Annotated in this window: 58 protein-coding genes, 2 tRNA genes and 1 other RNA gene (2 of these 61 cut by a window edge); 31 read left to right on the forward strand and 30 right to left on the reverse strand. The window is 59.6% G+C overall.

The features are described from left to right. The 6 genes from MB02_RS00855 to MB02_RS00880 form a co-directional block, all read right to left on the reverse strand. On the reverse strand, nt 1-181 hold the 5' portion of the coding sequence (locus MB02_RS00855; protein WP_235829375.1) for a hypothetical protein. Its footprint begins 593 nt before the window's first position; 181 of the gene's 774 nt are visible here — the first part of the coding sequence; its start codon is at nt 179-181; its stop codon lies off the left edge, out of view. 227 nt (nt 182-408) lie between these two features. Continuing rightward, nucleotides 409-2,040, reverse strand: a complete 1,632-nt coding sequence (locus MB02_RS00860) for an ATP-binding protein (protein WP_067532188.1) — start codon at nt 2,038-2,040, stop codon at nt 409-411. 218 nt (nt 2,041-2,258) lie between these two features. Continuing rightward, a complete protein-coding gene (locus MB02_RS00865; protein ID WP_067531340.1) occupies nt 2,259-3,011 on the reverse strand; it encodes a TIGR02186 family protein in 753 nt (250 codons plus the stop codon). Continuing rightward, the gene (locus MB02_RS00870; protein ID WP_067531342.1) at nt 3,008-3,922 is read right to left on the reverse strand and encodes a sulfite exporter TauE/SafE family protein; all 915 of its coding nucleotides are present in this window, start codon (nt 3,920-3,922) and stop codon (nt 3,008-3,010) included. Before MB02_RS00870 ends, MB02_RS00865 begins: the two co-directional genes overlap by 4 nt. Before the next feature lie 49 nt (nt 3,923-3,971). Beyond that, on the reverse strand, nt 3,972-5,228 hold the full coding sequence (locus MB02_RS00875) for a hypothetical protein (RefSeq protein ID WP_170304596.1): 1,257 nt from the start codon (nt 5,226-5,228) through the stop codon (nt 3,972-3,974). After that, the gene (locus MB02_RS00880) at nt 5,225-6,634 is read right to left on the reverse strand and encodes a glycosyl transferase family protein (RefSeq protein ID WP_067531346.1); all 1,410 of its coding nucleotides are present in this window, start codon (nt 6,632-6,634) and stop codon (nt 5,225-5,227) included. Before MB02_RS00880 ends, MB02_RS00875 begins: the two co-directional genes overlap by 4 nt. A gap of 91 nt (nt 6,635-6,725) precedes the next feature. Here MB02_RS00880 and nhaA point away from each other — a divergent pair, with 91 nt between their 5' ends. Then, entirely contained in the window at nt 6,726-7,919 is a 1,194-nt protein-coding gene (gene nhaA, locus MB02_RS00885) for a Na+/H+ antiporter NhaA (RefSeq protein WP_067531348.1), read from the forward strand. Between the two features lie 4 nt (nt 7,920-7,923). Here nhaA and MB02_RS00890 read toward each other — a convergent pair whose 3' ends face one another. Continuing rightward, nucleotides 7,924-8,361, reverse strand: coding sequence for a VOC family protein (locus MB02_RS00890; RefSeq protein WP_067532191.1), 438 nt, complete (start codon nt 8,359-8,361; stop codon nt 7,924-7,926). A 92-nt stretch (nt 8,362-8,453) separates the two neighbouring features. On the opposite strand from MB02_RS00890, the gene MB02_RS00895 reads away from it, so the two are divergent. Further along, nucleotides 8,454-9,206 carry an SIMPL domain-containing protein gene (locus tag MB02_RS00895; protein WP_082825883.1) on the forward strand — a complete coding sequence of 251 codons (753 nt, stop codon included), beginning with the start codon at nt 8,454-8,456 and terminating at the stop codon, nt 9,204-9,206. A 105-nt stretch (nt 9,207-9,311) separates the two neighbouring features. On the opposite strand, the gene MB02_RS00900 is transcribed toward MB02_RS00895, so the two are convergent. Continuing rightward, on the reverse strand, nt 9,312-10,067 hold the full coding sequence (locus tag MB02_RS00900; protein WP_067531350.1) for a TorF family putative porin: 756 nt from the start codon (nt 10,065-10,067) through the stop codon (nt 9,312-9,314). 249 nt (nt 10,068-10,316) lie between these two features. On the opposite strand from MB02_RS00900, the gene MB02_RS00905 reads away from it, so the two are divergent. Next, nucleotides 10,317-11,120, forward strand: a complete 804-nt coding sequence (locus MB02_RS00905) for a metallophosphoesterase family protein (RefSeq protein WP_067531352.1) — start codon at nt 10,317-10,319, stop codon at nt 11,118-11,120. Between the two features lie 34 nt (nt 11,121-11,154). Here the strand turns inward: MB02_RS00905 and rnpB are convergent. From rnpB to MB02_RS00925, 4 genes are all read right to left on the reverse strand, one after another. Then, an RNA gene (gene rnpB / locus MB02_RS00910) (RNase P RNA component class A) lies at nt 11,155-11,569 on the reverse strand. 41 nt (nt 11,570-11,610) lie between these two features. Then, on the reverse strand, nt 11,611-12,312 hold the full coding sequence (locus MB02_RS17880; RefSeq protein WP_067531354.1) for an N-acetylmuramoyl-L-alanine amidase: 702 nt from the start codon (nt 12,310-12,312) through the stop codon (nt 11,611-11,613). A gap of 6 nt (nt 12,313-12,318) precedes the next feature. Then, complete coding sequence (locus MB02_RS17885; RefSeq protein WP_067531356.1) at nt 12,319-12,960, reverse strand: histidine phosphotransferase family protein; 642 nt, start codon at nt 12,958-12,960, stop codon at nt 12,319-12,321. A 151-nt stretch (nt 12,961-13,111) separates the two neighbouring features. Next, nucleotides 13,112-13,507, reverse strand: a complete 396-nt coding sequence (locus tag MB02_RS00925) for a Mov34/MPN/PAD-1 family protein (protein WP_067531358.1) — start codon at nt 13,505-13,507, stop codon at nt 13,112-13,114. Nucleotides 13,508-13,522: 15 nt separating this feature from the next. Here MB02_RS00925 and MB02_RS00930 point away from each other — a divergent pair, with 15 nt between their 5' ends. Continuing rightward, complete coding sequence (locus MB02_RS00930; RefSeq protein ID WP_067531360.1) at nt 13,523-14,485, forward strand: RluA family pseudouridine synthase; 963 nt, start codon at nt 13,523-13,525, stop codon at nt 14,483-14,485. A 121-nt stretch (nt 14,486-14,606) separates the two neighbouring features. Beyond that, on the forward strand, nt 14,607-15,503 hold the full coding sequence (gene rpoH / locus MB02_RS00935) for an RNA polymerase sigma factor RpoH (RefSeq protein WP_407919322.1): 897 nt from the start codon (nt 14,607-14,609) through the stop codon (nt 15,501-15,503). A gap of 55 nt (nt 15,504-15,558) precedes the next feature. On the opposite strand, the gene MB02_RS00940 is transcribed toward rpoH, so the two are convergent. Continuing rightward, nucleotides 15,559-16,317, reverse strand: coding sequence for a class I SAM-dependent methyltransferase (locus MB02_RS00940; protein WP_067531363.1), 759 nt, complete (start codon nt 16,315-16,317; stop codon nt 15,559-15,561). 119 nt (nt 16,318-16,436) lie between these two features. On the opposite strand from MB02_RS00940, the gene MB02_RS00945 reads away from it, so the two are divergent. From MB02_RS00945 to MB02_RS00955, 3 genes are read left to right on the forward strand one after another with little or no spacing between them, the layout of a single operon-like run. Beyond that, a complete protein-coding gene (locus MB02_RS00945) occupies nt 16,437-17,180 on the forward strand; it encodes a helix-turn-helix transcriptional regulator (RefSeq protein ID WP_235829376.1) in 744 nt (247 codons plus the stop codon). A gap of 50 nt (nt 17,181-17,230) precedes the next feature. Continuing rightward, entirely contained in the window at nt 17,231-17,920 is a 690-nt protein-coding gene (gene mtgA, locus MB02_RS00950; RefSeq protein WP_067531367.1) for a monofunctional biosynthetic peptidoglycan transglycosylase, read from the forward strand. Nucleotides 17,921-17,924: 4 nt separating this feature from the next. Then, nucleotides 17,925-18,857, forward strand: a complete 933-nt coding sequence (locus tag MB02_RS00955; protein ID WP_067531369.1) for a cation diffusion facilitator family transporter — start codon at nt 17,925-17,927, stop codon at nt 18,855-18,857. A gap of 66 nt (nt 18,858-18,923) precedes the next feature. Here the strand turns inward: MB02_RS00955 and clpX are convergent, their stop codons facing one another. The 4 genes from clpX to MB02_RS00975 all read right to left on the reverse strand — a co-directional run bounded on the left by clpX (nt 18,924) and on the right by MB02_RS00975 (nt 22,952). After that, a complete protein-coding gene (gene clpX / locus MB02_RS00960) occupies nt 18,924-20,183 on the reverse strand; it encodes an ATP-dependent Clp protease ATP-binding subunit ClpX (RefSeq protein ID WP_067531371.1) in 1,260 nt (419 codons plus the stop codon). A 184-nt stretch (nt 20,184-20,367) separates the two neighbouring features. Then, entirely contained in the window at nt 20,368-21,072 is a 705-nt protein-coding gene (locus MB02_RS00965) for an ATP-dependent Clp protease proteolytic subunit (protein WP_067532201.1), read from the reverse strand. Between the two features lie 145 nt (nt 21,073-21,217). After that, complete coding sequence (tig, locus tag MB02_RS00970) at nt 21,218-22,810, reverse strand: trigger factor (RefSeq protein ID WP_067531373.1); 1,593 nt, start codon at nt 22,808-22,810, stop codon at nt 21,218-21,220. A gap of 57 nt (nt 22,811-22,867) precedes the next feature. Beyond that, nucleotides 22,868-22,952 (reverse strand) — tRNA-Leu (locus MB02_RS00975). A 152-nt stretch (nt 22,953-23,104) separates the two neighbouring features. On the opposite strand from MB02_RS00975, the gene MB02_RS00980 reads away from it, so the two are divergent. The 4 genes from MB02_RS00980 to MB02_RS00995 all read left to right on the forward strand — a co-directional run bounded on the left by MB02_RS00980 (nt 23,105) and on the right by MB02_RS00995 (nt 26,957). Continuing rightward, nucleotides 23,105-23,425, forward strand: a complete 321-nt coding sequence (locus MB02_RS00980; RefSeq protein ID WP_067531375.1) for a DUF3297 family protein — start codon at nt 23,105-23,107, stop codon at nt 23,423-23,425. A gap of 77 nt (nt 23,426-23,502) precedes the next feature. Then, a complete protein-coding gene (der, locus tag MB02_RS00985) occupies nt 23,503-24,888 on the forward strand; it encodes a ribosome biogenesis GTPase Der (protein WP_067531377.1) in 1,386 nt (461 codons plus the stop codon). Between the two features lie 14 nt (nt 24,889-24,902). Next, a complete protein-coding gene (locus MB02_RS00990; protein ID WP_067531379.1) occupies nt 24,903-26,084 on the forward strand; it encodes a BaiN/RdsA family NAD(P)/FAD-dependent oxidoreductase in 1,182 nt (393 codons plus the stop codon). 153 nt (nt 26,085-26,237) lie between these two features. Next, nucleotides 26,238-26,957, forward strand: coding sequence for a cistern family PEP-CTERM protein (locus MB02_RS00995; protein ID WP_235829377.1), 720 nt, complete (start codon nt 26,238-26,240; stop codon nt 26,955-26,957). Between the two features lie 4 nt (nt 26,958-26,961). On the opposite strand, the gene MB02_RS01000 is transcribed toward MB02_RS00995, so the two are convergent. The 4 genes from MB02_RS01000 to MB02_RS01020 all read right to left on the reverse strand — a co-directional run bounded on the left by MB02_RS01000 (nt 26,962) and on the right by MB02_RS01020 (nt 31,881). Further along, the gene (locus MB02_RS01000; RefSeq protein WP_067531381.1) at nt 26,962-28,470 is read right to left on the reverse strand and encodes a tetratricopeptide repeat protein; all 1,509 of its coding nucleotides are present in this window, start codon (nt 28,468-28,470) and stop codon (nt 26,962-26,964) included. A 109-nt stretch (nt 28,471-28,579) separates the two neighbouring features. Further along, complete coding sequence (gene bfr, locus MB02_RS01005) at nt 28,580-29,062, reverse strand: bacterioferritin (protein WP_067531383.1); 483 nt, start codon at nt 29,060-29,062, stop codon at nt 28,580-28,582. 373 nt (nt 29,063-29,435) lie between these two features. Then, nucleotides 29,436-30,737 (reverse strand): DUF418 domain-containing protein, encoded by a 1,302-nt coding sequence (locus MB02_RS01015; protein ID WP_067531387.1) that lies wholly within the window; start codon nt 30,735-30,737, stop codon nt 29,436-29,438. 7 nt (nt 30,738-30,744) lie between these two features. Continuing rightward, complete coding sequence (locus tag MB02_RS01020; RefSeq protein WP_067531389.1) at nt 30,745-31,881, reverse strand: SPOR domain-containing protein; 1,137 nt, start codon at nt 31,879-31,881, stop codon at nt 30,745-30,747. 222 nt (nt 31,882-32,103) lie between these two features. Between MB02_RS01020 and MB02_RS01025 the strand changes: the two genes are divergently transcribed. The 3 genes from MB02_RS01025 to MB02_RS01035 are packed head-to-tail and all read left to right on the forward strand — an operon-like array spanning nt 32,104 to nt 34,879. Then, on the forward strand, nt 32,104-32,823 hold the full coding sequence (locus MB02_RS01025) for a ParA family protein (protein WP_067532204.1): 720 nt from the start codon (nt 32,104-32,106) through the stop codon (nt 32,821-32,823). 17 nt (nt 32,824-32,840) lie between these two features. Further along, entirely contained in the window at nt 32,841-33,488 is a 648-nt protein-coding gene (locus MB02_RS01030) for a hypothetical protein (protein ID WP_067531391.1), read from the forward strand. A 29-nt stretch (nt 33,489-33,517) separates the two neighbouring features. Next, nucleotides 33,518-34,879 (forward strand): SPOR domain-containing protein, encoded by a 1,362-nt coding sequence (locus tag MB02_RS01035; protein WP_067531393.1) that lies wholly within the window; start codon nt 33,518-33,520, stop codon nt 34,877-34,879. Nucleotides 34,880-34,939: 60 nt separating this feature from the next. Here the strand turns inward: MB02_RS01035 and MB02_RS01040 are convergent, their stop codons facing one another. Together MB02_RS01040 and MB02_RS01045 are read right to left on the reverse strand one after the other, a co-directional pair. Beyond that, complete coding sequence (locus MB02_RS01040; protein WP_067531395.1) at nt 34,940-36,169, reverse strand: dihydroorotase; 1,230 nt, start codon at nt 36,167-36,169, stop codon at nt 34,940-34,942. Beyond that, nucleotides 36,166-37,200 (reverse strand): aspartate carbamoyltransferase catalytic subunit, encoded by a 1,035-nt coding sequence (locus MB02_RS01045; RefSeq protein WP_067531397.1) that lies wholly within the window; start codon nt 37,198-37,200, stop codon nt 36,166-36,168. The genes MB02_RS01040 and MB02_RS01045 overlap by 4 nt, the downstream gene beginning before the upstream one ends. Before the next feature lie 147 nt (nt 37,201-37,347). On the opposite strand from MB02_RS01045, the gene sppA reads away from it, so the two are divergent. From sppA to MB02_RS17565, 6 genes are all read left to right on the forward strand, one after another. Next, a complete protein-coding gene (gene sppA / locus MB02_RS01050; protein ID WP_067531399.1) occupies nt 37,348-39,231 on the forward strand; it encodes a signal peptide peptidase SppA in 1,884 nt (627 codons plus the stop codon). 65 nt (nt 39,232-39,296) lie between these two features. Beyond that, a tRNA-Val gene (locus MB02_RS01055) sits at nt 39,297-39,371 on the forward strand. A 786-nt stretch (nt 39,372-40,157) separates the two neighbouring features. After that, entirely contained in the window at nt 40,158-40,433 is a 276-nt protein-coding gene (locus MB02_RS01065) for a hypothetical protein (RefSeq protein ID WP_170304597.1), read from the forward strand. 87 nt (nt 40,434-40,520) lie between these two features. Continuing rightward, on the forward strand, nt 40,521-41,333 hold the full coding sequence (locus MB02_RS01070) for a hypothetical protein (RefSeq protein ID WP_067531405.1): 813 nt from the start codon (nt 40,521-40,523) through the stop codon (nt 41,331-41,333). Between the two features lie 46 nt (nt 41,334-41,379). Next, entirely contained in the window at nt 41,380-41,994 is a 615-nt protein-coding gene (locus MB02_RS01075; RefSeq protein ID WP_067531407.1) for an SOS response-associated peptidase, read from the forward strand. Nucleotides 41,995-42,110: 116 nt separating this feature from the next. Continuing rightward, a complete protein-coding gene (locus MB02_RS17565; RefSeq protein ID WP_156495373.1) occupies nt 42,111-42,359 on the forward strand; it encodes a hypothetical protein in 249 nt (82 codons plus the stop codon). A 3-nt stretch (nt 42,360-42,362) separates the two neighbouring features. Here the strand turns inward: MB02_RS17565 and MB02_RS01080 are convergent, their stop codons facing one another. Together MB02_RS01080 and MB02_RS01085 are read right to left on the reverse strand one after the other, a co-directional pair. Next, nucleotides 42,363-43,385 carry a phage portal protein gene (locus MB02_RS01080; protein ID WP_067531409.1) on the reverse strand — a complete coding sequence of 341 codons (1,023 nt, stop codon included), beginning with the start codon at nt 43,383-43,385 and terminating at the stop codon, nt 42,363-42,365. Continuing rightward, entirely contained in the window at nt 43,382-45,205 is a 1,824-nt protein-coding gene (locus MB02_RS01085) for a terminase large subunit domain-containing protein (RefSeq protein WP_067531411.1), read from the reverse strand. Before MB02_RS01085 ends, MB02_RS01080 begins: the two co-directional genes overlap by 4 nt. Before the next feature lie 153 nt (nt 45,206-45,358). Between MB02_RS01085 and MB02_RS01090 the strand changes: the two genes are divergently transcribed. From MB02_RS01090 to MB02_RS01120, 7 genes are all read left to right on the forward strand, one after another. Further along, nucleotides 45,359-46,207, forward strand: a complete 849-nt coding sequence (locus MB02_RS01090; protein WP_067531413.1) for a GPO family capsid scaffolding protein — start codon at nt 45,359-45,361, stop codon at nt 46,205-46,207. A gap of 48 nt (nt 46,208-46,255) precedes the next feature. Continuing rightward, nucleotides 46,256-47,272, forward strand: a complete 1,017-nt coding sequence (locus tag MB02_RS01095) for a phage major capsid protein, P2 family (RefSeq protein ID WP_067531415.1) — start codon at nt 46,256-46,258, stop codon at nt 47,270-47,272. Nucleotides 47,273-47,338: 66 nt separating this feature from the next. After that, a complete protein-coding gene (gpM, locus tag MB02_RS01100; RefSeq protein WP_067531417.1) occupies nt 47,339-48,124 on the forward strand; it encodes a phage terminase small subunit in 786 nt (261 codons plus the stop codon). 141 nt (nt 48,125-48,265) lie between these two features. Next, nucleotides 48,266-48,742 (forward strand): head completion/stabilization protein, encoded by a 477-nt coding sequence (locus MB02_RS01105; RefSeq protein ID WP_067531419.1) that lies wholly within the window; start codon nt 48,266-48,268, stop codon nt 48,740-48,742. Then, entirely contained in the window at nt 48,742-48,963 is a 222-nt protein-coding gene (locus MB02_RS01110; RefSeq protein WP_067531421.1) for a tail protein X, read from the forward strand. Before MB02_RS01105 ends, MB02_RS01110 begins: the two co-directional genes overlap by 1 nt. Nucleotides 48,964-48,967: 4 nt before the next feature. Beyond that, nucleotides 48,968-49,465 carry a phage tail protein gene (locus tag MB02_RS01115; RefSeq protein WP_067531423.1) on the forward strand — a complete coding sequence of 166 codons (498 nt, stop codon included), beginning with the start codon at nt 48,968-48,970 and terminating at the stop codon, nt 49,463-49,465. Nucleotides 49,466-49,467: 2 nt separating this feature from the next. Further along, nucleotides 49,468-50,142 carry a phage virion morphogenesis protein gene (locus tag MB02_RS01120; protein WP_235829378.1) on the forward strand — a complete coding sequence of 225 codons (675 nt, stop codon included), beginning with the start codon at nt 49,468-49,470 and terminating at the stop codon, nt 50,140-50,142. 45 nt (nt 50,143-50,187) lie between these two features. On the opposite strand, the gene MB02_RS01125 is transcribed toward MB02_RS01120, so the two are convergent. Then, complete coding sequence (locus MB02_RS01125; protein ID WP_067531425.1) at nt 50,188-51,537, reverse strand: SIR2 family NAD-dependent protein deacylase; 1,350 nt, start codon at nt 51,535-51,537, stop codon at nt 50,188-50,190. Nucleotides 51,538-51,732: 195 nt separating this feature from the next. Here MB02_RS01125 and MB02_RS01130 point away from each other — a divergent pair, with 195 nt between their 5' ends. Next, a complete protein-coding gene (locus tag MB02_RS01130; RefSeq protein ID WP_067531427.1) occupies nt 51,733-53,010 on the forward strand; it encodes a phospholipase D family protein in 1,278 nt (425 codons plus the stop codon). 14 nt (nt 53,011-53,024) lie between these two features. On the opposite strand, the gene MB02_RS17570 is transcribed toward MB02_RS01130, so the two are convergent. From MB02_RS17570 to MB02_RS01145, 4 genes are read right to left on the reverse strand one after another with little or no spacing between them, the layout of a single operon-like run. Then, nucleotides 53,025-53,180 carry a hypothetical protein gene (locus MB02_RS17570; protein ID WP_156495374.1) on the reverse strand — a complete coding sequence of 52 codons (156 nt, stop codon included), beginning with the start codon at nt 53,178-53,180 and terminating at the stop codon, nt 53,025-53,027. Nucleotides 53,181-53,190: 10 nt separating this feature from the next. After that, nucleotides 53,191-53,619, reverse strand: a complete 429-nt coding sequence (locus tag MB02_RS01135; protein WP_156495375.1) for a hypothetical protein — start codon at nt 53,617-53,619, stop codon at nt 53,191-53,193. 17 nt (nt 53,620-53,636) lie between these two features. Next, nucleotides 53,637-54,242 carry a glycoside hydrolase family 108 protein gene (locus MB02_RS01140; RefSeq protein ID WP_067531430.1) on the reverse strand — a complete coding sequence of 202 codons (606 nt, stop codon included), beginning with the start codon at nt 54,240-54,242 and terminating at the stop codon, nt 53,637-53,639. Next, complete coding sequence (locus MB02_RS01145) at nt 54,239-54,439, reverse strand: hypothetical protein (protein WP_235829379.1); 201 nt, start codon at nt 54,437-54,439, stop codon at nt 54,239-54,241. The genes MB02_RS01140 and MB02_RS01145 overlap by 4 nt, the downstream gene beginning before the upstream one ends. Nucleotides 54,440-54,579: 140 nt before the next feature. Here MB02_RS01145 and MB02_RS01150 point away from each other — a divergent pair, with 140 nt between their 5' ends. Further along, complete coding sequence (locus MB02_RS01150; RefSeq protein ID WP_067531432.1) at nt 54,580-55,452, forward strand: baseplate assembly protein; 873 nt, start codon at nt 54,580-54,582, stop codon at nt 55,450-55,452. Beyond that, on the forward strand, nt 55,452-56,133 hold the 5' portion of the coding sequence (locus tag MB02_RS01155) for a phage tail protein I (protein ID WP_067531434.1). Its footprint extends 557 nt past the window's final position; the window shows 682 of its 1,239 coding nt (coding positions 1-682); its start codon is at nt 55,452-55,454; its stop codon lies beyond the right edge, outside the window. Before MB02_RS01150 ends, MB02_RS01155 begins: the two co-directional genes overlap by 1 nt.

Below are 56,133 nucleotides of genomic sequence, written 5' to 3' on the forward strand. Positions count from 1 at the left end.
TCGACAGGGCCAGCCCCGGCTTGTCATCCTCCGTTTGCAATTGGCTCAAACTCAGCAGTGCCAGCAGAACGAGCCCTTCGATGAGAACCGCCAGAATAATGCCGGTCGCACGACGCCCGAAATCCGCACGAAACCGCGCGGGCAAGATACCGGAAAGCACACCGTTCTGCTTGAACAACAAAAAACGACTCTAATAGCCGCGCCCCGACCGAACCAAGCCAATCACGCGTTTGTTACGAGGACAGGATGTGCCCATCTGAAGTTCTGTGAATGAACCTCAGCTTACAGAAATAGACCTGTTCCACGAGATCAGGCAAATTCCGCGAGCGCCAAACGCCACGAATGCATCCACAATCGCGATAACTGGCACTCAGCGCGGCGATACCTTGGACGCTACCAGAGTTACTCTTACCGTCCCTGGGCCCGCCAACGCGACACTGTGCGGAACACCGCTTCCTCGTCCCCGTTGCCATTGGCACGCCAAAGCTCCGTGAATGAGGGATCCTCGGACGCCGGACGCCGCATTTCATCAAGGTCGTCGAAACTCACGCGGATGGGGATAGACACACCTTCTCCGCAAATGATGCACTCACGGTTACGCAGAGCAGGAATGGAATCGAGGAAGCCCCGCGCGCCTTCCGGCATGGCCGCTTTCACGAACGATTGGTCCCGGTCGTTGTTGAGACGCATCGAAATGATCGTACCGCACTGCGACAGGACACCTTCCGCAAGGTCCGATGGACGCTGGGTAATCAGACCAAGCGAAATACCGTATTTACGCCCTTCCTTGGCGATACGCGACAGGATGCGCCCCACAGAGGAACCGTCCGCATTCTTTTCGTTTGGAACATAACGGTGAGCTTCTTCGCAAACCAGCAGGATCGGGCGCGTACGCTCCTCCCGTCCCCAGACCGCGAAATCGAATACGAGACGGCTGAGAACCGCCACGACGGTGGAAGTCACGTCGGATGGCACGCCCGATACGTCGATGATCGAGATCGGCTTCCCCTCGGTCGGCATGCGGAAGATCTTGGCGATGAATTCCGCCATCGTATCCCCCACCAGCATACCCGAAAACAGGAACTGATAACGCGGATCGGCTTTCAATTCGTCGATCTTGCTTCTGATCCGCTGGTAAGGCGCCGTCGACGTCGCCTTTTCGAGCTTGCCCATTTCCGTCTGGAGAATGTTGGTCAGGTCCGACAGCAAATACGGAATCGGGGAATCCACGGTGATCTTGCCCATGCCTTCCGCCAGACGGTTTTTGGCCCGTGCCTGCAGCAGGCACTTGGCCAGAATATCCGCGTCCACCTGCCGGTCGTTTCCGGTCGCGGTGAGAAGAATTTCGCAGTGTTCCTCGAAATTCATCAGCCAGTACGGCATCTGCAGGTTCGACACGTCGAGCAACATGCCATTGCCCTTGAATGCGTGGGCATATTCGCCGTGCGGATCGATCATCAGGATATGACCATTGGGCGCGGCATCGCAGATCCGGTGCAGGATCAAGGCCGCAGCAGTCGACTTACCGGTACCGGTCGACCCCAGCAGGGCGAAGTGTTTGCCCAGCATCGAATCGATATAAAGCCCGGCGCGAATATCTTCGGTCGGGAACACAGTGCCGATCTGGACACTCGACCGTCCGTCGCTGGCATAGATCTGGCGCAAGTCAGCGGAAGTAGCAGGGTAAACCAGCGCACCGGGGATCGGGTAGCGTGTAACACCGCGACGGAAACCATGGATCCGATGAGTCAGTTTTTCCTGTTCGCCTTCACCAAGGAAATCGATGCTGGCGATGATCCCGTCCTTGTTGCGGGCATCCTTCTTCTGCGTGCGAACACTGGCAAGCAGCCAGCTGTCACCCACACGAATCTTGATCTGGCTGCCGACCTGGCCGGCCAGTGCAACGGACGGATCGGCATCCTCCGAGCATTCGTTGAGCCGTTGCAGATCGAGCGCAATCTGGGACGAGGAACCGGCGATTTCCAGCACAACGCCAATGGGCATTGATGCATTTTCCCCTGCATCCGCCGACACCCTCATTGCAGGGGTTGCGGATTGGGGCCGTCCTGCCACTGTTGCGCTGGCTGAACCCGCGGCCTGCCCACCGGGGAACGCCTGAAATCCGTCCTGATTGCTCATTTCGTTCATGAATTTCGCCTGCGGCCTTCCTGTGATTTCAAAGGTCCGCATACCCCGTGCGGGGTTAAGATCGCGTCAATCGGGCATTGGCGCGGCTCGGGGAAAGCACGCAGGCGGCCTTACACGAGCGCGAACAGGCGACCTGCCAGCCAGCCCATACCAACCGACACCGCTACGACCAGCAAGCCGTAAAACAGCGACTGTTCCTGGGCGAATACCGCAACGAAGCGTTCGAAGCCGATCTTGCGCACTTCCACCTTGGCTGTCGCGGAAGCGATCACCCGGCCCTTGGTAATGGCGAAGGTTTCTGCCGTATACGTGCCTGTCTGAACACTGGAAGGGAGCGAGATGCGCGCCTGATACAAAACTTGTTCGCTGACTTCGACGCCTTTGGAATTTTCGCTGTACAACCCTTCGCGGGCTCGCAAATCGACAAGTCCGGATGAAAAGCGCGCCTGTTCTTCCGGGTCGATTGCTCCGATGGGTGACAGTTGCAGCCAATTCAGGCCCAGTTCGTAGATTGCCGCCGTCCGCTCATCCACGATTTCGCCAATGGGACGTGACGAGGCAACCGCGAAGAACGAGGGTGCAGAACGGAAGGCCGTACTATCGGCATTGATCCAGATTCCCGCAATTTTCTGCTTTTCCCGCAGACGAATGGGCTGCGTCGGCCCCTTGAGTACGACCACGATATCATAGTCACGACCGGCCCGGGTGCCGCTCGGGTCGAGAATCGCCCCGAACAGCAGCAACTCGGTACCAGTGAAGCCTTGCCTCACCTGAATGTCATGCTGAGAGACTTCAGGCACGAGGATCGGATCGCGCGCAGCACCAAGCAGCAGCAAGGCCACCAAGGCGAACAGCATCCTCATAACGGCGCCACCGAGTAAATTTCGCTCGGCCGGAATCCAAGGCCAAAGGCCATCCGCAACGCAACCAGCAGGACGATCGCCGCCAGAATAAAGCGCAATTTCTGAGGCTGGAACTTGCCTGCCAACTGACTGCCAATCTGCGCACCAGTGACCGAGCCAAGCAACAGGAGAACCGCAAGAACGATGTCCACTGCTTTCGTGGTCAACGAATGCATCATCGTCGATGCCATTGTCACGAACAGGATCTGGAACAGCGATGTCCCGACCACGACATTCGCGCTCATTCCGAGAATATAAAGCATCGCCGGAACGAGGATGAAGCCCCCGCCGACACCCATCAGTGTCGTCAATACCCCCACCCCCATGCCGATAGCCAGAGGCGCCAGCGGCGATATGTAGAGGCCGGAACGATAGAACCTCCAGCGCAACGGCAGGCTGGCAACGATGGGGTGGTGACGGCGCTTGCGCGGCGGCGGCGGCGCTCCCTCGCGAGCTGCCCGGATCGCCTGGATACTCTCGCGCGCCATGAGCCCGCCGATCGTGCCGAGAAGCACGACATAGAGGATATTGATAACGGTATCGATCTGCCCGACCGATTCGAGAAAATTGAACAACAGCGCGCCGATGCCCGAGCCCAAAACGCCGCCGGCGACCATGACGCCGCCCATCTGGTAATCCACGCCGTTACGCTTGGTATAGGCAAACACTCCCGACACGCTGGCGCCGGTAACCTGGCTGGCCGCCGAAGCCGCCGCGACAGTTGGCGGAATGCCGTAGAAGATCAGCAAAGGCGTAGTGAGGAAACCGCCACCGACGCCAAACATGCCCGACAGAATTCCTGTGACCGCCCCCAAAGCAATAATAACCAGCCCATTGACCGACAGGTTGGCGATTGGGAGGTAGACGTCCATGGCAGGTCATGCCGTAACCTACCCCAGCCATGGATTAAAGCGCTTCGAATCAGAAACCGGCTGAAATGGTCACCGCCGGACCTGATTCAGGGTCCGAATTGCCAAGAAGCCGGAAACGCCAGTCCATCGAAACACGCGACGGCACGCCTGCCACATTCAAGGATGCAGTCGCGCCTGGGCCAATGTCGAGCCGTGATGCTCCTGCCTGTGCTCCACCCCAGATTCCCCCGCCCAGGCTGAGACGTCCCCCGGCCAGTTCCAAGACCTGTCGATCGACCCGCAGTTGTCCATCGACAAAACCTGTCCCGAAAGTCCCCCCGACATAACCGGCTTGAAGATAGGTTTCGCCAGTGAAGCCCAACGGCATGCGGAAGGGCGGCAATTCGGTATATGCCATTGCCGCCGGGCGGTATTGGGTACCGCCTATCGGGCCACGGTAAGCACGAGCCTCGGCCGCGGCGACGACCGGAACCGAAGCAAACGGGCGAGCGGCTAGGCCAAGAGCGATTTCGCTCTGCCTCACTTTGCCCAACGCCGTGGTCGTACGCAGATAAGCCATCGGCCGATGCGGGCTTTGCGGCGCCAACTTGTAACGGATCACTGTTCCCGCCTGACTGCCACCATACAGCGGGCGGCCCGATGTCAGCGCCGTGGCCGATTCCTTGCGGACCAGCGACCACGCATCCATCGACCAGTGCTTGCCCCAACGACTCTTGCGGCTCTCTGCCAATCCTGGCGACAACGGAACCGGCGCCGGTGCTGCCGGTACCGTTTGCCCGCCATAGTTCGCCGCAAGGGCCGGCTCTTGCGATGCATCCCCCGGAGCAGGTCCATTGCCGATACGAGCAGCCATGCCTTCCGGCATCAGAACATTGCCCAGCCCCGCCAGCCACACTTGCCGATAGCCCTGAGGTGGCTGTGTGCCGTTCCCCGCCTCAGCCATGTAACCGACAGGAACTCCGACCGGGATCGCAACCCTTTGCACTATCGGCAGGATCATTGGAGCCATCGCGCGAAGCCCCCCTTGCCAGGACATCACCTCAGGCATGAAAGAGTCAGGTCCGGCATAGCTACCTGCTCCAATCGCGGCCGATACCGGGCCCCGTTCGAAGCCGGTTGGAGCGGCCACTGTCTCCGGCCTCTCCACTTTGACCAACTGGACGGGTTGCGGAACTTCCGCAGCGTTCGCTTGTCCCGCCGGCCAATGCGGCGGCGTCCAGGTCAGCAATCGCAAAGCCACCCAACCGCCCAGTACGAGAGACAGGCCCCAAATCGGCTGCCCGCGCAGCCTTTCACTCAATATCACGACAGTACCTTTTTCTCTGACATAAGCGCTGGGTGGGTGCGGTGTGCCGTCTTCTCCCAGTGCGGAGGTTCTCCCCTGAGCGTCCGCCAGTAAGCGGACAGCGCCCTGTGCCCGGCCATGATTGCGATGATGTTGGAAACGGGGATCCGGAGAACCGCCAACAGGCCCTCCATCAGGCCATATTCGCGTGTTGCGAACACAAATCGCCAGCCGACCCGCCAGAGAAAGCTCATGAGGTTCAGCATCATCATCGTGCTGACCACCGGCCCGGGCTCAGGCATTTCCAGCAAACCGGCGAATGTGGCGAAGACTATCACAGCAGCCACGATCAGGAACAGATAGGCCGCGGTCAGGACAAAAGCAGCGAAAGGCCCGCGACGGTCGCGCAAGCGCATCCAGCGTTCGCCCAGCTGCCCACTCCAGCCCATCCGGTCCCAGCCCTGAAAGGCAATCCCGTGGATCCAGCGGGTCTTCTGTCTGACCGCTTCGGACAGACTCGCCGGGAAACATGCCCGCGTCGCCACCAACCTGCCATCGGTTCCCCGTGCACGCAGGAAGGTCGACTTGCCTCCGATCTCCGAAATCTTGAGCCCCAATTCGTAGTCTTCGGTCAGGCTCCTGCTCGCGAACGGCGCCTCCGGCATTCCATTGCGACGGGCCACACGGTCCAGCACATCGCGATCGAACGCGCAGCCGACGCCGGCAGCCGGCAAACCGACCCCCAGTGCATTGCGAACCACCATCGACTTGCCATGGGCCTCGGCGAATTCATCGCAGTAATGCCCGGAAATCCAGCGCGAATCAGCTTGTGGTTCAGGCAGCACCGGTATCTGGACGAAGTCGTATTTCCGCATTGCCCGGTCCAGCAATGGAAGAGCTGCTGCATCAACCATGTCTTCCGCGTCGTGCAACAGGACCATTCGCGCGCGCGTGCAATTCCGTTCTTCATCTTCGCGCAGGGCGGAAAACAGACGATTGAGGCAATCCGCCTTGCTGGTAGGCCCGGCACGGTCGTGAATGACCAGACGCAGGCGCGGATCGCCGTTACCCGCACGCACCACGGCCCACGCCGTTTCCGGGTCGTTGCTGTAACATCCAACATAGATGCGCAGTTCAGCCTGAGGCCACGCAGCCAGCATGTGCGCAACAGTGGCGCCAATAACTTCGGCTTCCTGCCAGGCCGGAATCATCACAGCCGCAGTGCCCAGCAATGGCTGGCCCGACAATTCGGCCCGGTCGACTTTCATCGTCCGCGCCTTGCCTGTCAATTTGACCCACAGGTAATAGAGATCGATAGCGATATCGTCTAACGTACCGATCAGAAAAAACACCCCGGCAAACAGCAGCAGCTCATAGCCTGCGAGCGCCACCAGTTGTACAAGGGAATAGACCCCGAAGATCGTCATCCACTACCCCCCTGTTGATGACGTGCCCAAGCGTGCCTAACCTAGTCAATGGGTGCTTGCAACGCGCAAACAATTGCGAAAAAGGACGAATATGACTTCGCCCCGCTTATCACTGACCACTGCCATCCGCCCGTTCAAGGCTCTTTTCGTTAGCGATGCCTTCGAAGGCGTGCTTCTGATAATGGTGGCTGCTGCGGCTATGGCAGTGGCGAATTCGCCATTCGCGCACGAATATCATGTTCTGTTCCACGGCACCTTGCCCTGGACCCCGATCGGCAAGCTCAACAACCTGCACCTGTGGATCAACGACGCGTTGATGGCGATCTTCTTTTTCGTCGTCGGCCTGGAAGTGAAACGCGAGATTGTGGCGGGGGAACTGTCCGATGCCCGGCAACGGCGCCTGCCCATATTTGCCGCAATCGCTGGCATGGCCATTCCCGCAGCAGTCTATTTCACCCTTTCAGGCGGCGATCCGCAACTGAACCGTGGGTGGGCGATTCCCGCGGCGACGGACATCGCCTTTGCGATGGGCGTGCTCGGCCTGCTGGGCAGTCGCGTACCTGGGCCGCTGCGGCTGTTTCTGCTCACCGTCGCCATCGTGGATGACATCGGGGCGGTACTGATCATCGCCTTGTTCTACACGGCCAACCTGAAGCTGGCCTGGCTCTTCGCCGCACTGTTGGTCTTCGGCGTAATGTTCGCCTTCAACCGAATGAAAGTGACCAGCCTCTGGCCCTTCATAATCGCGGCGCTCGTGCTGTGGTACTGCGTACTCAATTCCGGCATCCATGCCACGATAGCCGGTGTCGTGGCCGCTCTAGCCATCCCTATGCGCAAACGTGACGGGCATTCCATGCTGGAACAGCTGGAGCACGGTCTGGTCCGTTGGAACGCCTATCTGGTCGTGCCGATATTCGGTTTTGCCAACGCGGGGGTCGCCCTTGCGGGAATTGGCCTCGAAGGGGTGCTTGCCCCTCTCCCCCTCGCAATCGCTGGCGGTCTCGTGATCGGTAAGCAGGCAGGAATTTTCGCGGCCATTTTCATTGCCGACAAGATCGGGTTTGCCCGGCGGCCTGACGAATCCACATGGGTGCAAATCTGGGGTGTCACGATCCTGTGTGGCATCGGCTTCACCATGAGCCTGTTTATCGCCGCACTGGCGTTCCCCCGTTATCCATTGCTGGTGGAGGAAGCCAAGCTCGGCATTCTGGGTGGCTCGGTCATATCGGCGATCATGGGCTACTGCGTGCTGCGTTTCGCCCCTGCCACCCGAAAGGGCGTCTGATACGTTACCAGGTTCCGGTATTCTCCATACTGCTCCAGGGCTCGCGCGGCTCCAGCCTTCCGTTCTGCAGCAGTTCGACGGAGATTCCATCGGGCGATTTGATGAAAGCCATATGCCCGTCCCGCGGCGGGCGATGAACTGTGTGACCAGCATCCAGCACACGCTGGCAGGTCGCATAGATATCTTCCACCTGGAAGGCGACATGCCCGAAATTTCGGCCGCCTGCGTATGTTTCCGGCGCGCTGCCGTCTTCTGGCGGCCAGTTGTAGGTCAGTTCGAGTTGAGCGGTATTTTCCTGCCCCGGAGCCGCGAGAAAGATCAGCGTAAAACGCCCTTCGGGTGAATCGTGACGGCTCACCTCCTGCAACCCGATCAAGTTGAAAAAGCCGATCGTCGCGTCAGGGTCCGTCACCCGAATCATGGTATGAAGATACTTCACCAAGACCATAAACTCCATTCATCTACGTTAAAGAACGGTTCATCGACATTGTAAGATGATTTGCATCTTATGCGCGCCGACAGGGAGACCCCATCATGCCCGATCCTGATTACGAAGACCAACCTTCCACCGCACCTTTCTGGCGTGATTCCGTCAACCGTCGTTGGCTGGCGAGTTCAGCGATCGTGGCGGCAGGATTGATTCTGGGGGGGTATTTACTTGGTGATGGCCTGACTCGTGCCAAAGCGGCGGACCGTTCGGTAACGGTACGCGGACTCGCCGAACGCGATGTGAAGGCAGATCTCGCCACTTGGACAATCGCATATTCTGCCACGGCAACGGACCTAGCCACAGCGCAAGCCGGCGTTGATCGCGACACATCGGCGATCCGTTCCTTTTTCAAGGAACTGGGCTTTCCGGACGACGCTCTCCAACCGAGCGGGGTAAACGTATCGAATTTTACGAACAACGGCGTGGCGCAGTTTACGGTACGCCAGCGCATGACCTTGCGTACGACTGATATTCCCCGCGCCGAAAAGGCGGTTCAACGCCAGTTCGACCTCGTCCGGCGGGGCGTGGTACTGGAGGAAGGTTCCGGCATGGCCTACACCTTCACCAAGCTGAACGACATCAAACCGGCGATGGTGGCGGAAGCGACAAAGGATGCTCGCGCAGCGGCCCAGCAATTCGCCAAGGACAGCGCGACCAGCGTCGGCGGTATCAAGCAGGCCACTCAGGGTTACTTTTCGATCGACGCGCGGGACGGCGACGGTGGCGGCTGGGGTGTCTCGGATACGCCGTACAAGAAGGTCCGTGTCGTTACGACAATCGACTTCTATCTCGACTAAGGGCCAGCGCAAGCGCCCCGATATTTGCCAGAAGGACCATAACCCAGAATCAAAAACGGCCCGCGCACAAGGCGCGGGCCGCATGATCCAAAGGCTGTTCAGACCTTAGAAGCTGTAGGACAGCGTGCCCACGACGGCATCGTCGGTGGCATTCTTGATCGACTGGCCTTCGACGCCGATGTAGCTGACGCCCAGCGTCAGACCGCCAAGGACAGTAGCCGAAGCACCGATCGACCAGTCGATAGCCGACTTGTCGTTGTTCACACCGTTCACATAGTCCGGAGCGAGCGCACCATCGGTGTAGCCGAGGTGACCGGAGAGCGAAATCGGCGTGTTGGGAATGCCGACTTCCAGATCGGTGTAGAGATACAGGTTGTCTTCATCACCCAGGGAATCCTGATCCCAGGCGTAAGCAACACCAACGGTCGCACCAACCGGGCCAAGCGTGGTCGACAGCGACAGGTACGGCTCGAAGTAATCCGACGGGCCAGCACCGTTATCCTTCGACGGATAGGCGTAGTAGAGCAGACCGGCATCCAAGGTCAGGCCAGGGGTGACTTCACCACTCCAGCCGCCATAGATGTCCAGTTCCATTTCGCCGTAAACCGGGGAATCTTCCATGGAGGAAGCCCACGTGCCGACGTAGAAACCGCTCGAATGGGCGATGTCGATGCCGCCCTGAATGGCAGCGTCGCCGCCGGACAGCGAAACGCCGCGGAAACGATAGTCGGTGACAAGGGCAACGTTGCCCGAAACGGTGATGTCGGACGTGCTTTCTTCCTGAGCCATGGCGGGAGTGGCAGCGAAAGCGGCACCGGCAAGAACGGTAGCAGTCATAAGGCTACGGACGGACGTAAGCATGGCAATATTCCTTACTTATTGTATATCTATTGAACCTCGTCCCACCTGCGCCCCGCAGATCATCTCTTTGCCCCGGATGAACCTTGCGGAATACGTGCAAGATTGCCTACGACTGTTGCATCGCACAAGACCAAATGCCCTCACCGCCTGTGCAAATGCAAAATGTGTGGGTTTTTTGCATCACATGGGCATGCCGGACACACCCGGGGCAAACGGCTAATGATTCGATTGGATTGAAGAGTGGCTATCATGCTGAATCCGCATGAGAACTCGAGCCAAAGGGCTCAGGCAGACGAGGCGGCCCGCGTTCCCCACGGGCAACGCATCTACGCCATCGGAGACATCCATGGGCGGCTGGACCTGCTCCGCCATCTCGCAAATGCAATAGAGGCAGACGCGCAGTCTGCTCCTGAAATGGAGACCACAGTGCTCATGCTGGGCGACCTGCTGGACCGCGGCCCGGACAGTGCCGGCGTGGTCGATTTCGCCCTCGATTGGCAGAAACGGCGCCGGATGCACATCCTCATGGGGAATCATGAGGAAATGTTCCTGAACAGCTTCACCGACCCTGGTGTTTTGAGCAATATCCTGCGCTGCGGCGGCCGGGAGACGCTGCTCAGCTACGGCATTGACAGCGACAACGACAGCCTACCGACCCTCCAGCATGTGCAGGCCGCAATGGATGCGGGAATTCCTGGCAAACACCGCAAGTTTATCGCCTCATTCGACGACAAGGTCGAAATCGGCGATTATCTGTTCGTCCACGCCGGGATCGAACCCGGACTTCCTGTTGAGCAACAAAAGCCCCAATCGTTGCGCTGGATCCGTGAGCCTTTCCTCTCTTACGAGGAGCCACATTCGCATGTGATCGTCCATGGCCACACGATTCGCCACCAGGTGCAGCTGCGTTCCAACCGCATTGGTATCGACACGGGCGCCTATTGCTACGGGAAGCTGACAGCATTGGTGCTCGAAGGTTCGACGCGACGCTTCATTCAAGCGGTCACGCACAATCATGAAATCGTGACGGAAACCTGCGAAGCGATTACCTGAGCGATACCGGCGAGGCCAAATTACCCAGGTGAAGAATGCCAGGGGGCCTGTAAGCCGGGTTCTGTATCACAGACGGTATCCCATGTAGGACCGTATCCGCGATGGCAGCCATTCCTCTAGGCCTTGCGTTACCGCAAGGCTCCAGCAGCCAACCCGGGTGACTCAGAGCGAAACGCCCCTGCCGTTGCCAGCTCGCCACCCCTATTCGGCCTTGCTCCGGGTGGGGTTTGCCGTGCCGCTCCTGTTGCCAGTCGCGCGGTGCGCTCTTACCGCACCCTTTCACCCTTGCTGCCGGGTTTCCCCGGTTAGCGGTATGCTCTCTGTGGCACTTTCCCTGAATGCCCGGCCTGGACCGGACACCCGGCGGGCGTTACCCGCCACCCTTGTTTCGTGGAGCCCGGACTTTCCTCGGCAAAACAATGTTTCGACGCGGCTGCCCGGCCCCCTGGCGTTTGAGCCTCTAGCATGGCGCGCACCGCAGAGGGAAACCCTATCTCGCGTTACCACGGTCACGTTCGAGAAGCAGGGCGAACAGGATCGCACCGCATTCTCCGTCTATCACTCCGTCAATCCGCGAAGGCCGCCAGCGCCGCTGGAACGCCGCAACAGCCGCCCGGCCATCGGAAATGTCGTAGCCAAAGCGCTCCAAACCCAGAAGAAAGGCTCCGTCATTGGGAAACGGTGTCCCAAGGCTGATCTTCGGCGTGTCCAATGCCAGCCGCAATCGGGCAAGATGCTCCCAATCGAACAACTCGCCCGGATCTTCCTTGCGCGCGGGCGCAATGTCGGAATGCCCGACAACGTTGGCTCTCGGGATATCATACTGACGCACTATCCGGCCCAATAACGGCAAAAGTGATTCCATTTGCGCCGCTGTGAACGGGCGATACCCCCACTCATGCCCGGGATTGACCAGCTCGATTCCTATGCTGGCGGAATTAACGTCAGTGACACCCCGCCAATAGGAACGTCCGGCATGCCACGCGCGTTTGGCATCATCGACAAGCCGGATGACAGTGCCGTTCTCCTCAATCATGTAGTGCGCGGAAACCTCGGCTGCCGGGTCACACATGCGGGCCAGAGCTTCATCGGCGGTCTGCATGCCTGTGTAATGAAGCACGACCATGGAAACAGGGAGCTGGCGCTCATTCCAATTTGGCGAGGGTTGCTCGCGCTGCACCAGCTCATCCATAGCCTGTCATCCTTCCGGCAGGACGGCCCCCATCACAAGCGCTTCCCCGGTAACGGCGTACTGCAGGCCACCGCCCGATTCCTGCGCCAGCACATGCAGCATGTGGGCCGCTGCTGTCCGGCTGGTCAGCTCTTCCTCCGGCATTGAGCCATCGAGCGCCCGCCCGATTGCCTCGTCGAAGGCGATCTTCGGCCCCATCGCGCGTACAGCGAGCTCGCTTGTCCCGCCGCGAACTTCCGCCGCTATGTCGATTTCCCCGCCCCGCACCAGCGCATCGATCGCGATCTGGGCGAAATTGAGCAGTACTTTTGCTGCCGGCTTGGACATTTCGGCGACGCCTAGCACCCAGGTTACGGAGATACGGTCGTTCGCTGCGACAAGGGCATCGACAAGGCTCCGGACTTCTTCAGCCGCCACACTCTCCCCAAATCCGCCCGCCGCCCCGAAGGCCAGGCGAAAGAATTTGAGCTTGTCGGTCGAAGTGCGCGCGCTTTGTTCGAGCAACTCGAAACAGCGCTGCCGCATTTCGGGATCCTTTTCGTCCGCCAGCAGCTCCAGTCCGTTAACCAGAGCACCTACGGGACTGAGCAGATCGTGGCAGAGGCGCGAGCAAAGCAGACTGGCGAGATCAACGGAAGAATTGGACATATTCAGCTTTCGGGACACTTTCCTGCAAACTTTGATGAAGTCGGCGCTGTTATAGGGAGAAAATCTGATCCCGGAACAGTGCCCTCTCCCTTGAGCGGCAAAGTTTTGTATTTGCGCGGCCAAGCGAAGCCGTCAAACCGGGCTCTGCTCCTTACGCTTCCACGACCACATAGGGAAGCGACGAGAAACCCTCTTTCTCGTCGCGCCAGAAGCGTACCTCCGCCGGCCCGATAATCGCCCAGATCCTGCCATCGGCAGACGCCTGTTCCTGATCGCACGGTGAAGGTTCCGGCGTGCCTTGAGGGTGCGAATGGTAGTATCCTGCTATTTGGAGCTGCCCTTCCCGCTCAGCACGAAACGCCTCGATCAGCACACGCGGGTCGATTTCAAACCTGATGCGCCGATCCTGTGCGACATTCGCCGCCGGCCTTATCTGCACAATCCGGCCATCATCAGCCAGCAGCAGCCCGCAAGCCTCTTCAGGTGCGGCTTTTGCCGCTTCTTCGTACAAACGAGCCAGGGCGTCTCTTGTTACCGCGACAGTCATGCCCACATTCGTAGCATGGGGCGAAAGAATTTGATTGAGGGTATTCTCGGCGAAGGGGGCATTCGTCTCGACAAGGCGCTTGCCGACGCCACCGAGTTATCCAGAGAACGGATCAAAGCCCTGCTCGCCAGCGGCCATGTTACACTCGATGGCAGGCCCATTACCAACGCATCCGCCAAGTCCCTGGAGGGGGCACAGTTCGCTATCGAAGTTCCGCCAGCGGCAGAAGCAGAAGCCAAACCGCAGGACATCCCCCTCAACGTGGTGTTCGAAGACGCACATCTGATTGTGGTAGACAAACCCGCAGGCCTCGTTGTCCACCCCGCAGCCGGCAATCCTGACGGGACGCTGGTCAATGCCCTGCTGCATCACTGCGACGGCAGCCTTTCCGGCATCGGCGGTGTCGCACGCCCCGGCATCGTCCACCGGATCGATAAAGACACCTCCGGACTTCTGGTCGTCGCAAAAAGCGATGCAGCACACGAAGGGCTGGCCAGGCAGTTTGCTGACCATTCGATCGAACGGACTTACTTTGCCATCGTCAACGGCGTCCCTGTGCCGCAATCGGGTGTAGTTTCCGGCAGAATCGGGAGATCTGCGGCAAACCGCAAGAAGATGGCGGTACTGGATGACGCGGCAGCCCGGGGGAAACATGCGGTTACCCACTACAGCCTGCTGGAAACGCTCCCTCCACATGCCCCGGCAGCCAGTCTTGTCGAATGTCGGCTAGAGACGGGGCGTACCCATCAGGTGCGCGTTCACATGGCGTCAATCGGCCATGCGCTATTGGGGGACCCGTTATATGGTCGCGCAAATTCCCGAATCAGGCCGGTCCTTTCCCGCCTTTCCTTCGCCCGACAGGCACTGCATGCGGCAACTTTGGGATTCACCCACCCAATTAGTGGTGAAACCCTCCGATTCCGTAGCGAAATGCCGTCCGACATGCGGGAACTTCTGGCAATTTTACGGTGTTTGTGATAAGAAAATAGCAAGTTCCCCGTACCATTGTGGCCGCAGTCGCAGGATGCCCGGTAGGGGTCCTGCAAAAGCGGTCGACACGAAAAGGGTGTAGATCGAAGTGAGTGAAAAGAAACCAAGCCTGAGCAGCGTGCCCGCCCTTTCGGGTGAGCAAAGCCTCAATCGTTATCTGGCCGAGATCAAGAAGTTCCCGGTGCTGACGGCCGAGCAGGAATATATGCTCGCCAAGCGTTATCAGGAACATGAAGATCCCGAAGCCGCCGCACAACTGGTGACCAGTCATCTGCGACTCGTGGCGAAAATCGCCATGGGATATCGCGGCTATGGCTTGCCCGTGTCCGACCTGATTTCCGAAGGGAACGTCGGGTTGATGCAGGGCGTCAAGAAGTTCGAACCCGACAGGGGTTTCCGCCTCGCAACATATGCGATGTGGTGGATCAAGGCCTCGATGCAGGAGTTCATTCTTCGCAGTTGGTCACTCGTGAAGATGGGCACAACCGCCGCGCAGAAAAAGCTGTTCTTCAATCTGCGCCGGATGAAAAAGAATCTCGATGCTTACGAGGATACCGACCTTCACCCTGACGATGTGAAGAAGATCGCCCAGGATCTGGGCGTGCCGGAACAGGAAGTCGTCAACATGAACCGGCGCATGCTGATGGGCGGGGATTCCTCGCTCAACGTGTCCATGCGCCAGGGTGAAGAAGGTGCCGGGCAATGGCAGGACTGGCTGACCGATGACCGTCCGCTGCAGGATGAAACCGTAGCGGAGGCCGAAGAAGCCGAACTGCATCACGAAATGCTGGTGGAGGCAATGGAAAGCCTCAACGAGCGTGAACGTCATATTCTGACGGAACGCCGGCTGACGGAAAATCCGCAAACGCTGGAAGAACTGAGCCAGGTTTACGATGTCTCACGTGAACGCATCCGGCAGATTGAGGTCCGCGCATTCGAGAAGCTGCAAAAGGCAATGATGCGTATCGCTGGCGAAAGGCTGATCCAGACTCCGACAGCGGGCTGACCTACCACACGATGCCTCTCCCCGGCATGCCGGGGAGAGGCATCGAGGTCCCCGTCTACATCGCTTCAATTCCGGTCGTATCGAGCACGAAGGATCCATCCTGTTCGATCGTGAAGTACTGGCGCAATTCTTCCGCGGCAGCCTCCTGAAGCGAACGAATGGCCGCGACGTGCGCGTCAGGGGTTCGCATTCGGGCGATCCAGGGCTCGAAGTCCATGCGCAGTTTCCAACGCCGCAGCGATTTGATTTCAAACCCGGCTAAGGCAAGTGCACTGCTCCATTCGCTTGGGCGATAATCCCTGACATGCGAAGGGTCCCGCAGCAATTCGATAGCCTGCAAGTGCGTATCGGCCAACGCATTCTCCGGAGCAGCGACATCAATGAACAAGGCTACGCCGTCCTGTTTCAACACACGACGAGCCTCCGTTAATCCGCCCACGAAATCGCGCCAGTGATGGGCTGAAAAACGGCAGACGACGCAATCGAATGTGTTGTCGGCAAAGGGCAAATCCGCAGCGGACGCCACTTGCCCTTCGATATTCGCCAGACCTTTGTCGGCAGCCGTTTCCAGAACAGCGCCAACCATGTCGGCAGACAAATCGCTGGCAATCACTCGCTCTGCATGCCGGGCGAGGCGATAGGCCACATGGCCACCGCCGCAACCCAGATCGAGCGCATGAGTCGGACTCAACTGGCTGACATATTGCTCGATCCAATCGAGATCTGCCCCTGCGGCATGCACACTGCTTTCCACATAGGCTTGTGCTTGCGGGCCGAATTGCCGCTGCACGACGGAATCATGGGATGTGTTCATAATTACCTCCTGATCCACCGGATAGTCGCCAAAATTTAACCTGTTACAATGTACAAAATTATCCTATTATAATGTCTATTATGCAAAGCGTTGAGCAACGTCGTCTATTAGGTGCCTTTGTGCGTGCCCGTCGAGAAGCCTTGCGCCCCGATGAAGCCGGACGCCGTCGGCGTACCCCGGGCCTCCGCCGGGAAGAAGTGGCCGCTCGCGCAGGAATTGGCGTCACCTGGTGCGCATGGATCGAGCAGGGACGCGAAGTCCGCCCATCGGCAGATACGCTGTCCCGTCTGGCCAAGGCTCTGCAACTCACGGTTGCAGAGCGCGCATATCTTTTCGAACTGGCAGGACACCACGATCCCGATAATCCTTTTTCCGCGCTTGATGATGATGCCCCTGCCTCGGTCACGGCATTCGTCCAGGCCGTGCCCCACCCCGCATACGGCCTCGATCCAGCATGGAACATCTGCACCTGGAACGAAGCTGCACGGGCATTATTCGTCAGTCTGGAAGAGACCGCCACGGATCGAAATCTGCTGCGATATGTCTTCACCGCACCGCAGGCGCGCACCCTGCTGCCCGACTGGGAACACCGGGCACGGCGGATACTGGCAGAGTTCAGAGCCGACTTCGGTCGCAATCCGACCGATCCGCGCACGCAGGCAGTGGTCGAATGGCTTTCAGCCCGGAGCGCACTCTTTCGCGAAGCATGGAACACGCAATCCGTATCCTCTCGCGAAGGTGGACTGCGCATATTCACACATCCCCTGCAGGGCCGCCTCGAGTTCGAGCAACATACGCTTCACCCAGCGGATCGACCTGATTTCAAACTTGTGATGCTGGAGCCCTGTCTCGATAGCATTTGACTTGATGGCGTCTCGTTGCGCTAGCGCCTGTGGGCCTGTAATCCCCCCTCATGGTTGGCCAACTTCTTCGCATTCTTGCGCGAATCATCGTCTGGTTCCTCACTGTCAGCGTAGCGCTGGTATTGCTGTTCAAGTGGGTTCCCGTGCCCTTCACGGCCACGATGCTGATGGATGACGCCTTCGATTTGGCGAATGGCGGCGTCACCAAGGACTGGACACCGCTAAGCCGAATTGATCGTAACATGGTCGATGCCGTGATCGCGGCTGAAGACGGGAAGTTCTGTTCGCATAACGGTTTTGATCGCGAAGCCATCGAAAAAGCAATGGAGCGCAATGCCCGCGGCGGCCGCATTCGGGGAGGATCAACGATCAGCCAGCAGACGGCCAAGAATGTCTTCCTGTGGCAAGGTGGCGGCTATTTTCGCAAGGGGCTGGAGGCCTGGTTCACTGTCCTCATCGAAAGCGTCTGGGGCAAGCGCCGCATCATGGAAGTCTATCTTAATGTCGCGGAGACCGGCATTGCTACCTACGGCGTGGAAGCGGGTGCACAACGTTATTACAAGCACTCTGCCGCTCGCCTCTCTCGCAGTGAGGCTGCGCGCATCGCAGCTGTCCTGCCACTGCCCAAGGAACGTGCCGTTTTGAACCCAGGCGGGTTTACCCGGCGGTATGGCAATACCATTGCCGCACGGATCGGTTCAGTCAGACGTGACGGGCTCGACACCTGTGTGTACGAGTAGGGCCATGAGCGCGGGTCACTCTCACACACACCAACATGGTTCTCACGGCCATAGCCATGCCCCGGCCAGCTTCGGCCGTGCTTTTGCACTGGGCATAGGGCTGAACACGGCCTTCGTCGTAGTCGAAGCGCTTGCCGGGTACCTGTCCGGTTCCATGGCTCTGATTGCAGATGCAGGGCACAATCTGTCGGACGTTCTGGCCCTGCTGATCGCATGGGGCGCCGCTATCATGGCGAAACGCCCCGCCTCGGCCCGCTTCACATATGGCTTCAAATCAAGCTCGATCCTGGCTGCACTTACCAATGCAGGCTTGCTGTTGGTGGCAATCGGCGCCATCCTGATCGAGACCTTACGCCGTTTCATCATTCCTGCCGCCGTGGAAGGCAAGACGATGATGATCGTGGCCGGAATTGGCGTCATCATCAACACTGCGACTGCGCTGCTCTTCATGCGGGGCCGCAAGCATGACCTCAATATCCGGGGGGCCTTCCTCCACATGGCAGCCGATGCGCTGGTATCGCTCGGTGTTGTCGTGGCCGGGTTGCTGATCCTGCTGACCGGACAGGTCTGGATTGACCCGGTTACCGGCCTCGTCATCGTTGCGGTTATCGCCTGGAGCACCTGGTCACTGCTGAAAGACAGCGTAAAAATGGGCCTCCTCGCCGTGCCGGAGGGGATCGACGAAAGCGAAGTGCGCGCCTACCTGACAGGTCTTCCAGGTGTCGAAGCAGTCCACGACTTCCATATCTGGCCAATGAGTACGACCGAAACCGCGTTCACAGCTCATCTCGTCATGCCTGGTGGCTATCCAGGAGACGCCTTCCTGCACGACATCGCACACGAGCTCGATCACCGCTTCAATATCGGGCATGCGACAATTCAGGTGGAAACACTAAGCAACGCCGGATGCGTGCTTGAAAACGGTGAAACCGTCTAATTCACGAAACGAGCCAGCCCTAAGCGGCTCGACAGCGAAAGAAGAGCGGTAGAGGAGCGGCCCCTATCAGGCCGCCGCCTCCTTCTTCTTGCCCAGAACCTGAACAGGTTCCTTGCGGCCTTCCACCACTTCCTTGTCGACCACGACCTCGCTCACCCCTTCAAGGCTGGGCAGATCGAACATCGTATCCAGCAGGATGCCTTCGACGATAGACCTCAAGCCACGCGCGCCGGTCTTACGCGCAATCGCCTTTTCGGCAATGGTTTCGAGCGCGTCGTCAGTGAAAGTCAGTTCCACATCCTCAAGCTCGAACAGCTTCTGATACTGCTTGATCAGTGCGTTCTTCGGCTCCCGGAGAATCTGGACAAGTGCAGCCACATCCAGATCGTTGAGCGTCGCGATCACCGGCAGGCGCCCGACGAACTCAGGGATAAGGCCGAACTTCAGCAGATCTTCGGGTTCGCATTTCTCCAGCAATTCACCAACCCGGCGCTTGTCCGGATCGGCAACGTGCGCTCCAAATCCAATCGAACGCTTCTGCAGACGATCGGCAATGACCTTCTCCAGACCTGCAAATGCGCCACCGCAAATAAACAGGATATTGGTCGTATCCACCTGCAGGAATTCCTGCTGCGGATGCTTGCGCCCACCCTGGGGAGGGACGCTGGCCGTAGTACCTTCCATCAGCTTGAGCAGCGCCTGCTGGACACCTTCACCCGATACGTCACGCGTGATCGAAGGGTTCTCCGCCTTGCGCGTAATCTTGTCGATTTCATCGATATAGACGATGCCATGCTGCGCCTTGTCGACATTGTAGTCAGAGGATTGCAGCAGTTTGAGGATGATGTTTTCCACATCCTCACCCACATAGCCCGCCTCGGTGAGTGTCGTCGCATCCGCCATTGTGAACGGAACATCGAAAGTGCGGGCGAGAGTCTGGGCAAGCAAAGTCTTGCCAGACCCGGTCGGGCCGACCAGCAGAATGTTCGACTTCGCAAGCTCAACATCTCCAGACTTTCCGGAATGCTTGAGCCGCTTGTAATGGTTGTGCACCGCGACGGAAAGCACCCGCTTTGCACGATCCTGACCGATCACATAGTCATTCAGCGTGTGAAAGATCTCGTGCGGCGTAGGAACGTCGCCGTCTTTCTTGCCCGCGAGGCCCGCCTTGGTTTCCTCCCGGATGATGTCGTTGCACAATTCGACGCATTCATCGCAGATGAATACTGTCGGCCCGGCAATCAGCTTGCGCACCTCATGCTGCGATTTGCCGCAAAAGCTGCAGTACAGGGTACTCTTGCTGTCCGATCCGCTCAGTTTGGTCATATTCTAATCCCGCCCCGCACGATGCGGGGATTCGCCTGTGCCAGTCTAGTCACACGACGGTCATAATCAATCCGCACCTTACCATGGCAAAACTTGCTCTTGGCTGAAATGGCAAGGTTATTGGAATCCTTCGATATCCGGGGCCCGGCCAACCATCGCGGCCGGAACCTCGGCGTATCACCCGTCACTCCGGTGCGCCGCCCGATCCGCTCTCTCCGGCTGCTTCGTCCCCATCCGGGCGCGTTTCGAAAACTTTATCGACCAAGCCGAATTTCATCGCTTCGTCTGCGTCGAGCCAAGTATCCCGGTCAACCGCATCCTCGATTTCTTTCAGCGTCTTGCCCGTATATTTCACATAATATTCGTTCAGACGCTTACGCAGGCGCAGGATTTCCCGTGCCTGAATCTCAATGTCCGAAGCCATGCCCCGCGCACCACCAGAAGGTTGGTGAATCATGATGCGCGCATTGGGCAAAGCAATACGCATACCCGGCTCGCCAGCGGCCAAAAGGAAACTGCCCATCGAGCAGGCCTGACCTACGCAAACCGTGGAAACACGAGGCTTGATGTATTGCATCGTATCATGAATCGCGAGCCCTGCCGTCACGACACCCCCCGGCGAATTGATATACATGCTGATAGGCTTGGACGGATTCTCACTTTCGAGAAACAGCAACTGGGCGACGATCAACGACGCCATGTGGTCTTCCACCTCCGCTGTGACGAATACGATCCGTTCACGCAGCAACCGGCTGAAGATATCGAAGCTACGCTCACCCCGGCTGGTCTGCTCGACCACCACGGGCACCAGCGCGCCAGTCACGGGATCGCGGGTGAACTGGCCTTGCGTACCATAAGTTTCACCGGAATTACCGAACAGATCGATCATGGAAGTCCTCTTGTGATTGTGCATGCCTATGTCGCGTGCCTGCATCCGATGTTCAAGGGGATTAACCCTTCACCAACAGAAAAGGGGCGAAGCATGTGCCCGCCCCCTCTCAAGTATGCAGTCCGCCCCAAGCCGGGACGATGCCCTATTCAGTCTTGGCGGCAGGCTTCTTTGCCGGGGCCTTCTTCGCGGCCGGTTTCTTCGCAGGAGCCTTCTTCGCGACCGGCTTGGCTTCTTCTGCCTTGGCAGCAGCGGCAGGCTTCTTCGCCGGAGCTTTCTTGGCCGGAGCCTTCTTCGCGGCCGGTTTGTCCTCAGCCGGGGCAGCTTCTTCTTTCTTGGCAGGAGCTTTTTTGGCCGGAGCCTTTTTCGCAGCCGGCTTCTTCGCCGCTGGCTTGGCTTCCGCAGCACCCTCTTCCGCTTCGATCGCGGCTTCCAGTTCCTCACGCGTCACTTCGCGTTCGGTGACTTCGGCCTTATCGAACAGGAAATCGACGACCTTGTCTTCATACAGCGGGGCCCGCAGCTGCGCGGCAGCCATCGGATCCTGGCGAACGAAATCCATGAAACGCTGACGGTCTTCCGGTCGATACTGCTGTGCAGCCTGCATCACCAGCATCTGCATTTCCTGATCGGTCACGGCCACGCCGTTTGCCTGGCCGATTTCCGACAACAGCAACCCCAGACGCACGCGACGCTCGGCAATCGCGCGATAATCGTCCTTTTCGTCCTCGATTTCCTTCAGCGCGGCTTCCGGATCTTCTTCCTTGGCTGCTTCCTGCTGAAGCTGGGCCCAGATCTGGTTGAATTCCGCTTCCACCATGGAGGGCGGAACCGCGAAATCATGAGCGCCGGCAAGCTGATCGAGCAACTGGCGCTTCATCTGGGTGCGGGTCAGGCCGTTGGTTTCCTGCTCCAGCTGGCCACGCAGCAACCCCTTGAGCTGATCCAGACCTTCAAGACCAAGCGACTTGGCGAAATCTTCATCGACCGTGGTTTCGCCCGGAACCTTGACCTGCTGCACAGTGACGTCGAAGGATGCTTCCTTGCCCGCGAGATGCGTGGCCGGATAGTCTTCCGGGAACGTAACGGTGATAGTCTTTTCCTCACCGGTTTTCACACCCGCAAGCTGTTCCTCGAAACCCGGAATGAAGCGGCCCGCGCCAATTTCCAGTGGCTGATTTTCAGCTGAGCCGCCTTCGAATACCTCTCCATCGACCTTGCCGACGAAATCGATGATCAGCTGATCACCTTCCGCAGCCTTGCGAGTCTTCGGGGCATCCTTGAAGCTCTTCTGGTTCTTGGCCAGTTCGGCCAAGGCTTCATCGACCTTTTCATCGCTTATCGACACAGTCAGGCGTTCGAGCTTCAGGCCTTCGACGGCAGGCACTTCGATCGCGGGAAGGATTTCCAGTTCCACCGTCAGTTCGGCATCCTTGCCTTCCGCATAATCGTCGGCCAGCCGCACGTCGGGGCGAATCGCCGGACGAAGTTCCTTTTCGCGCAGCAGCGAATCGACCGATTCCTGCACAGTCGCGTTGAGCGCATCGGAATGCAGCGCCGCACCATGCATCTTCTTCACGAGGTTGGCCGGGACCTTGCCAGGGCGGAAGCCCGGCATCCGCACCTGAGGGGCAATCTTTTTCACCTCGTTCTCGATCCGCGCGGAAATATCCTTCGCGGAAATCGTGACGCTATAGCCGCGCTTCAGGCCTTCATTGGTGGTTTCGACGATCTGCATTCTGGTTCGTGCCTTCTCAAATCCTCAACGCGCCGGGCCTGAGGCCTGAAGTCGGACTGGTGCGGGCGAAGGGACTCGAACCCCCACATCTTACGATACTGGAACCTAAATCCAGCGCGTCTACCAGTTCCGCCACGCCCGCGGCCCGACGATTTTCCGGCTTGGTGGAATACCGTCCGGAAGGGAAAGGCTGCGCCCTTATCGGGGGACGCGCAAAAGGGCAAGCACAAGAGGCGGTGTTGCACGCCAAATGTGGCTGTTGCGTGCTACGACGCGGCGCATTAAGGGCTCGGCATGAGCGACAGCGAACAGAACAGCGCCCCTGAGCCTTCCAGCAGCCCTTCTGCTGCGGACACTCCGCCTGACCGTCTGGCCATCAATCCCGCAAATCCTCATTTCGATGCGGACAAACTGCAGCGTGGCGTTGGCATCCGCTTCAAGGGCGTGGTCCGCACGAATGTGGACGAATATTGCATTTCCGAAGGCTGGGTGAAAGTTCAGGCAGGCAGGACCATGGACCGCAAAGGCCAACCCCTGCTCCTCAAGCTCAACGGCCCGGTAGAAGCCTGGTACGAAGATCTGGGTGACAATCCCCCGATCGCCAAGGCGGACTGACCCTTTCAACGCGCCAACATGGCGATCCAGAGCGGCCAGCCCTTGCCAAAAGGCACGGGAACGGTCAGTGCGCCGTCATGAACCGCCCTCAGGTCATCATTATCGGTCGTCCCAATGTCGGCAAGTCGACTCTGTTCAACAGGCTGGTCGGCAAGAAACTCGCGCTGGTCGATGACCAGCCCGGGGTGACTCGCGACCGCCGTTTCGGCGATGTCACCTTGCTCGGTCTGGACTTCACTCTGGTCGATACGGCCGGATGGGAAGATGAAGACCCCGATACCCTTCCTGGCCGGATGCGCGCGCAGACCGAAGTCTCGCTCCAGGGCGCGGATGTTGCCCTGTTCGTCATCGACGCGCGCGCCGGGCTCACCCCTCTCGATGAAGAAATCGCCCGCTGGCTTCGCAGCCAGGACGTTCCAGTCGTGGTTCTGGCCAACAAGGCCGAGGGCAAGGCCGGGCAGACCGGTCTGCTGGAAGCCTATGCTTTGGGTATGGGAGATCCCGTTCCCGTCTCGGCCGAACACGGTGAAGGGATGGGCGATCTGTTTGAGGCCCTGTTGCCTCTGATTGGCGACCAGGAAGAAGCTGAGAACGAGACTGACGCAACGGCTCTCGATGAAGAAGATGCACCCGCCGGCCCGCTCAAACTGGCAATTGTCGGGCGCCCCAATGCCGGAAAGTCGACTCTGATCAACCGGCTGCTGGGCGAGGATCGCCTGCTGACTGGGCCCGAGGCAGGCATCACGCGCGATTCGATTGCAGTGGACTGGCAGTGGACCAACCCCAAAACGGGCGAAACGCGCGATGTCCGCCTGATCGATACGGCGGGCATGCGCAAGAAAGCCCGCGTAACTGAAAAGCTGGAGCGGTTGTCCGTTGCAGATGCGCGTCGCGCAGTGGACTTTGCGGAAGTCGTCGTTCTCCTGCTCGATGCGACCAAGGGGCTGGAGCATCAGGATCTGAAGATCGCGGACCTCGTGCTTCAGGAAGGCCGGGCGTTGATCATCGCCATCAACAAATGGGACGTTGCCGCAGAACCTTCCGCTCTCTTCAACGGTATTCGTGCCGCTCTCGACGACGGACTTGCCCAGATTCGCGGAGTACCTGTCTTTTCCGTGTCCGCACGAACGGGCAAGGGCCTCGACACCATGTTGCAGGCGGCCTTTGATTTGCGAGAGACATGGAGCAAGCGTGTCCCGACCGCAGCACTTAACCGCTGGTTCGACGATGCTCTGGAAGCCAATCCTCCGCCTGCGCCTGGCGGCAAGCGTATCAAGATGCGTTACATTACGCAGATCAAGACCCGCCCGCCTAGCTTCGTGGTGTTCGGATCTCGGCTCGATGCATTGCCGGAGAGTTATCGTCGCTATCTGGTGAATGGGATTCGCCGCGAACTCGGCTTCGATTCGGTCCCGGTGCGGCTAACCTTGCGTAGTGCAAAAAACCCATACGCCAAGGATTGACGGGGCAAGCGCCCATGGCTGCAAATCCTCGCGATTATGACGCGATCGTCGTCGGTGCCGGTGCCGCCGGCCTGATGTGCGCTGCCACGGCGGGCAAGCTCGGCCTGGATGTCCTTGTCCTCGAGCATGGCGAGTGGCCGGGCAAGAAGATCCTCATTTCGGGGGGCGGACGCTGCAATTTCACCAACCTTTACACAGCCCCCGAGTGCTACCTTTCCGATAACCCCCATTTTGCAAAATCCGCTCTGAGCCGCTTCACTCCGCAGGATTTTCTCGCACTGGTGCAAAGCCACGGGATTGCATGGCATGAAAAGACCCTGGGGCAGTTGTTCTGTGACGGGAGCGCGCGGCAAATTGTCGAAATGCTGCTTAACGAATGCAGCAACAATGTTCAGATTGCATGTAGAGAAACGGTCCGCGACCTCTCTCACGTGGATGGGAAGTTCCGTGTTGCCACCGCAAATTTCGCTGCCCAGGCTCCCGCCCTGGTAATTGCAACTGGCGGCCCCTCCATTCCCAAGATGGGAGCCACCGGTTTCGCATATGACGTCGCGCGACAATTCGGGCTGAAAGTCATACAGCCACGCCCTGCCCTTGTCCCGTTGACCCTCGATGCCCGCGAAGCGTTGTTTAGAGACCTGGCTGGCGTTTCCACGGAAGTCATTGCACGGTGTGGGACAACTACCTTTCGCGAAGCCGCACTGTTCACTCATCGCGGGCTGTCCGGTCCGGCAATCCTGCAAATCTCGTCCTACTGGACGCACGGGAAAGAAGTGGAAATCGATTTCCTCCCCGAACACTCTCCCGATTGGCTCATCGATGCAAAGAGAGCCAAGCCCAAGGCCAGTCTCAAGAATTTGCTGCGAGACCACCTCCCCGACCGTCTTGCTTCCGCCCTCAATGACCGTCTCAACTTGGCAGACCCATTGGCAGGCGTTTCCGATGCCCGGCTTGGCGATGCAGGCAAACGCCTGGCCGGCTGGCGTCTGTTACCCAACGGGACGGAAGGTTTTGCAAAAGCCGAAGTGACTGCTGGCGGGGTCAATACAGCCGAGCTTTCATCCAAGACCATGGAAGCAAAAAAGGTCCCCGGCCTTTATTTTATTGGAGAGGCCGTCGACGTCACGGGCTGGCTCGGCGGATACAACTTCCAATGGGCCTGGGCGAGCGGTTCCGCCGCAGGGCAGGCATTGTAGGGCACCGCGTAACAATGCTTTTTCGGTGTCTTGCCCATGTGTCGCCAAATTTTACAAAATCGAACCGCCAATCTGTCATTAACCACGACAGATAAGGGATTTTCGCCATTGGCACATCATTTGCTTCTCCTCTCGTTAACTTTGGTGGAGGGCATGATGAAGCTGAACCGCAAATCCATATTGTTGAGCGCCGCAGCCGCGAGCTTTGCGATGATCAGTATGCCTGCACTCGCCGACACAATCGTCCTCGATTCCAGTTCGATCGGACAATCCTACACGTTTGACTACAACGGCTTTTCGGGATCGACGGAAGTTGATGGCCTGACCGCGTCAACAACCTTCACTCTCACCGGTATCTCGGGCGATCAATATTTCTTCGACTATTCTGTCGCTAATACGACCTCTGATCCGGTTGATTCTCGCATTTCCTCGTTCGGTTTCAACACCAATCCCGACATCGTCGGCGCGACATCGACGGGAGCCTTCAGTTACACCACTCTTAACTCAAGCTACCCCAACAAGATCGGGGACATCGATGTCTGCTTCAAAGATGCGGACACGGGTGCTTGCAGCGGTGGAGGCAATGGCGGTCTGACCGATGGACAGACGGGTACAGGCAGCTTCACTCTGAGCTTCGGCGACCCAGTTTCATCGCTGACCCTGGGTGATTTTTACGTGCGCTATCAATCAGTCGACGGTGCGGGCAACGTTACCTCAGCCAGTGGTTACGGCACCAACACGACTTCGTCTTCAAGCAGTTCATCGGGTGGCACTGAAGTACCGGAACCGGGCGTACTGGGCCTTATGGGCGTGGGCTTGGTAGCAATCGGGCTGCTGCGTCGGCGGCGCCAGTACGCCAAAGCCGCACTCTGATTTTCTAGCGAGGCCTGCCCGACGCAAGGGCATAGTGTTCCTGAATGGTTGCGTTGTTCGGCGCCATTTCCGCCGCACGGCGGAGAAACTCTTTTGCTCTCGCCGGATCCTTGCCGATCTTGAACAGTGTCCAGCCCGCAGTATCGAGCACCGATGAATTGTCTGGTGCAAGTTTCAAGGCCCGTTCGGCATAGTCCAACGCCTTTGCGTCGTTGCCGAGCATGAGCTGCGCGTAAGCCATGTTATTCAGAACAATCGCATTGCGCCCATCGGTAACCGCCAAAATTCGGTCATAGGCAGTCACCGCGCGCGCCCAATCCTTCGCACGCATTGCAGCGTCGGCCTCCGCCAGATCCCTGCCCAGAGTTTCTGGCGCCGAAGTGGCCGCCCGCGCTGCATAACGGGACGCATTCGGATCTTTTGCTGCCTTGGCGATTCGGGCCATCAGGACCAATTCCTCGGGCCGCGCCTCCGAACTTTCGGCAATCGGTCGATAAGTGGCCAGAGCAGCCTGTGCATCGCCAGCGGCCAATTGCGCCTGCGCCAGCAATTTCACCGCCAGGCGATTGTTCGGCGCACTTTGAACGATCGGCTGGATTTGCGCAGCCGCAAGTTGATATTGGCCGAGTTCGAGCAGTGCTTCCGCATAAGTCATCCTGATTGGATGCAGTTTCGGAATCCGAGCTTCGAGCGGCTGGACGATTTTCCGAACGTCCGCCCATTTTTTGCGGGCCAACGCGAGCCGCGCTTTCAGGTAGTCGACTTCGAGACCTTGCCCCCCACGCTCACCTACCTGCGCGAGCAGAGAATCGAGCTGATCAAGCTGGCCGAGATCCGCACGAACCTCAGCCTCCCCCAGCAGTGCCGCGAGATTTGATGGATAAAGCCGTGCCGCTTGAGAGTAACGACCCAATGCCTTTTGCAAATCACCCGCTTGTTGCGCGTATCTCGCGCGGATCAGCAATGTATCGAGCCCCTGGGGCGCAATATGCTCAGCCCGGGTTATCAGATCATTCGCCGCCGTCCTGTTCCCCTGCAGCAGGCGCAAGCGGGCATAATCTGCAAATGCCCGTGCATTATCGCCACTGGCAACTGCGTTCGCAAAGTGTGTTTCCGCGCTGTTGATATCATCGCTCTGCAAGGCAGCAAGCGCCCTTAGTCTCTCCGCCTCCGGAGTCTTCAGATCACCGAGCAGGTTCAACGCCTTGTCAGGCGCTACTCGTAAAAGAGCTGCTTCGGCCGACAATTCAACCAATTCCGGTCGAGAGGCATCGGCTGCTTTCAATCGCTCCAGCAGTGCCCCCGCGCCATCCCCGTCTCCGAGTGCCAAGAGCGTTCTTGCCTGAAGCAATTGCATATCGCGATTGCCCGGGTCCTGCTTCAACGCCGCGATCAAATTGAGACGGGCGGACCGATAATCGTGGGCCGCAAAGTCACTCTGCGCCTTTGCGAGCAAGTCGCCCGCATCTTCTCCACATGCTGCAACCAGCATGAGCAAGGGGAAAAGAGCCATACGTTTCATGGCACAAGCGATAATTGGAATATCTAAAGGAGTTCTGAAAGCGTGGTCCCGCTTTCCTCCAACGATATCATTGCAGAGCTATTGGGCAGACCTACTGGCGTCAGTCTTCGCCAGCAGGCTCACTCTGCAACTGAACGTAATTCTGTAATCCCATTCGCTCGATCATATCGAACTGCGTTTCGAGGAAATCCACGTGATCCTCCTCGCTTTCGAGAATGCGTTCGAAGATTTCGCGGCTGACATAGTCGCGTACCTTCTCGCTATACTCGATCGCGTCGCGCAAGAGCGGGAGTGCCTCCATTTCAAGTGCCAGATCGGCCTTGAGAATCTCTTCCACCGTCTCCCCGACCTTGAGCTTGTTGATCGCCTGGAAGTTGGGCAGCCCGTCAAGAAACAGAATACGCTCCGCCAGCGCATCGGCATGTTTCATCTCGTCGATTGATTCGTGCCGTTCGTATTCGGCAAGCTTTTTGACGCCCCAGTGATTCAGCGTACGATAATGCAGCCAATACTGGTTGATGGCGGTAAGCTCGTTGGTCAGCGCCTTATTGAGAAATTCGATGACCTTGGGATCGCCCTTCATAGCTGCCTCGTCGAATGGGGAAGAACGCACGCATTATGCGCTTCCACCGCAGGAGTGACAAGGGCAAGATCAGAAAAGTCTAGGTTTTCCTATATGTTGCGAATGTTTATCAGAATTATAAACCCTAGACTGTGCAACTAGCGAATTGGCGCTCTTCCTCAAGAATGGCATCCGCATCATCCAGACACGTGCGACAATCGGGCACTTTTCCGAGCATCGCATAGACACTTTGCGCATCACCCCCGCAGCGGCGAGCCGCCGTGCGCAGTTCGCATTCCCGGATCGCATTGCATATACAGATGTACATGGCATCACTCCCGTGACTCGTTTCTCCATCAATCTAATGCGAATAGGTTGCATTAACAAGAGCAAATTACGTAACGCGTCGGACGGAAAACCATCTGCCATATGTCAGGCACCGCCAGCACCATTCGAGCGGTCCATATTCAAACCTCTTCAGCCATGGATATGACCAGGCAAGCATGACAGCCCACCCCAGCAGGACGGGCACCATCATGTCCAGTCGGCCAAACGTCCCGAACAATCCAAACCCCCAGCCCTGAAAGACAATGGCCATAATCAGCGAAGTGCCGATGTAATTGCTGAAAGCCATCCGCCCGGCGGCAGTGAAACGCCGCCCCAGCCAACCATCTGCCACTCTGGGCGCCAGCCACGCCAACACACCCGCGAGGCCCAGGATCACAGGCAGACGGGCAACCTGGGCCGGACCGAGCAGAACGAAGAATGTCAGGTATAACGGATCATTCGTCCGCATCAGCCATGCAATAAATGGCCAGCTCAATGCACTACCAGTAACGATACCGACGATCGACCAAAGCAGCAGGCGACGCGGCTTGGCGCCCGCCTGCCGATCCTGTTTGGCGAATATCCCTGCCCGATAGAAACCGATACCGAGCAGCATAGCTGGAAAGCTCTCGAACAAAGCGAAGTATGCCCCCCAGAAGGGGCCTGAACCATGGTGTGTGAGGTTATAGGCGACAATCCCAAGCCAGGACCCACGCATGACATTGGCTTCGTCTTCCGCCCGTGTGAGTGCGCTGGACACTTGCGACCAGTAGCTTTCGGGCTCCGCCGCCGAGAGGCACTGCGCCATGTCTGGGCAAGAGAGCAAGGCGACTTTCTCGCCAGGCAAGTCCGCCAAATATGGCACAACGGAAAAAGCTGCCCCCAGAAGGTAAAGGACAATGCCCACCGCCAGCGCAGCCGATGCGCCGAGCCTATGAGCTCCAATGGCGACAACGAGCAGTCCGCAGACGGCATAGGAGAACAGAATGTCTCCCCGAAACAGCAGGAAATAGTGCGCAAGCCCGAACACACCGAGCCATACCAGACGGCGCACCTGCAGCTCTCCGCCCTTGGCATCCGTAAACAGCGCAAGACTTGCCCCGAAAAGCAATGCGAACAGCCCCCGCATCTTGCCATCGATAGCCATGAGTTGCACTGCCCAGGCAATCCTGTCGCCGGTATCCATCGGAACGCTGAGCGCACCTGGCCACGCCGCAGCCAGCATAGGCTCGGAATAGCCCACAATGTTGGCATACAGGATGCCGAGGACAGCTACCCCGCGGATAAAATCGAGCGTAACCAGACGATCACGGCCCGCCCCCGGGCGCGTCCCCGTGTACACACGATCACCGCCCGTTTCTTGCTCCACTGCGGGATCAGCGGGTCACGATGCAGGCCTGTCCCCCGCTTTTGAGCGCGGCACAGGCTGCGTCGGCATCGTTCCGCGTGGCGAAACCCCCGGCCAGAAGCTTTGTCAGCCGTCCCGCCGGAACCATCAGCTTGTCCTTGCCGGCCAGCACACCTTTGCCACCCAGTTGTCGCCACAGACGTTCCGCATTGTCAGCGATGGAAAAGGCACCAAGCTGCACTTTCCACGGCCCTTTCGCCGCTGTGGAGGCCGGCATCGTCACCGGTCGGTTCGCGGGCGATCTCGTTGTCGCGACAGGCTGCGGCACAGACGCCGGAGATGGCGCAGGCCCAGTGCTGCCAACCGCATGAGGCCGTGCGAAGTCGGCCCCTGCATCTGCCGGACTTTCCGTTCCGGTCACACGCACCGCTTCGGCCACCGCCGCATGTGCAGCGGCAACCGATGGGTCAATCGGGATGCTGGCAATAGGCTTAGGCGTTCTCGCCTCGCCTTTTGCGTCTGGCACCGGGTCCGGCATGACCTGAGCTTTGGACTCGCCTTGGCCAAGATCGGCTGATGCGAGCTGCTGGGCACGTGTGGCGTCGGCACGCTCCCGCATCTGTGTAACAAGCGTTGCGGCTTCCTGCCGCTGGTTCAGCGGAATATTCTTATCCATCTGCGAAAGAGCGAACGCGGCCTGTGGCAGCCCCTGCCCGTGGGCCAAGGTAACCAAAGCGTAAGCCCGCACCCAATCCCGCTCAACATAATCGCCATTGAAATGAGCGACCCCCAGCAGATATTCGGCACGTGGATCACCACGATCCACGGCATTCCGCAAATAGGGGATCGCTTCGGCGCGCCGCCCCTGCTGGAACAGCATCAAGCCATAGTTGTCCGCTGCCAAAGGATGCCCTCCCGCTGCGGCCTTGGCGTAAAGATCTTCCGCTTTGGCCGTATTCTGCGGAACGCCACGTCCAAGCCGATAGGCCTGCGCGAGGTTGTATTGCGCATCGGCATCCCCGCGCGCGGCAGGTTCCTGCCACTGGGCAACGGCCTTCGCGTAATCACCAGCGCTCCACGCATCGACGCCGTCTTTCACATCGGCAAGCGCAGGCGCGGCAACCACCAGTGCGACGGCGACCGCTATGTTAGAAATCTTGCGCATGAAACCCATGGTCTCCGACCCGTTCGATCCAGCCTTAACGGCGCTGCTATAGTGAACAAGGCGTTAGCAAAGTATTGCACTGCATTCACCGTGGCATTGGCGGGCTGTCCCAGCCTCATACACCCGGTGCCATTAACCTAAAATTAGGGGTGATCTGCGATCCCGTATCCCGATTGCCGGAGCAACGATTGCCTCCGGTCGTGCATTCAGGGGGATTTGGCCTTGCGCGTTTTGGCATTGGCTTCACAGAAGGGAGGGTCTGGCAAGACCACCCTGTCAGGTCACCTGGCGGTCCAGGCGCAAAGGGCTGGCGCCGGCCCGGTCGTCCTGATCGACATCGATCCACAAGGGTCGCTGGCGGATTGGTGGAACGAGCGGGAGGCCGAATATCCCGCCTTCGCCCAGACGACAGTGGCACGACTCGCCAACGACCTCGCCACTTTGCGCCAGCAGGGTTTCAAACTTGCCGTAATCGACACGCCTCCGGCCATTACCATGGCCATCCAATCGGTAATCTCCGTGGCCGAGTTGATTGTTGTCCCTACCCGTCCGAGCCCGCACGACTTGCGTGCCGTGGGCGCCACGGTCGACCTGTGCGAACGCGCCGGGAAACCTCTGATTTTCGTCGTCAATGCCGCCACCCCCAAGGCAAGAATCACGTCCGAAGCCGCCGTTGCCCTTTCACAGCATGGTACGGTTGCGCCTGTTACCCTGCATCACCGCACCGACTATGCCGCGTCGATGATCGACGGCCGCACAGTAATGGAAGTCGCCCCGGAAGGGCGCTCTTCCCGTGAAGTGGAAGCGCTCTGGAATTACATTTCCGATCGGCTCGAAAAGAACTTCCGCCGCACTGTATTCGCCGCGCCCAACAGCGTTTCCATGATTTCGGGCACTCACCGGCCCGTTGGCGGCTTCGGCCGTCGAATCGCCCAGTCATGATTAGGGAAACGGGGGCCATGAGCGAACCCAAACCTCTTGCTTCGCTGAACGGAAGCCTCCTCGCCCGCAAAGGTGGCGCAAAACCCGCGATGCGTTCTCCGATGATGCAACCCTTCGTTCCTCTCGGAACTGTGGTCGCCGATACGGAGCAACTTGATGATCTTGGCTGGAACGACATGGGCGACCCGCAGGAAGATCGTCATCATGCAGACATTCTCCCGCTGACACCTTCTCCGATCAATCTGGCCGCCGAAGCCGAAGCCAGGGTCGAGGATGAACTGGCGGCAGAGCAACTGGCCAAGAATGCGCGGCGCATCGCCTCCGGCCAGCCGCTGCATGATGCATCACCCAAACCCCAAGTCGTCCGCCAGCGCGAAGAAATCGCGCAAAAGCTGGTCACAGCCGTCCCGCAAACAGCTTCTGCTGAACCACGGAATGACGCAACGACCAAACCGGCGGCCAAGCGCAAGTCTCGTCCCACAAGGAACGATGGCCGCCGCGCAGCCTTCACCCTGCGGTTGGATACCGACCGCCATCTCAAGCTTCGGCTGGCCTGCACGGTGCGCAACCGTAGTGCGCAACAGATCGTGACCGAAGCGCTCGACAACCTGCTCAACGCCATGCCCGAGATTGAATCGCTCGCGGCTCAGGTCAAACGCCACTGATTCGTTAGGAACCGCAAGGGGGACCTGCCATGAAACGTAATGCGAACCACGCCCGGACGATCGGTTTGACCCTCGTCACCGCGCTTGCCAGCACGGCTCTGGCCGGATGCACCATGGCGAGCGGACCACGTGCAGACGCTTCTGCCAGCCGCGCAGAAGTTGCAATGAAAAAGGGCCACCTCGACAAGGCGATCGACCTTGCGGAACAGGCCGTGATGTCCAACCCGAACGAAGCAAGATATCGGGCCGTCCTCGGTACTGTCTATCTTAACGCAGGCCGGTTCGATTCAGCCGCCACCTCATACAATGACGCTATTGCGCTGGGTGACACGTCCGCCCGCACTGCCCTGAGCCTCGCGCTGGCGGAAATCGGCGCTGGCCAGCACCGCACCGCCGTTGCCGTGCTCGATGACAGGCGTGACGATATCGACGCTGCCGACCTCGGGCTGGCCTATGCACTGGCCGATGAAGCGGAACGTGGCGTGAAGGTGCTTGCCGATACGCTGCGTAATGGTGAGAACACCCCCAAGGTCCGCCAGAATCTGGCATATGCCTATGCTCTCGCCGGGGAATGGAAGCAGGCTCGCATAATGGCGGCCCAGGATGTTTCCGCAGACAAGCTCGACGAGAGGATCAGTCAGTGGGCGATGAGCATGCGCCCCGACGCCTACAAACAGCGCGTTGCCGGTCTGCTCAATGTGCCCATGCCGGACGAAGATCCCGGTCAACCGGCGGCACTCGCATTGCGCTCTTCACCGGTGCCACAAGGGTCTGCTGCCCAGACTGCAGCTCTCGACACACCTGCCGCTGCTCCGGTCAGCCAGCCCCAACGTGTGGCAACGTCCGAAGAATTGCCCGCTTTGCCTAGCGGCAAACCGCGGTCGGCTCGGCAGGAAATGGCGCTTGTTCGTTACGAAGCCCCGAGTTCTGGCACACCTAACAGCTTCGAGGCCGCGTTTGCCGAAGACGCCCCCAAGGGCGTCACACCAGCCGCGATAATTGCCGATACTGTTCGGTTTGTTTCCAAGCCCATGGTTCAGGCCTTGCCCGCGCATTACAGTGCAGCACCGCGTCGCGGTATTGCTTCTGCAACTCCCAGCGCCAAAACCTCGGTATCGGCCAATGGCAATCATCTGGTGCAGCTTGGCTCGTTCTATTCCAAACAGAGCGCTCGTGAGGCCTGGAACGTCTATGCCCGCCGCAATCCCGGCCTTGGCGACTACCGAATGCAGATCACCGAAGCAGTGGTGAACGGCAAGCACTACTGGCGGGTCTCCGCCGCCGGGTTCGGTAAAACTGAGGCCAGCGCAATGTGCGCAAGGATCAAAGCCAGGGGCCAGGGATGCATCCCCTATACGATTGGGAAGCCTTTGCCCGGTGCAGTCAGCTGAACGGCACTTTCAACTGACAAAGAACAGGGGCGGTTGGTCGATCAACTGCCCCTTTTTTGATCAGCCTATGGCTACGCCACCCTTAAAGAGCGCTGTAACTCTGCCTTGCACGGGCTGGCCATCGAAAGGCGTGTTTCCTGCACTGGCCGCCATCCGGGCAGAGGAAATCACCCAGGGCTTTTCCGGATCGATCAAGGCAATGTCGGCCTCCTGATCCAGCGCGAGGCTGCCTGCAGGAACGCCCAGAAGTTCCCCTGGCTTGCCCGCCAGCAGGGAAAAGGCGCGGGGCAGATCAATTACGTCATCGCGCACCAGCGACAGGACCATGGCAAGCAGGCTCTCTGCCCCCGCCATGCCCGGCTCCGCATCGGCAAACGGCAAGCGTTTGTCTTCAGGACCGCGTGGATCGTGCCCCGACGAGATAACGTCGATGGTACCATCTCCAATCGCTTCCACTACCGCGCGCCGATCGCTTTCCTGTCTCAAGGGCGGCGAAAGCCGGGCGAAAGTCCGAAACTCCGCCATCGCAAAGTCCGACAACATGAAATGGGCTGGCGTCACCCCAGCAGATACCGCAACCCCACGTCGCTTGGCCGCCCGCACCAGATCGAGCGAAGCCTTTGTCGTGACTTGCCTCAGGTGCAGGCGGGCACCGGCAATTTCCGCCAGTGCGATGTCTCGCGCCACGGCAAGGGCTTCCGCTTCGGCCGGGGCGCTTGGCAGACCGAGCCGGGTCGCCATTTCTCCGGCAGTGGCGACAGCATTACCGGCCAGCCCCGCGTCTTCGGAGTGGCTGACCACCGCGAGATCGAGCATTGCCGCATACCGCAGCAGCCGTAGCATGATACCTGAATCCGCAATCCAGCGTCGCCCGGTAGCAATACCGCGCGCGCCCGCATCGAGCATCAGGGCCAGTTCCGCCAGTTCGCTTCCTTCCAGCCCCCGTGTAGCGGCCGCCAGCGGATGGACCCAGAAATCGGGCTTCCCGCTATAGGCGAGAAACTGCACGCGGGCAGGATGATCCAGCGGCGGGGCCTGATCAGGCATCAACGCAGCACGAGTTATCCCGCCGAAATGGAAAGCGGGCTTGTCCACTGCAAAGACGCCAAGATCGACAAGGCCTGGGGCAATCAGTTTACCGCCCGCATCAACGACATCATCGCCATCCTGCGGTGTGACATCGCCTATCCCGACGATCTGTCCGTCCACACAGCGTATGGCACCGGTGCGGACTTCACCGGGCAGGACAAGCCGCCCGGCGGTAATGGTAAGGGGCCGCTGCTGCTTCATGCGCTGCGCTCCCCTGCTTCCGCCCAACCGTCGACCCCGCGTGCCCGCCGCGTCAATACATCAAGGCAAGCCATGCGGATCGCGACACCCATTTCGACCTGTCGCGTGACAAGACTCGTCCCCATGAGGTCGGCAATGTCGCTTTCGATTTCGACGCCACGGTTCATCGGGCCGGGGTGCATAACCAGGGCATTGGGAGCGCAACGGTTCAGCCGCTCTGCCGTCAGTCCATAGAGATGGCGGTATTCACGCGGGCTCGGGATGAACTGGCCCTGCATCCGTTCATTCTGCAAGCGCAGCATCATCACCGCGTCGGCGCCATCCATTGCCGCCTCGAAATCGTGATACGGTTCTGCCCCCATCGCGTCGATCGCTTCCGGCATCAGCGCCGGCGGGGCACAAACTCGCACTCTTGCCCCCAGCGAAGAGAGGCAGAGAATGTTGGAGCGAGCCACCCGGCTGTGCAGGATATCGCCGCAGATCGTAACAATCAGGCCGTTGAATTCGTCACTCCGCCCCCGTTCACGCAAGGCATGGCGCAGCGTGAGCGCATCCAGCAGTGCCTGGGTAGGATGTTCATGCTGCCCGTCCCCGGCATTGAGCACCGGGCAAGCGACCTGATCGGCAATCAGAGCAACGGCCCCCGAACTCGCATGACGAATGACAATCGCATCGGCGCGCATGGCATTGAGCGTCACGCCAGTATCGATCAGGGTTTCGCCCTTCTTGATGCTGGACTGCGCCGCCTGCATGTTGACCACGTCAGCGCCCAGCCGCTTGCCGGCAATCTCGAAGCTCAACAAAGTGCGCGTCGAATTTTCGAAAAAGGCGTTGATTATGGTCAGCCCTGCCAGGGTTTCCGAATGCTTTGCAGAGCGCCGGTTCAATTCCACCCATTGTTCCGCCTCGTCCAGAAGGAAAAGGATTTCATGGTTCTGCAGCCCGGCAATGCCAAGCAAACCGCGGTGCGGAAAGGCGAGGCCACCAGCCGGATAACGGCCCATGGCGGGTGTGTTGGGCGACGATGTCATTAAAGCTGGCCCCATAGTGGAGAGTGCCGGAAGGCTCAAGGTAATTCAGGCAAAGTTTCCCCCGGCCTTTCGACTGGCAAGCACCCGGGTGTGCCACTAAGGTGCCCATCTAAGAGTTGGACGGAATCCCAGGGGAGCATCCCGGTCATGAGTTTCGCGGGCAAGGTTTGGCGGCTGCTGGTCGGCATCAAGGACGGCTTGGTGCTGTTGTTCATGATCCTGTTCTTCATGGGACTCTATGCGATACTCACCACCCGGCCCAGCCCCGGCCAGGTACACGGCGGCGCATTGCTGCTGGATCTGGACGGATCCGTGGTCGAGGAAGCCTCGGAGACCGATCCCCTGCAAGTATTGCTTTCGCAGGAAATGCCCGCCGGGGAGTATCAGGCTCGCGATCTCGTCCGCGCGATCGACGCGGCCGCAACGGATGACCGGATCAAGGCCGTTGTGCTCGACCTCTCCCGCTTCGTCGGTGGCGGGCAAGTGCATCTGGCGGAAATAGGCGCTTCGCTGGACCGGGTGCGCGCGGCGAAGAAACCCGTGCTGGCTTTCGCCAACGCTTATGTCGACGATGGCATGATGCTGGCCGCGCATGCGAGCGAAGTGTGGGTCGATCCGATGGGGGGCGCCGTCGTCGCGGGGCCAGGCGGAGACCGCCTCTATTATGGCGGATTGCTCGACCGGTTGAAAGTCAACGCCCATGTCTTTCGCGTAGGAACGTACAAGGCGGCCGTTGAACCCTTCATCGGAGGCAGCATGTCACCCGAAGCGCGAGAGGACGCCAGCAACCTCTACGGCGCCTTGTGGGAGGAATGGAAAGCCGATGTGAAGAAGGCCAGACCCGCCGCGAATCTGGCACAGGTAACGGGCGATCCTGTCGCATGGCTCGCCGCTGCCCGGGGGAACTCCGCCCTCGCCGCCAAGCAGGCAGGACTGGTTGACAAGATCGGGGATCGTGTCGCCTTCGGCAATCGGGTTGCGAAAATTGTCGGCCCGGACAGCTGGAACCCCGGCCCCGGCAGCTTCGCCTATACGGAGCTTGCCCCGTGGCTGGCCGCGAACAAGCCCGACAAATCGGGCAAGGCCATTGGGGTAGTCACCATTGCCGGTGAGATCGTCGATGGCGATGCCGGGCCGGGGCAGGCCGGGGGCGATCGCATTGCCGACTTGCTGGATGATGCGCTCAACGACGATCTGGCCGGACTGGTGGTGCGCGTGGATTCGCCCGGAGGATCGGTCATGGCGTCCGAGGAGATCCGCCGCGCAATCCTCCGTCACAAGGCTCGCAAGATCCCTGTCGCCGTTTCAATGGGCAATCTGGCGGCCAGCGGCGGCTACTGGGTCTCGACCCCGGCGGAACGCATTTTTGCCGAACCTGAAACCATTACCGGCTCAATTGGCATTTTTGCCGTCGTGCCCACCTTCGAGAACGCGTTGGGGCAATGGGGCGTGACCACCGATGGCGTAAAGACCACGCCCCTGTCCGGCCAGCCGGATCTGGCAGCGGGGCTGACACCTGAAACCGAGGCCATGATTCAGGGAGTCATCGAAAACGGCTATGCCCAGTTCCTGACGCTCGTTTCCAAATCGCGCGGCAAGACACCCGAGCAAGTGAATGAAATTGCCCAGGGGCGTGTCTGGGCCGGGGGCCCGGCTCGCCAGATCGGTCTGGTCGATCAATTCGGCGGACTTGACGATGCCCTCGCCTGGACAGCGCAAAAGGCCGGATTGAAGAAGGGCGAATGGCACGCGAAATTTCTGGGCAGCAAGCCCGATGCCTACCACTCGCTTCTTCAGGCGCTGATGGGAACCAACGAGGCTGGCGGACAGGCCCCGGCCAAGGATCTCGTCGCCCTCCTCTCTTCGCAGCAAGCCGACCTGACACGCCAGCTATCCGCGGATCTCGACCGGCTGACGACCTCGCGCGGAGCGGAGGCCTATTGCCTGATCTGCCCACGGTCGCCGCAAGCCGGCTCGCAGCAGGTGAATTCCAGACTTGTGAGGATACTTGGTGCGCTAAGTCGCGATTGAGGGTTGTGAATCGCTTGGCCACATGGCAAAGGCGCGCCCCTGCCCGGCCCAAGATGGCCACCGGCGGGCGCGTAGCTCAGTGGTAGAGCACACCCTTCACACGGGTGGGGTCGCAAGTTCAATCCTTGCCGCGCCCACCATTAAACCCCTTGATTTACTGGGTTTTTTGGCCTGGCCGACCGGCGGCGCCCCCGCCAAAATGCAGAACGATGCAGGAACAAACGCTTCGTTCCCGTACATCCCCGTACAAATCCCGTACAAGCTTCAGGTCGAGATCGCGGGAAAACCGTGTGATCAGGATGAAGATGTGCACTGCGAAGCGTATCTGGCAATTCCCGCACCCCGCAGCCCCAGCCACAGGGGGGGTGCTGGAACAACCCTACATGCCCTACATTGGCGGAATTCTGCAGTTTTTCACCCTGCCTTTTGCCCTACACGCCCCCTACCTGATAGCGGTTGCCCAACCCTACATTTACGAAATTAAAATATAATATTTTCAATTACATAGGGTTATGGCCTGAAATTTGTAGGGTTGATGTAGTGTTGTCGATGTATCGCAGAAAGCGCAGTTTTCTGCGGGTCTTGGGGCAAAAATCCGAAGATGTAGGAAATGTAGGGTTGGGCGCCCCCCTCCCCCCTGCCTAGCGGTGGAGAAAGCAAATCAATTCAAGGTGCAAAATGCGCTCTAGCTGCACGAACTCGCACCGGATCGCCTCTGTTCGTTGACGGTCATAAATGCAGGCAATCTGCCGTTGCACGAGAAGTCGGCAACTGCACGAAAACCGACATAGGAAGTGCGCAGGCGAGGGGGGGAGCAGAGCGCGGCGCGCGGGGTCTGGTGCAAGGGGATCGCCGCATCGTTGATCAGGTCATTCGTTCACTATATGTTCCGACTGATGATTCGCCGCAGCACCCCACAGAAACAAATGGACGAACTGGCCTTCCCAGTCAGGGTCAAGCTGGCCATCCCCCCCAACGGGCTCGGCACTGTCCTGCGCGACATCCAGATCTGGCTGTTGGTTGAGGCGGGCCCCGGCCAATACGCCCAACATTCCATTTCCGGCCTGGGCACTCACGCCACCGCGATCTACTTCCGCGACACCGCCATTGCGGAGCGGTTCGTCCGCGCCTTCCCCAATGTTGAATTGGCGGACGGCACGCTCTCCCCAGTCTATAGTTCTCCCTCTCACCGGAGCCGTTGATTCCCGCACACTAATGCTTGGCTGGGCTATACAAGTTCGAACAGTGCAAATAGAAGTCGTACTCAACTTTCAGGATTGTCTTGAGCCATGGACGTTCGACCGGAACTGATAGTGAGAGGCGGCGAAACAAAAACCATTTTGCCACGAACACACCAGCTTTCCCGACTGGTCATTGAGCCCACCGGCACTCTCAATGTTGTCCAGCGGTCAATCTCATGGCTCATTTTACACGTCGAAGGTGATGCCAACATCGCCGGAACGTTGCGCTACCAAGGCATGCGCTACGGCAACGAGACCATCGAAGCCACTGCTCCGGACGGCGCGGCCCTCTCCCATCAATTCAGCGTGATGACCGGCGGCTATGGCGGTCGCGGCGGATCGCTTGCCAGCAATGCCGGAGGCGCGGGGGCACGCGGAGGCCCTGGCTATGGCGGTGGTGGAGGCGGCGGCGGCGGTGCCGCAGTAACCAGCGCAGGCCCTGGCCATCCGGCTCGGGATTTCGTGGGTGGCGACGGTTACTTCGATAATCGCGGCGGTGATGGCGGCAACAGCATGGGCGCATACATAAATGGTGGCCTTGTCTATCTCCGCGTTATGGGCACTCTCAACTTTAACGGCGGCGTTATCGATCTGAGCGGCCTGAAGGGTCCGAACGGTTCCCCTGGCGTTAACGGAAACGGTCGCACCATCGCTGGCGGCGGCGGTGGTGGGGGCGCCCCCGGCGGAGAGGGCGGCGTGTTCCAGTTCCTGGCAAACAATGTAGTCGGCCTGCCTGACTTCAAGCTCGAAGGTGGCCAGGGCGGCGATCTCGGCCCCATGGGCCGCAATGCATTTGGTGGCGGCAATGGTCAGGCGGGCCCTGCAGGACCAACCGGCTATTCGATCGATCTGGGCAAATAGCGATCAGGAATTGACACCCCCGCCCTGCGGTAGCAGCCTGCGGGGCATGTGCAACCTCTACCGGATGAGCAAGTCCAGCACAGAGGTGGCGCGCCTGTTCAGCGCCACGGACGACAGTGCGGGCAGCAATGCGGGAGAATTCGTTTATCCCGGCTATCCCGGCCTGGTCGTGGCCGAAGGGCACCTGCGCACAATGGCATGGGGTTTCCCCCTCTCCCTCAAAGGCAAGCACGGCCAGCCACTCAAGCCCAGGCCAGTCAACAACACCCGCTCCGACAAGCTCGACAGCGGCTTCTGGCGCGCCAGTTTCCAGCACCGCCGCTGCCTGATCCCCATGACAGCCTTTGCCGAAGCCGAAGGGCCTGTGGGCGGCAAGACCCGCACATGGATCACCTTGCCCGACTCGGAGATCTTCTGCTGCGCAGGGATCTGGCGCGACAGTAACGAATGGGGCCCGGTCTATTCGATGGTCATCACCGAACCGTCAGAACAAATGGCCGCCGTCCACAATCGCATGCCAGTCATCCTGCCACCCGATGTGCAGGCGCAATGGCTCAATGGCGATCCGGCCGAGGCAAGGGCACTGTGCGTCCCCTACCTCCGTCCGCTGTCGATCGAACCGACAAATCAACATTGGCTTGGTAGCACAGCGAGCTATTGACCAAAATTTTTCAATTTATTGCAGTAGTAGGCCTTGCTTTTCAAAGGCCGCCCCCCACTTGCAATCTCCATTTCAAAGTATTGAAAAATACAAAGCCCAAAAAAGGAATATAATATATGTCTCTAATTGGATATGGAGATGTCATAAAGACATTAAATGGATATTCAACTTACGCCAGAAGCCATTCTGACGAAAAAGTTATTGTGAAATATAGCGATGAATCTTTAACTGACCATGGGTCAGGCATCATTTGGCATGTAGCTGAAAATAAATTCAGCGACGGACAATTTGAAATCACCAATGGCACAAAAGTAATCACAGTAAACACCGAAGATTGCCAAAAATGGGAAGCTGAGCATAACTAATTCTCACGCAGCCACCGGGGCTGCGCTGTGTTGGTATTCGCTGAACTGCACCACTTCGCGGCCCAGCCATGCGTTGACTTCGGTCAGGCGCAGCATCAGCGGTTCGATCTCGTTGACGAAGAACACATCGTTGGCCGTCCGCACGTCGCCAAAGCCGCCATTGTTCTGCGGGATCACGCCCAGCAGCTGGGGCGGCACGCGGTGGGCGGCCAGCACATCGTCACGCGTCACGTTCTTGATGTTCAGAAATTCGTCCTTGGCGGCGACTTCGCTGATCGGGATGATCTGCACCCCGTCCTTTTTCCCGCCCGGCGCGTGAATGAAGATATTGCGGAAATTGCCCTTGCCCCGCGCGTCGCGCATCGCCTGGCGGATCGTGTCCACATCCTCGTCGCTGACAGTGGTCTCCGAAAAATAGAAGACGAAGCCCGCATGCGCCCCGTTCAGGTAATAGCGGCGGCGGAACAGGGTGGCGTTTTCGTTCAGCAGCAGGCTCTGCATCGCGGCCAGGTATTCCGGCTTGCCATACAGTTCCTGGGACGTGTCATGCTCCACCAGGTGAAACACCCGCCCCGCCTCGTACCGGTGCGGGTCCTGGTACTTTTCGACAAACCAGTATGTGCCGCCCCGCCCGCGCCGGGTGTTGATCGCCAGGCTGTGCTTCAGCTGCGCGGTGCGTCCGGCAATGTTGGGCACGTTTTCCAGATAGGCATTGCCCATCACCAGAAAATCCAGCGCGAATTTGGCAAAATCGTCGCGGCTGAATTGCGGGTGGGGAATGAAATGCTTGACCAGCAGGTTGCGCTTCACGCGGATCGCACTGCCGTGATGGGCCGATGCCTGCAGCATCTTGGAAAGGTGGATCGGCTTGATCGGCGGTTCATACCACCGCCCGTTCCACCAGCATTCGGTATAGCCCAGCAGTTCGCGGCGATCCATCACGCTCACCGCGTCGTCCAGCGCGAACGCCGTCACTTTGCCGTCCAGCTTGCCCGCATCGTCCGCCTGCCTGTCCTGGTCTGTCATCGGTTGATCTCCACACGGGATTTTTGCGCGCCAGCCCCATCGGTGGCGTCCATCGGTTCGCAGAACAGCGCGTGCAGCAGCGCCCAAGCCAAATCGCCATGGCCGGTTTCGGCGCTGCGCCGCGCCACATAAGTCAGTTGGGTCTGGCCCTTGGTCAGTTGGGGGTGGATCGACATCAGCGCGGCGGCCAGATCCTTCCACCCGGCATCGAACTGGATGCGCCGCTTTTCGAAGACGTTCTTCGCCTTCAGAACCATCTGCGTCTTGACCAGCGGCGAATAATCGATCCGCCGCGCCAGCGGGAACCACTTCTTGACCAGCTGATGCACCGCGCTGCCCATGCCGGTGCCGTCAATGGCAATTTCGGTGACGCGGTACTTGCGGGTCAGCTTGCGGATTTCGGCGGCCTGCGCCTCGTAATCCTTGCCCTTCCACTGGAACTTTTCCAGCACGCGGAACTTGCCGCCCGGCCCTGTCGGCGGGGCCACCACAACGCAGCTGGCATTGTCGCCATCCTCGCTTTCGGCGGGATCGTAGCCGATCCACACTTCGCCATCGCCAAACGGGCGCAGCGCATATGGCTGGAAATCGTCCCACACGTCCCAGCTGTCGACCATGCACGGGCGCAACAGCGCCAGCGGGAAGCTGGATTTGCTGTCATCGACGAACTGGCACAGGAACAGGTTTTCAAATTCGTCGACCGCGTATTCCAGGCGCAATTCGTCCAGATCGACCAGGTCGAAACCCAGCGCAATCGCGTCTTCGATCGTGACGGTATGGCGCCAGATCCCGTCCGCGCCCAGCATCCCCGCCGCGATCGCGGCATGCGACGTGTCGATCTGGACGCGGTTTTCCTTGGCCCGGCGCTTGTTGAACCGCTCCCCCGTCCACATCGGATGGGCTTCATGCGCAATCGTGCTGGGGGTGGAAAAATAGGTCTTGTGGTAACGCTTCTGCGTGCTGATCGCGCTGGCGACCTTGTTGATCTGCTCGAACCCGAAAATCCAGAAGCATTCGTCGATATAGACATCGCCGTGATAGCCCTGCGCCGTGCGGTAATTGGTGCCGAGGAAATAGAAAGTGACGGGCTCCAGCGCCTCCCCATCCTCCCCTTCCCGGCTGATCACCATCGGGTCGCCGGTCAGCTGGCGGCCCAGCACCGAAAAGACGAACTCCACGATGTACTGGCGGAATATGTTCGCCTGCGCCCGGCTTGCGGAAATGAAGATCTGGTTGTTGCCGGTTTCGAATGCGCGGATGACCGCTTCACGCGCGAAATAGTATGTCGCACCGATCTGGCGCGATTTCAGCAACATCCGCGTGCGGCGGCTGACGTTTTCCCACCACAGTTCCTGATAGCCGAACAGGCCGCCCAGGAAGGCGTCCTTCAGCTTCAAATATTCCTCATGCGTGATGAGGTTCTTGGGCTTCTTCTTCCGCTCGCCCGCGTTGCGGTTGGCCACCTTTTCGTTCAGGTCGCCTTCGTGGCCGCCCGGTTCCTCGTACCGGCGCACACGGGCCGCACGCTCGATCAGGCGGGCGATGGCATCCATTTCCTTGAAATCGGTGCCGGTCTTCTTCTCTTTGAAGATCAACTGGTTCAGCCGCATTTCGCAACTGTCTTCGATCCGGCGGATCACCGGGTCGTCATCCCATTTGTCGCGGGTCTTCCAGCTGGCGACCGTGTTGGCCGACAGGTTCAGCTCGGCGGCGATTTCCGTCACGCCCCAGCCCCGCCAGTAATAGGCACGCGCCACCCGCCGCGCATCGTAGGGGATGGTCGGCGGCACAGGCGGGCATTGGGAATTGACGGCGGCCATGGCCGTGCGACCATGCGCGCGTGCGCATCGCGCATCCCGCGCGCGGATTTGTGGTGCTGCGCATCACAAATGGCAGGCGTTGCCGAAACGGCCCGATCAGGGGCGAATGGGCCTCACACGCTCACCCGAACCTGACCGCAGGAGCCGCCACTCATGGCAAAGACCAAGTTCTTCCGCGTTGCCGTCGAAGGCGACACTGTCGATGGCCGCAAGATCGAACGCGCCCATATCGAACAGATGGCCGCAACCTATGATCGTGTGACCTACACCGCGCGCATCAATTGCGAGCATTTGCGCGGCTATTCGCCCGCACCGCCCTTCAATGCCTATGGCTCGATCGACGCTGTGAAGGCAGAGGACGTCACGCTCAAGATCGGCGGCAAGGAACAACGCCGCCTCGCCCTTTACGCCAGTTTCGACGTGAACGATCAGGCCCGCGATCTGACCAAGGCCGATCAGAAGGTGTTTTCCAGCGTCGAGATCAATCCCAATTTTGCCGGGACCGGCAAGGCATACCTGGTCGGCATCGCGTTGACTGACAGCCCGGCCAGCCTCGGCACCGAAATCCTGAAATTCAGCACCCGCGACGATGCGCGCAAGGATAACCTGATTGCCATTTCCGATGCGTTCAGCGTCGAATTCGAAGATCAGGGCCCTGCCGACAGCGAAGTGACCGGCGCATTTTCCGCCATGCGCAAGTTCTTCGAAGGCTTCGCCGCTCCGGCAAAACAGGAACAGACCGCACCGGCCCAGCCTGTCACCCCGCCTGCCGCCGATCCGGCGCAGCCAGATCTGGCCGCCTTCGCCGCGACCATGGCCGAAGGGATGGACAGACTGGCCACTGCCTTCACTGCCGCCAATGCCCGGACGGAAGCCCGCGTGGGCAAACTGGCCGAAGATTTCGCCACGCTGAAGGGCGATATCGAAAAGACCACGCCCGGCACCTACCGCGCCCGCCCCACCGGCACCGGCGGCGGCGACCGCATCCGCGCGACTTACTGACCACCCTACCAGACCTGCCGCCGCTCGCCCCATTGACCGGAGCTCAAAATGCGTAACGAAACCCGCGAACTCTTTCACGACTATCTCGGCCAGGTGGCCGAACTGAACGGGGTACAGTCGGCCACCGAACAGTTCACTGTCGATCCGTCCATTCAACAGGTCCTGATCGATCTGAAACAGGAAGACCCCTCCAGCTTCCTTGGCCGGATCAATGTCCGCTCCGTCCCTGAAATGCTGGGCGAAACGCTCGGCATGGATATCGGCCAGCCCATCGCGAGCCGCACGGACACGTCCGGTGAAGCCGAACGCAAGACCACCGATCCCAGCACGCTGTCCGCCCATGGCTTCCAGCTGTTCCAGACCGATTACGACACCCACCTGACTTACGGAAAACTGGACCAGTGGGCGAAGTTCAAGGATTTCGAACAGCGTATCCAGCGCCTGCTGGTATCGTCGCAACGCCGCGCCCATGTGATGATCGGCTTCAACGGCACGTCCGCCGCCGCCACCACCAACCGCGTCGCCAATCCGAAGCTGCAGGATGTCAACAAGGGCTGGCTGCAGAAACTGCGGGAGGATCGCCCCGCCCAGGTCATGACCGAAAGCACCGCGGCCAGCGGCAAGGTCACTTATGGCCCCGGCGGCGATTACGCCACGCTGGATGCGCTGGTGTGGGATGCGATCAACGAATTGCTGCCCGTGTGGGCGCAGGACGATACGCAGTTGACCGCATTCGTTTCGCGCGATCTGCTGAAGGACAAGTATTTCCCGCTGATCAACGAAGATCGCGATCCGACCGAACAGCTGGCGCGCGACACGATCATGGCGACCAAGCGCCTGGGCGGGCTTCCGGCGGAACGGCCCTATGCCTTCCCCACCGGCACGATCTTCATTTCCAGCCACGAAAACCTGTCGATCTACGAACAGGAGGGCAAACGCCGCCGCACCGTGATCGACAACCCGAAAAAGAATCGGGTGGAGAACTTCGAATCCTCCAACGATGCCTATCCGATCGAGGATTACGATTTCGCCTGCCTGATCGAAAACGTCGAATACGCCGAATAACCGCCGCCCCGCCGGGGGAGGGGTTCGCCTCTCCCCCCACCCATCCGCTCCATCAGGACCAACGCCATGCGCCAGAGCCCCGCCGCCCGTTTCAAGCAAGCCACTCTCGCCCGGATTGCCATCGAATCCGCCAGTTCCGCCGGGATTGCCCCGGAACGGCCCGATACCGGCGCGGAAGCGACCGAATACGAATTGCTGCTGGCCGCGCTGGGCGAGGACATGCGGCGGCTGAAGGATATCCAGTCCACCGAAGGCAAGATCGCCGCCAAGCGCGAGATGATCGACCGTTTCAGCCCGCACGTGGATGCCACGCTGGCCGCCGCGATCGACAGCGGCAGGGCGGTGCAGGATGAAGTGCTGGTCAACATGATGATCTGGCGGTTCGACATCGCGGATTACGATCGCGCGCTCGACATTGCCGAACACGTCCTGCGGTTCGGCCTGCGCCTGCCCGAACGGTTTCAGCGCACGCCCGCCACGCTGATTGCGGAGGAAGCGGCAGAGGCCGGGCTGACCGCCGCGAAGATGGACCGGGATTTCCCGCTGGCGGTGCTGCAACGCGCCGACCAGCTGACCGCCACCAGCGACATGCCCGATATCGTGCGGGCCAAACTGGCCAAGGCGCAGGGCCAGCAATTGCAGCGCGCCGCCGCCGTGGCCGATGATGATCCCGAAACCACGCCCGCAGGCGCGGCCCATGCATCGCGCAAGGCGGCGCTGGTGCAATTTCGCCGCGCGATCGAACTGGAACCGAAAATCGGCGTGGTGAAGGAAATCGAACGGCTGACCGCATGGCTGAACAAACACGCCCCGCCCGATCCCGCCACGCAGGACGAACAGCCACCCCAATAACCAGCTCGCGCCCCGGCGCCGGGGGGCGGAACGGGATCGGGGCCGGGCCTTTGCCTTTCCCCCATGATCCCGGTCCCCACCCCCCGTTCCGTTTCATCAACCAGATCCAGCCCGCAACCGCCACAGCGAAAGGATGAAACAATGACCGGCTTCGTTTCCTCCCCCGCCGCTCCGGCCACGCCGCCCGGCGCGGTGCTGGCCTGCGGGCCGTTCTGGCCGGACATCGATCTCAATCACTTTCGCGATTCCCAGCGCATCGGCGGCACGCTGATCCCTGACAATCGCATCAGGGATGCCCTGCTGGGCGCTGTCATGACCGTGGAAACCGATCTCGGCCCGTGGCGCGCGTCACAGGAAGGGGCCGGCCACGCCAGCCTTGCCGCTGTGCCCGGCGCCCAGATCGGCACCGAACGGCGACTGGTCCTGCTCTGGCAGCGGGCCGTTTACGGCAATGCCACGGCCGACCTGATCGAAACCCACCGCGATGTCTCCGCCACCGGCCAGGGCCAGTCCGCCAGCGGCGATTTCGATCAGCGGGCCGACGATCACCGCCGCAATGCCATGCACGCCATCCGGGCCATTCTGGGCAAGGGGCGCACGGCGGTGGAACTGATCTGATGACCGCGACTTACCCCGCCAGTGCCCTGCAGGATGAAACGCTGGATGCCTTGTGCTGGCGCGTGCTGGGGCAAACGGAAAAGGTCGTCGAACAGGCATTGGAACTGAACCCCGGCCTGGCCGATCAAGGCGCGTTCCTGCGCGAAGGGCAACAGGTGCTCTTGCCTGCGGTCACGCGCCCGCAAGTGCCGGTGCGCGATCTGATCCAGCTGTGGGATTGAGCCGATGAACAAGCCCGATTCCCTTCGCCAGTTCCTGACCGCCGCCCTGCCCGAACTGGCGCGCGATCCCGATGCGCTGACGATTTACGTTACCCAGGGCACACTGGCCCATCGCCACGGCAAAAATCTCGGCTTCGAAATCCGCTATACCCTGCACCTGACATTGCTGGACTATCGTGGCGAACCGGAACAGGTGTTTCTCCCCGTGCTGCTGTGGCTGCGCGCCAACCAGGCGGAGCTGATCCTCAATCACGATACCGGGGTTTCGGCCATCGCGTTCGATGTCGATCTGCTGGACAATCAGGCGGTCGATGTCGAAATGCGCCTGCCCCTGACAGAGGCAGTGGACGTCCTGCGCCAGCCAGACGGCAGCCACGCGATGACCGTGCGTGACGAACCGCCAATCGGGGAAGTCACCTTCGATCCCCTGACCTTGCTGCGCCAGATCTGGGCACCGGGCGGCGACGCGGCGGAATACCTGGTCGGCCATCCGGACCCATAGCCGTGGCGACTGTCGAACAGGGCGACCTGGCCGAACTGGAACGGTTCGTCGGCGGAATGCTCAAATCGCTGGAACCGCCTGCCCGGCGCAGTCTGTTCCGCCGCGTCGCCACCACCATGCGCCGCCAGAACCGCGACCGTATCCGCGCGCAGAAGAATCCGGACAGCACCCGCTTCGCCCCACGCAAGGCCCCGCCCGAACCGGTCATGGGCAATTTCGCTGTCAAATTCCTCTACCCCGCCGGGGGCAGCGGCCCGCCCCGCCTGGTCATGATGAAAAGCTGGGAGAAACAGGGCCCGGTCTTCACCGGCTACGATATCGAGGCAGGCGGCATCCGCACGTTCGAATATGACAGAGTGATCAAATGGCTGCGCGTCGATCCGGCGGACCAGAACAAGGGCGCGGGCCGCATCCGCAACCGCCGCACTGTCAAGCAGCGGGCGATGTTCCGCAAGATCGGCCGCGCGATGCAGGCCGGGCAGTCAGACCACGACGCATGGATCGGCTTTGCCGGAATGGTCGCCTCGGTCGCCACTGTTCACCAGCTCGGCCTACGCGACAAACCCGCCCGCCACGCCCGCGAAGTCCGCTACGCCCGCCGCGAACTGCTCGGCATGACAGCGGCGGAACGGGAAGACCTGCTCGATGCGGTGATTGCGCATTTGGTGGTGGGGTGAAGGATCCGCCAGATCTAAATACCAAGTGATACCCATCAATAAAATTTACAAATTTAGATCTACATCACCAACTTTATCATATTTTTCAAAAAGTGAAACAGCCTCGTGAGACCATTTTCTCGTTATACTTGTATCTTTGGTTCCAGTTTTTATTTTACAGTGATACCGGTTATCCGTAGATCTCAAATCAATTCCTTTGCTATCTTTTATCTCATTAATAATCTTGTTAACAGCTTGCCAATTTGGGAGCCCCACTCGCTTGGCAACTTGACTGAGTGTAAATGGGTGGGATTGATTTGCATTTTCGACCGCAGTGATTCCAAGGAGTTTTGGCAATTCATCGCCGTCAGCTGCAACGCGCTCCAGAACATCATAGTCCACAGCAACACTACCCGAAGGTATATCATGGCGAATCAAACGCATAGTTCGAGCCGCCAATGCGCGAACCAACTTCGGATTAATTGACGTTAGTGCTGATTGACTCTTCAAGGCTTTGAAAACCCATAGGAGGTCGTTCGTATGAATTGCCTGAGTGCGAAATTCTTGACCGTCGACATCAAACACTGCCTGCTCAGGTGGTTGCGTCGCAATAGGATCCTGATGCCAAATCACTTGAAAAACGTTGTCAATTAGACCCGTTTCATCAGCGACTAGCTCACCGATGTCGCGAAGAATTGCCTTAACATTGTCATCACCCAAGCCGTACCCAAGTATAAAAACCGGATGCTCCGCAAAATAGGTCAACAACTTTGCAGATACATACTTTTTCTTATCACGCCACTCCTCGTAATCTTTATCTGTAAGTACCAGAGAGCTTGGGTCAGAGACATCCCCATGGATATGGAAAATTTCACCAAAACTATTAGTATTATACCGTATAATTGTTTGGCCGGTAATTGGCTCATACCCATCAAGGACTTTTTCCAAGAACTGATCGTAATTCGTTGTGATCACCGCATGCGGCTTGATCTCTGCGAGAGCAGAAACTTCTTCCTGCAAAGGTGATTCCAGTGGACCTGCCTCGGATAATAAATTGGTCAAATGTTGGCAGACCATGTACTTTAAAAAAGTATCCTTTCCAGCGCCATTAGTAAACATTTCAGACGGGAATTTATTCCTCCCATCTCTCCAGGCCCATTCAAATACAGTGTCCGCTAGTGCAGTGCCGATCGCGACGGGATCATCGCCGTACTTCTGACGATTGTACTCGTATCCTTCAATGCCTTCGGGAGTTTTCTCAAACATGGCTCTTAAAAGATTGTGCCAAGTCGGTGCACCGAAGTAACGCATTGCGATTCCACTGCCAACGAATAGAATGGGTTGGCACTCAAATCTTAACAGAGTGTCGCGGATCGCAACATCCGCTTTTAGCTTGTAACTTTCTTCCGCCGCCATTTTTGCCCCCCCAAGACAGTTTGCGCTGCCAACATAGCTAGGCGGTATATCTCTAAGCAATACCCGAGACCATCTTGTATTGATCAGCAATCACAACGCGAAGATAGTAAATTCAATTTCATACTGCTGGAAAATCTGATGTTTTCTCAGTCACTTACAATCTGGCAATAGGCAAGGTATGCGGGGATTCCCAGAATGATATTTCTGAACGAAGTTGAGGCGTTGGCCAAAATTCAGGCCATGTTGGTTGCCACGAAAAAAGCGCGACTCTCCGTCGCCTTTTGGGGTGATGGCGCAGTCGAGTTGCTAGGTTTGGATAGACCTGATCTCGATTTGAAAATTGTGTGCAATCTGGATTCAGGTGCCTGCAACCCTGCGGAATTGCGAAAACTCCTCGCTGTCGTCGGCCAAGGAAATTTGCTCTCAAACCCAAGGCTCCACGCAAAAGTTTATTGGACTCCCGAGAAGGCGTGCATCGGCTCATCCAACGCCTCAACCAATGGTCTGGCCGTGGAAGGGACTAATCTCACTGGATGGTCAGAGGCAAACATTCAGGTTTCGGACCGCAACCTGATCAAGGAAATTGAAGATTGGTTCGACAATCAGGCAAGTCCCGAAAACGCGTACGAGATTGATGAAGCTGCCATCAAACGTGCCGAGGTAGTTTGGCGACGGCGATCACGCTCGGCACCGCCAGGTGTTCCATTGAACCGGAATTTGCTTTCTGCCTTTCGTGCTGCGCCAAACCATCCCGCCTGGAATTCAGTTCGCGTACTGCTGTGGAGTGATGACATTGATGAGGATGGGAGAAACGAAGAAGAGCAGGCAAAGAACGCTGGGTGGGTGCCAAGGGATTATGACTGCTACCAAGGGTGGGGCAATGCCTTTCGCAGTGGCGAATATCTGATTGAATTTGATCTCTCTTCAGACAAAGCGAAATACACCTCAATATATCAGGTACCTTCTCCAATGCTTGCGAGCGAGACGCTCTGCTTCGTGCGACACATTGGCAACAGCATTTTTCTACCGGCATTTGGAAAATTGAGATTCGGAAAACAGGATCAAGCAGAAATCGCAACAATTGCTCGCGACCTCTTGTCCAATGATCGTAACAAAATCTTTGATTTACAGACCATTGTATCGCAAATCGATGTAGCAGCCAAGAAAGCGGCTCCAAGCATTGCGGACCCGAAAGCATTTGAAGCCGAGCTACGCAGAACTGCAATGGAAGCTCAGAAGCTTGGTTACAATCCCACAGGCTTCTTTGAACTCATAAACCGTTTGGGAGCGGTAGCCGCTGCGCGCAAACTCCTGCAAACGAACGCGCCATCAAATGGCTTCGTTAGGTTGTGGGAGATGAAACGGACGGATTTGACAGTGGAGCACATCGCACTTGAAGAGCCGTGGAGTTCGCTATTTGACGAAAATGAGCTGAGAGAAGCTCGTCGCCGCCTTGGACGCGAATTGAGATAACTCCCCATTCAAATTCAAAACACCCCCAAGACCTTCCCCCGCGCCTTCTGCACCGCTTCACGGTCCCGCGCTTCGCAGCGTTCAATCACGCCAGTCGCGGCGCGATAGCGGTCATTGGCCTTGTCCAGTTGCCCGGTCTGCGCATCGCCAAAGGTGATCCACTCCCCCACAGTGTCGGTTTCAGGGATCGGCGCGCCCGCTACGCCCGCTTTCCATTCCGGGGGCAGGAGTGAACTGCAGGCACTCTGCCCGGCCACGATAGGCGGCCCGTTTACACAGGCCGATGCGGCCAGCAGCGGCAACAGCGGAAGGAACCGGCGCAGCCGCGCCTTCGGCAGAGCGTATCGCATGATCGTTTTCCCTGGTTAGCGTATCCACGGCCTGTTCCGCCGCGCCCTGGGCACCCATTGTCGCCACGGCATCCTGACCGCTGGCCAGTGCGGCATCGGCCCGGTTGCGGGCCAGCTTTGCCTCTGCCTGCGCCCGTTTGCCGCCAGTCACGGCAGACAGGGCCCAACCGGCCACCACGGCCAGCAGCACGGCCCAGATCGCCACCCACCATCCATTCGCCAGGCGCAAGGTTGTGGTTCCCAGCCATTTGCAGAGCATTTGCTGTCCTTTCCCGTTCAGGCCGCGCATTTCGCGCGATCGACATTGCCGATCCGCTGTCTGATCCAGCCCCGGTGGAACACGCGCAGCGCGGGGTTCACGCGCACGAGGCGGTTATATTCGGCCCGCTGCCGGGCATCGAGCCGGTCCAGTATCGCCACGCACAGTTGCGGCCCCCTGGCACTGCGGCACCGGGCATAGGCATTGCGGGTGTTCGGCCCGACTTTGCCATCCACCGTCAGGCGCGTTCCGCACAGTTCGTTGATCGATTGCTGAAACCACTTGCCGGGGCGCGGCGGGCCCATGTTCACGGCAGTGTCGATCAGTTCTTCCGCCACTGCCGGTTCGATTGCGATCAACGGCCAGTATCCCGGCTGTTTCATGTAGCGATCGATATAGACTTCATCGGCGCAGACTTTGGCCGTGCCGCTGCAATGCATCGGGAAATGGCGCATATCGCCGCCATATCCGGCGGCACGCGCCACCTGTTCAGTCACGCCGTAACGGGTCGGGCCGCCGGGATCGTTCCGGTGGTTCACGTAATCGCCTTCATGCGCATAGATCCCGGCCAGAATGGCCGCGACCGCGCCCAGCGCCGCGCCTGCCAGTTTGCCCCGGCTCATTCCGCGCCCCCGCCCGGACGCTGCAACAGGCGCTGCACGGTCGGCGTTTCGTAAATGCGGATCGCGGTCCAGACCACGGTCAGCAAGGCCGCGATCGAGGGGAGCCACTGGACAATCGCGCCCAGCATGGTGCCAATGGAAAGCGCATCGATCGTGTGCTTTGCGCCATCGGACATTTGTCTGATCGGTTCGCTCATCGCGGCATCGGTCCTTCAGGTCGGCTGTCCCGCCCACCTTCGAAAACTGGCCGCCATGCGCCACCGCGCGCATTTGTGGTGCGCGGCATCACAAAACCCGCCGCTCGTCCGTCCACGCGCGGGCTGGCAACCCTGTCGCCATGTCCACCGCCCCCATCGACCTGTCGCGCCTGCCGCCGCCAGAGGTACTGGAACCGCTCGATTTCGAAGCGATAGTGGCGGCCACGCTGGCCGATCTCGAACAACGCTGGGCCGGGTACACTGCCCTGCTGGAATCGGACCCTGCCGTGAAACTGGCGGAAGCTGCCGCATTCCGCGAACTGCTGACCCGCGCGCGCATCAACGATGCCGCCCGCTCCGTCATGCTGGCCTTTGCCGTGGGCGCAACGCTGGATCACATCGGCGCGCGGCTCGATGTCGCACGCCGGGTCATTACCCCGGCAACCGATCAGGCCCCCGCCGTGATGGAAGGGGATGAAGAATTTCGCGCCCGCATCCAGATTGCGCCGGAAATGCTGCCCCATGCCGGTGTGACTGCCGCCGGGTATCGCGCCCGCGCCCTGGCCGCCGCGCCGGAAGTAAAGGACGTGGCCGCCCTGCGCCGTGGGCAGGGGCGCGTCGATGTCATCCTGCTGGGCCGCACTTACGATGGGCTGGTCGGCCCCGGCACAGTCGCGCTGGTTGCTGCCGCGCTCGACCGTGAAGACACTGTCCAGTTGACCGATGTCGTCACCGTGCGCGCCGCCACGATCGTTCCGTTCGATCTGACCGTGCATTTACAGATCGGCCGGGGCCCCGCCCCCGCTGCCGTCATCAGTGAGGCGCGCAAGGCCGTGCTGGCCTATGCCGCGCAACGCCACGCCATTGGCCGCAAGGTCTTTGTCCGTGGGCTGGAAGCCGCCGCCAAAGTGGGCGATGTCGAACAGGCGATTGCCGACATTGGCGATATCGATCCGGGCGATTCCGGCGCGGCCTGGCTCCATTCGCTGACTATCACGCACGAGGTGCTGTGATGGCCGAAGCCGCCAGCCTGCTGCCCCCCAACACCACGCCGTTCGAACGCGCGCTGGAACAGGCGCTTGCCGCGCGGCAGGGCCTGCCGGCCGATCTGGTCGGCGCGGTGCTGGATGCGGATCGCTGCCCCGCCCGCCTGCTCGATTTTCTGGCGTGGGACCTCTCGGTTGACTTGTGGCAGGACGACTGGCCCGAACTGAAAAAGCGCCACGTGCTGCGCAATGCCTGGCAGCTGCATCGCATCAAGACGACGCTGGCCGGGATCAAGGCCCACGTGGCCTTGGTCGATGCGCAAGTCGTCAAAGTCACGCGCCCGCCCGCACGCGGGTTCCTGCGCGGGGCGATGACGGAACAGCAACGGATCGACTGGCTGAACAGCCTGCCGCAAGTGCGGATCTATCCGTTTATCCAACGCGGCACAGCGCGCCCGCGCCATGGGTTCTATTCCGGCCCGGCGGGTTTGCGCTTCCACGCCACCGGCGCGGCCCGCCCGTTCCTGCTCGCCAGCAACGGCCCGCGCCTGACCGGCCGCTGCGCCACCTGGTTCGACCGGGGACAGGAAGTGCCCGTCACGCTGGCCGATCCGTTAGGCGGCCTCGCCGAACGGATCTTCATCGGCCGCACCGGCGCGCGGCGCGCATTCCACGGCAGCGGGTTTTACGGGCGGGGATACCTCACTG

It is taken from the genome of Croceicoccus estronivorus, assembly GCF_001625325.1.
GTDB classification, from domain to species: Bacteria; Pseudomonadota; Alphaproteobacteria; order Sphingomonadales; family Sphingomonadaceae; genus Caenibius; species Caenibius estronivorus.

What these genes read in the sequence shown, in the direction of transcription:
- MB02_RS00860 (WP_067532188.1), bottom strand. Translation starts at nt 2,040, where the DNA reads ATGAGGGTGTCGGCGGATGCAGGGGAAAATGCATCAATGCCCATTGGC.
- MB02_RS00865 (WP_067531340.1), bottom strand. Translation starts at nt 3,011, where the DNA reads ATGAGGATGCTGTTCGCCTTGGTGGCCTTGCTGCTGCTTGGTGCTGCG.
- MB02_RS00870 (WP_067531342.1), bottom strand. Translation starts at nt 3,922, where the DNA reads ATGGACGTCTACCTCCCAATCGCCAACCTGTCGGTCAATGGGCTGGTT.
- MB02_RS00880 (WP_067531346.1), bottom strand. Translation starts at nt 6,634, where the DNA reads ATGACGATCTTCGGGGTCTATTCCCTTGTACAACTGGTGGCGCTCGCA.
- nhaA (WP_067531348.1), top strand. Translation starts at nt 6,726, where the DNA reads ATGACTTCGCCCCGCTTATCACTGACCACTGCCATCCGCCCGTTCAAG.
- MB02_RS00895 (WP_082825883.1), top strand. Translation starts at nt 8,454, where the DNA reads ATGCCCGATCCTGATTACGAAGACCAACCTTCCACCGCACCTTTCTGG.
- MB02_RS00900 (WP_067531350.1), bottom strand. Translation starts at nt 10,067, where the DNA reads ATGCTTACGTCCGTCCGTAGCCTTATGACTGCTACCGTTCTTGCCGGT.
- MB02_RS00905 (WP_067531352.1), top strand. Translation starts at nt 10,317, where the DNA reads ATGCTGAATCCGCATGAGAACTCGAGCCAAAGGGCTCAGGCAGACGAG.
- MB02_RS17880 (WP_067531354.1), bottom strand. Translation starts at nt 12,312, where the DNA reads ATGGATGAGCTGGTGCAGCGCGAGCAACCCTCGCCAAATTGGAATGAG.
- MB02_RS17885 (WP_067531356.1), bottom strand. Translation starts at nt 12,960, where the DNA reads ATGTCCAATTCTTCCGTTGATCTCGCCAGTCTGCTTTGCTCGCGCCTC.
- MB02_RS00925 (WP_067531358.1), bottom strand. Translation starts at nt 13,507, where the DNA reads ATGACTGTCGCGGTAACAAGAGACGCCCTGGCTCGTTTGTACGAAGAA.
- MB02_RS00930 (WP_067531360.1), top strand. Translation starts at nt 13,523, where the DNA reads ATGGGGCGAAAGAATTTGATTGAGGGTATTCTCGGCGAAGGGGGCATT.
- MB02_RS00940 (WP_067531363.1), bottom strand. Translation starts at nt 16,317, where the DNA reads ATGAACACATCCCATGATTCCGTCGTGCAGCGGCAATTCGGCCCGCAA.
- mtgA (WP_067531367.1), top strand. Translation starts at nt 17,231, where the DNA reads ATGGTTGGCCAACTTCTTCGCATTCTTGCGCGAATCATCGTCTGGTTC.
- MB02_RS00955 (WP_067531369.1), top strand. Translation starts at nt 17,925, where the DNA reads ATGAGCGCGGGTCACTCTCACACACACCAACATGGTTCTCACGGCCAT.
- clpX (WP_067531371.1), bottom strand. Translation starts at nt 20,183, where the DNA reads ATGACCAAACTGAGCGGATCGGACAGCAAGAGTACCCTGTACTGCAGC.
- MB02_RS00965 (WP_067532201.1), bottom strand. Translation starts at nt 21,072, where the DNA reads ATGATCGATCTGTTCGGTAATTCCGGTGAAACTTATGGTACGCAAGGC.
- tig (WP_067531373.1), bottom strand. Translation starts at nt 22,810, where the DNA reads ATGCAGATCGTCGAAACCACCAATGAAGGCCTGAAGCGCGGCTATAGC.
- MB02_RS00980 (WP_067531375.1), top strand. Translation starts at nt 23,105, where the DNA reads ATGAGCGACAGCGAACAGAACAGCGCCCCTGAGCCTTCCAGCAGCCCT.
- der (WP_067531377.1), top strand. Translation starts at nt 23,503, where the DNA reads ATGAACCGCCCTCAGGTCATCATTATCGGTCGTCCCAATGTCGGCAAG.
- MB02_RS00990 (WP_067531379.1), top strand. Translation starts at nt 24,903, where the DNA reads ATGGCTGCAAATCCTCGCGATTATGACGCGATCGTCGTCGGTGCCGGT.
- MB02_RS00995 (WP_235829377.1), top strand. Translation starts at nt 26,238, where the DNA reads ATGATGAAGCTGAACCGCAAATCCATATTGTTGAGCGCCGCAGCCGCG.
- MB02_RS01000 (WP_067531381.1), bottom strand. Translation starts at nt 28,470, where the DNA reads ATGGCTCTTTTCCCCTTGCTCATGCTGGTTGCAGCATGTGGAGAAGAT.
- bfr (WP_067531383.1), bottom strand. Translation starts at nt 29,062, where the DNA reads ATGAAGGGCGATCCCAAGGTCATCGAATTTCTCAATAAGGCGCTGACC.
- MB02_RS01020 (WP_067531389.1), bottom strand. Translation starts at nt 31,881, where the DNA reads ATGCGCAAGATTTCTAACATAGCGGTCGCCGTCGCACTGGTGGTTGCC.
- MB02_RS01030 (WP_067531391.1), top strand. Translation starts at nt 32,841, where the DNA reads ATGAGCGAACCCAAACCTCTTGCTTCGCTGAACGGAAGCCTCCTCGCC.
- MB02_RS01035 (WP_067531393.1), top strand. Translation starts at nt 33,518, where the DNA reads ATGAAACGTAATGCGAACCACGCCCGGACGATCGGTTTGACCCTCGTC.
- MB02_RS01040 (WP_067531395.1), bottom strand. Translation starts at nt 36,169, where the DNA reads ATGAAGCAGCAGCGGCCCCTTACCATTACCGCCGGGCGGCTTGTCCTG.
- MB02_RS01045 (WP_067531397.1), bottom strand. Translation starts at nt 37,200, where the DNA reads ATGACATCGTCGCCCAACACACCCGCCATGGGCCGTTATCCGGCTGGT.
- sppA (WP_067531399.1), top strand. Translation starts at nt 37,348, where the DNA reads ATGAGTTTCGCGGGCAAGGTTTGGCGGCTGCTGGTCGGCATCAAGGAC.
- MB02_RS01065 (WP_170304597.1), top strand. Translation starts at nt 40,158, where the DNA reads ATGGACGAACTGGCCTTCCCAGTCAGGGTCAAGCTGGCCATCCCCCCC.
- MB02_RS01070 (WP_067531405.1), top strand. Translation starts at nt 40,521, where the DNA reads ATGGACGTTCGACCGGAACTGATAGTGAGAGGCGGCGAAACAAAAACC.
- MB02_RS01075 (WP_067531407.1), top strand. Translation starts at nt 41,380, where the DNA reads ATGTGCAACCTCTACCGGATGAGCAAGTCCAGCACAGAGGTGGCGCGC.
- MB02_RS17565 (WP_156495373.1), top strand. Translation starts at nt 42,111, where the DNA reads ATGTCTCTAATTGGATATGGAGATGTCATAAAGACATTAAATGGATAT.
- MB02_RS01080 (WP_067531409.1), bottom strand. Translation starts at nt 43,385, where the DNA reads ATGACAGACCAGGACAGGCAGGCGGACGATGCGGGCAAGCTGGACGGC.
- MB02_RS01085 (WP_067531411.1), bottom strand. Translation starts at nt 45,205, where the DNA reads ATGGCCGCCGTCAATTCCCAATGCCCGCCTGTGCCGCCGACCATCCCC.
- MB02_RS01090 (WP_067531413.1), top strand. Translation starts at nt 45,359, where the DNA reads ATGGCAAAGACCAAGTTCTTCCGCGTTGCCGTCGAAGGCGACACTGTC.
- MB02_RS01095 (WP_067531415.1), top strand. Translation starts at nt 46,256, where the DNA reads ATGCGTAACGAAACCCGCGAACTCTTTCACGACTATCTCGGCCAGGTG.
- gpM (WP_067531417.1), top strand. Translation starts at nt 47,339, where the DNA reads ATGCGCCAGAGCCCCGCCGCCCGTTTCAAGCAAGCCACTCTCGCCCGG.
- MB02_RS01105 (WP_067531419.1), top strand. Translation starts at nt 48,266, where the DNA reads ATGACCGGCTTCGTTTCCTCCCCCGCCGCTCCGGCCACGCCGCCCGGC.
- MB02_RS01110 (WP_067531421.1), top strand. Translation starts at nt 48,742, where the DNA reads ATGACCGCGACTTACCCCGCCAGTGCCCTGCAGGATGAAACGCTGGAT.
- MB02_RS01115 (WP_067531423.1), top strand. Translation starts at nt 48,968, where the DNA reads ATGAACAAGCCCGATTCCCTTCGCCAGTTCCTGACCGCCGCCCTGCCC.
- MB02_RS01125 (WP_067531425.1), bottom strand. Translation starts at nt 51,537, where the DNA reads ATGGCGGCGGAAGAAAGTTACAAGCTAAAAGCGGATGTTGCGATCCGC.
- MB02_RS01130 (WP_067531427.1), top strand. Translation starts at nt 51,733, where the DNA reads ATGATATTTCTGAACGAAGTTGAGGCGTTGGCCAAAATTCAGGCCATG.
- MB02_RS01135 (WP_156495375.1), bottom strand. Translation starts at nt 53,619, where the DNA reads ATGCTCTGCAAATGGCTGGGAACCACAACCTTGCGCCTGGCGAATGGA.
- MB02_RS01140 (WP_067531430.1), bottom strand. Translation starts at nt 54,242, where the DNA reads ATGAGCCGGGGCAAACTGGCAGGCGCGGCGCTGGGCGCGGTCGCGGCC.
- MB02_RS01145 (WP_235829379.1), bottom strand. Translation starts at nt 54,439, where the DNA reads ATGAGCGAACCGATCAGACAAATGTCCGATGGCGCAAAGCACACGATC.
- MB02_RS01150 (WP_067531432.1), top strand. Translation starts at nt 54,580, where the DNA reads ATGTCCACCGCCCCCATCGACCTGTCGCGCCTGCCGCCGCCAGAGGTA.